This is a genomic window from Streptomyces sp. NPDC034670 (genome assembly GCF_055574875.1).
This window is the reverse complement of sequence record NZ_JBVITR010000020.1, coordinates 1-57671: the sequence shown is the minus strand read 5'-3', so window position 1 is coordinate 57671 and position 57671 is coordinate 1. Positions and strand designations below refer to the sequence as shown.

The following is a 57671-nucleotide window of genomic DNA, read 5'->3' as shown; positions in this document are numbered from 1 at the left end:
CCTCCAGCGTCGTGCCGCCCGCCTCCAGCCGCCGTACGACCTCGATCAACTCGTCCCGCGCCTGCTCGTACCCGAGCACCTCGGACTCCACCGCCTGCTCCGTCCCGCCCGTCCTGGTCCTGCCGGTCATCCGCCCACCCTACGCATCGACCCGTACCGTGAACTCGCCCTCGGACACCCGCGCCCGCAACGCCTCACCGGCCGCCACCTCGCCCGGGGCGCGCACCGCCTGCCCGTCGGCCCGCTGGAGGACGGCGTACCCGCGCCTCAGGGTCGCGGCGGGGGACAGCGCCACCACCCGCGCGTGGGTGTGCGCCAGCTCGGAGTCGGCCCGGTCCAGCTGGTGCCGCAGCGAACGCCGCCCCCGTTCGAGCAGCGCCGTGACCTCCTCGGCCCGGGTGTCGACCATCCGGTGCGGATCCTGCAGCGAGGGCCGGGCCAGCGCCTGGGCCAGCCCGCGCTCCTCCCGGTCCACCAGCGCCCGGACGCAGCGCCGCGCGCGGTCGCGCAGCATCCGCACCCGCTCGTGCTCCTCGCCCACGTCCGGGACGACCTTCTTGGCCGCGTCGGTCGGGGTGGACGCGCGCAGGTCGGCGACGTGGTCCAGCAGCGGGTTGTCCGGCTCGTGGCCGATCGCGGAGACCACCGGCGTACGGCAGGCGGCCACGGCCCGCACCAGCTGCTCGTCGGAGAACGGCAGCAGGTCCTCCACACTGCCGCCGCCGCGCGCCACGATGATCACGTCCACCTCGTCCAGCGCGTCCAGCTCCTTCACGGCCTGGACGACCTGCGGCACCGCGTGCACCCCCTGCACGGCGACGTTGCGCACCTCGAAGCGGACGGCGGGCCAGCGGTGCCGGGCGTTCTCCAGCACGTCCCGCTCGGCGGCCGAGGCGCGCCCGCACACCAGCCCGATCCGCTGGGGCAGGAACGGCAGCGGCTTCTTCCGCTCCGGCGCGAACAGCCCCTCCCGGTCGAGGGACTTCTTCAGCTGCTCGAGCCGCGCGAGCAGCTCCCCGACCCCCACCGGCCGGATCTCGGCGGCCCGCAGCGACAGCTGCCCGCGCGGGGCGTACCACTCGGGCTTGCAGTGCACCACCACCCGCGCGCCCTCGCCCACCACGTCCGCCACCGCGTCGAACACCCGCCGGTAGCAGGTCACGCCCACGGAGATGTCGTGCGACGGGTCCCGCAGCGTCAGGAACACCACCCCGGCGCCCGGCCGCCGCGACAGCTGGGTGATCTGCCCCTCGACCCACACCGCGCCGAGCCGGTCGATCCACCCTCCGATGAGCCGCGACACCTCGCCGACCGGCAGGGGCGCTTCCGCAGACGTGTTGACAGCCATGCCGCGAGGGTAGTGCGCCCCGCCGACAACGCACCGTGATCGGCTCCCGGGCCCGGCCCTTACGATGGGACGCATGACCGCTTCGCCTGGCCGCCGTGTCCTGCTCGCCGCCCCCCGGGGCTACTGCGCGGGGGTCGACCGCGCCGTGATCGCCGTCGAGAAGGCCCTGGAGCAGTACGGGGCCCCCGTCTACGTCCGGCACGAGATCGTGCACAACAAGTACGTCGTGCAGACCCTGGAGAAGAAGGGCGCCGTCTTCGTCGAGCGGACGGAGGAGGTCCCGCCGGGCAACATCGTGATGTTCTCCGCGCACGGCGTGGCGCCCGTCGTCCACGAGGAGGCCGCACGCGGCCGGCTCGCCACCATCGACGCCACCTGCCCGCTGGTCACCAAGGTGCACAAGGAGGCGGTCCGGTTCGCCAAGGAGGACTACGACATCCTCCTGATCGGGCACGAGGGCCACGAGGAGGTCATCGGCACCTCGGGCGAGGCCCCCGACCACATCCAGCTCGTCGACGGCCCCGAGGACGTCGCCAAGGTGGAGGTCCGCGACCCGTCCAAGGTGGTCTGGCTCTCCCAGACCACCCTCTCCGTCGACGAGACCATGGAGACCGTCGACGCCCTGAAGGAGAAGTTCCCCCAGCTGGTCTCGCCGCCCAGCGACGACATCTGCTACGCCACCCAGAACCGCCAGCTCGCGGTCAAGCAGATGGGCGCCGAGGCGGACCTGGTGATCGTGGTCGGCTCGCGCAACTCCTCCAACTCCAAGCGGCTGGTGGAGGTCGCCAAGCTCGCGGGCGCCCGCGCGGCGTACCTGGTCGACTTCGCCGACGAGATCGACGAGGCCTGGCTGGAGGGCGTGGGCACGGTCGGCGTCACCTCGGGCGCCTCGGTGCCGGAGGTGCTGGTCGAGCAGGTGCTGGAGTGGCTGGCGCGGCGCGGTTTCGAGGACGTGGAGATCGTCAAGGCGGCCGAGGAGTCCATCACCTTCTCGCTCCCGAAGGAGCTGCGCCGCGACCTGCGCGAGGAGGCGGCGGCCCTGGTGGCCGAGCGCGGCGGCTCCGGGACGCCCGGCGCGGACTCCGGGAAGTGACGGGGGCGGTCGCGGGACGGGTCGCGTCCGGCCGGCCCGCGACCGGGCCCGTGAGGGCTCCGCGGCCGTCTCCCTGACGGCCCGCCGCACGTCGTAACGTGGGGCCATGGAGATCTTCGGCGTGGACATCGGCGGATCCGGCATCAAGGGTGCCCCGGTCGACCTGGACGACGGGGACCTGGCGCAGGAGCGCTGCAAGGTCCTCACCCCGCACCCCGCCACGCCGGACGCGGTGGCGGACGGCGTCAAGGAGGTCGTCGACCACTTCGGCTGGACCGGCCCGGTCGGCGTCACCTTCCCCGGAGTGGTCACCGGCGGCACCACGATCCGCTCGGCGGCCAACGTCGACAAGAGCTGGATCGACGTCGACGCGCGCGTGCTGCTCGGCGACCGCCTGGGCGGCCTGCCGGTGACGGTGGTGAACGACGCGGACGCGGCCGGTGTGGCCGAGATGCACTTCGGCGCCGGCCGGCACCGCAGGGGCACCGTGATCCTGCTGACCTTCGGCACCGGCATCGGCAGCGCCCTGTTCGTGGACGGCGTCCTCGTCCCCAACACCGAGCTGGGCCACCTGGAGCTGCGCGGTCACGACGCGGAGAAGCGCGCCTCCAGCAAGGCCAAGGAGGACCACGGCCTGTCGTGGGGGGAGTGGGCGCACCGCGTGCAGAAGTACCTGGCCCACGTGGAGATGCTGTTCTCGCCGGAGCTGTTCATCATCGGCGGGGGCGTCAGCCGCAAGGCCCAGAAGTTCCTGCCCCGCATCGAGGGCATCAAGGCCGAGATCGTCCCGGCGCAGCTGCAGAACAACGCGGGCATCGTGGGGGCGGCGATGCGGGCGGCCACGGGCGCGTAGCGGAGCGCGGGGCGCCCCGGGCGCGCACGGGCTTCGCCCGCGGCACCCGGCGCCTTCACCCCCGCGGCCGGTCCTGCGCGGCCCTCCGGCTGGCCGTGCGGATCCTGCGGGCCCTGCGGCCGAGCACGACCAGCCCGGCGGCGAGCGTCCCCCCGTACAGCCAGCCGGCCTGCGTCGCGAGGCCCGTCACCAGTCCCATCAGCCGGCCGCCGGTCCCGTCGCCGCCGTCGCCGGCCAGCGGGACCAGGCCCACGGCGAAGGCGATCGGCACGACGACGGGCGTGGTGAGCAGGTCGCCCTCGCGCACCCAGACCGCGGTCAGCACGCACACCGGCAGGAACAGCACGCCGTACACCGTCCGGGGCGCCCCGGACACCGCGGCGACCAGGAGCCCGAGGGCGAGCATCACCAGCCCGCAGAACAGGCCGCCGCCCAGTCCGGTGAGCCGCGGGCGGGGCAGCCGCCCGGCGGCCGGCGCGGGAGCGGGGCGCCGCCCGGGCGCCGGCCGGCGCCGCGGCACACGGGCGGGCCGTTCGGGCCGGACGGACCGCGCGACGCCGCCGCCCGCCGCCCGTCCCGCCTGCGGGGGCAGCCGGGACCCGGACGCCCCGGGCACCCCCTGTGACCTGGGCGGCCGGGGCGGCTTGGACGGCCTGGGCGGCGTGTCGCGTCGCGGTCCGTGCTGCGCGGGTCGCGTCCTGGGGTGCTCCATTGGACCAACTTAGGTCGTTTTATGTGCCGAACGGCCCCTCAGACACGCCGTGGACCACAGCTCGGCCGGACTTCGACGCACCGCCGGGGTGCGGGCGGGCACGCCGTAGACTGGTGGATCGGCCCACGCAGCCCAGTCGGCGGGTCCTCGCCCCCAACCTCACGTACGGGAAGTCGCAACGTGTCGCTCACGATCGGAATCGTCGGTCTGCCGAATGTCGGCAAGTCGACCCTGTTCAACGCCCTGACCAAGAACGACGTGCTGGCGGCCAACTACCCGTTCGCCACGATCGAGCCCAACGTCGGCATCGTCGGTGTCCCCGACGCCCGGCTGGCCGCGCTGGCCGAGATCTTCGGCTCCCAGCGCGTGCTTCCGGCCACGGTCGACTTCGTCGACATCGCCGGCATCGTGCGCGGCGCCAGCGAGGGCGAGGGGCTCGGCAACAAGTTCCTGGCGAACATCCGCGAGTCCGACGCGATCTGCCAGGTCATCCGCGCCTTCAAGGACGAGAACGTCGTGCACGTCGACGGCAAGGTCTCGCCGAAGGACGACATCGAGACGATCAACACCGAGCTGATCCTCGCCGACCTCCAGACCATCGAGAAGGTCCTGCCGCGCCTGCAGAAGGAGTCGCGGATCAAGAAGGACGTCCAGCCCAAGGTCAAGGCGGTCGAGGAGGCCAAGGAGATCCTGGAGAAGGGCGACACGCTCTTCGCGCACGGCATCGTCCAGGGCAGCGAGCGCGCCGAGCTCCTGCACGACCTGCACCTGCTCACCGCCAAGCCCTTCCTCTACGTCTTCAACGTCGACGAGGACGAGCTGGTCGACGAGGACTTCAAGAACGAGCAGCGCGCCCTGGTCGCCCCCGCCGAGGCGATCTTCCTCAACGCCAAGCTGGAGGCGGACCTCGCCGAACTGGACGAGGAGGACGCGCTCGAGCTGCTGGAGTCCGTCGGCGCCGAGGAGCCCGGCCTCGCCACCCTCGCCCGCGTCGGCTTCGACACCCTCGGCCTGCAGACGTACCTCACGGCCGGCCCGAAGGAAGCCCGCGCCTGGACCATCAAGAAGGGCGCCACCGCCCCCGAGGCCGCCGGTGTCATCCACACCGACTTCCAGAAGGGCTTCATCAAGGCCGAGGTCATCTCCTTCGAGGACCTCGTCGAGGCCGGCTCGGTCGCCGAGGCCCGCGCCCGGGGCCGGGCGCGCATGGAGGGCAAGGACTACGTGATGCAGGACGGCGACGTGGTCGAGTTCAGGTTCAACGTCTGACGCGTTCGGCGAAAGGCCGCCCGACCCGCGGTGGAGCGGGTCGGGCGGCCTTTCGCGGTCCGCGCGGAGTCCGCAGCGCGCCGGACGAGCCCGGCACGCGGGGAAGCGGTTGCGCCGCTTCGTCGACCTGCGGCCGGGCATCGGCGGACTGGTCCCCGTACGCCTTGCCGACGGCGGGCCGGGTCCGCTCCTCGGAGGCGGGCCGCGGGTGGGCGCGGATGTCCGGCGTCATGGTCGCGTCGGTGCGGCCGAGACGCCCGGAGATCGACACACCCCTGGTGAGGCATGTCCTCCGGGGAACAGCGGAGGTGTTCCCCCGGGGAACGCCCGACTCGTTGTCAGGACCACGGGTCGTCGCGGTCTTCGACGTCAGCCGTGCCGGGGCGCGGCATCGTGCGCGGGCCACGGTGAAGGCCGCTGCCCCCTGGCGGTCTCGACCGCGCGCATCCACGGCAGCGGCGCCATCGACCGGGCCGTCTCGTCGGTGGCGAGGTCGTCCGGCACGGCGCGCGGTTCGTCCCGGCCGTGAAGCCGGGCTGTCCCGTCGAAGACGCTTCCGCAGGATGCGCACGGAGCGGGAAACGATCACGTGCGACCCGGGAGCGGACCTCGCTCAGCACCCGCCCGGGCGTTGGTCCCCGCAGTGCGGCCCGATGCCCTCGCCGCCCGTGGCGGCGAGGCCGCGCGGGCCGGGGTGCGACACCTGGTGCCCGAGGCGTCGGGCGGGTACGGCGTCCGGGACGTCCCCGGTACGTCCTCCCCCGGCGCGGGGCCGACCCAGCAGTCGACTGATCACGCAGGACACGGTGTCAGCCCGTGTGCGGGGTCAAGTCGAGCACCACGTAGCCGTGGTGCTCGCGCCCGTGCGGCGAGCGGACGGTCGAGACGAATGCCTCGGCGGTGATCCGACGGTTCGCGTGGGCACTCAGCGGGCTGGTGACTTCGTGATCCACGCGTGCCGTGATGACACCCCGGTCGGCCGTCCCGGTCTCCACCGTTCCCCGCAGCACACCGCCGCCGACGGGCCCGCCCGTCAACCGTTCCGCGTGTTCCCCGGGCTGCGCGGCGCGCAGCGCATCCCGGCACCGCTGGGCGTTTCTCGAGCCGAGGCGGGAGGCCCGCACACCGTTGTACGGCGAACTCCAGGTCAGGCTGACATCGGTGCCCGAGTCAGCGAGTACCTCCGTCAGTCAGGTCGGCGAGACGGTTGGCTGTGCGCGCTGCGGCACCGTGGCCGAGGCGGCAGGAGAGGGGACGTACCGCCCGAAGGGCGATGAATCACCGGATGTCGCGCCATGGGGTGCGACGTACAGTGGAGAGCACGACCTCTGCCGGGCCTGCGGTACCGCCGTGCCGCAGCCACCCGCCGGCCCGGCCGGCACAACGCGGAGGATCGATGTGCTTACTCGTTCCTTTCCCTTCGGCGCCGAGTCGCCCGCCGCTCATGCGTGGACCCGTGAGGCCGCCTGCGTCGATGAGGACCCCGAACTGTTCTTCCCCCTGGACGAACGGGAGGCCGACCCGCAGGTCGCCGCCGCCCGGGCGGTCTGCCGCCGCTGCCGCGTCCTGCTCGCCTGCCGCTCCTGGGCCCTCGAGCACGGGGAGGACTCCGGCATCTGGGGCGGGACCACCGCCGGGCAGCGCCGCGCCATCAGCCGGGCGCTGCTCGACGACTCGGTGGGCGAGCGGCTCCGGATCGGGCGGCGCGGCCCGGGGGGCGACGACCCGGGCTCGTGAGCGCGCGGTGGTGGCCCGCCCCCGCACCGCACCCGGACGGCGGCGGGCCGGCGCCCGGCACCCGCCCCGGGGCCGGCGCCGCCGTCCGGGCCGTCCCGGGGGGAAGCGCGTACGGCAGGTGACCCTTCGTCCGGTACGCACGGCACGTGGTCCGGTCCCGTCCGGCGGCGGGTCGCACGGGAGGGCCGGTCCGGGGGCGCCGCCCTCCGGTGCCGGGCGGGTCGGGCCGCATCGGTCAGGAACGGAGAAGCGCGGGTCACCGGGCCGCTCCTAGCCTGATCCGCATGGACATCACCATTCACACGACCTTCCTCCCGCACGACGACCCGGACGCGTCCCTGGCCTTCTACCGCGACGTCCTCGGCTTCGAGGTCCGCAGCGACGTCGGGCAGGGCAGGATGCGCTGGATCACGGTCGGTCCCGCCGGCCGGCCCGGCACGTCCATCCTCCTGGCGCCGCCGGCCGCCGACCCCGGGATCACCGAGGACGAGCGCCGCACCATCGCGGAGATGATGGCCAAGGGCACCTACGGCTGGATCCTGCTGGCCACCCCGGACCTCGACGGCACGTTCGAGAAGGTCCAGGCCCACGACGTCGAGGTCGTCCAGGAGCCGACCGAGCAGCCGTACGGCGTCCGCGACTGCGCCTTCCGCGACCCCGCGGGCAACCTGGTCCGCATCCAGGAGCTCCGCTGAGCCGTCCGGCCGCTCCGCCGCCGGGCACCTCGCCGCCCGTTCCGGCGTGCGCCCGGCGAGAACCCGACGAGAAGGAGCCCTGCCATGTGCCACCCCTCGTGGGGGCGCGCCCGCGCCGAGGCGCAGCACCTGAGCGACCTCGCCCGCCTGCGCCGCGTCCGCGACCGGATCGACCGGGAGTACGCCCGGCCGCTCGACGTCCTGGCGCTGGCCCGCGAGGCGGGCATGGCCCCCGGGCACCTCGGCCGCCGGTTCCGGCTGGCCTACGGCCGTTCGCCGTACGCGTACCTGACGGCGCGTCGCGTCGAGCGCGCGGCCGCGCCGCCGGTCCACGGCGGCCCCGGCGTCACCGAGGCGGGCTCCGCGGCCGGCTGCCCGTCGCCGGCCGCCTTCGGCGCCCGCTCCACCGGACCGGCCGGCGTGCCGCCGGGCGCCCACCGGTCCGAGCCCCGGGTGCCGGCACTCCCCCTGGCGGCACCGTCCCGCCCGCGCGGGGCCTGAGGGGCGCGGCCCCCCTGCGCGGCGGCCGCCGGTCCGGCCGGCCGCCGCCGCGCCGCCTCCGCCGCCGGCGGACGTTCGGAACATGGCCGGAAAAACGTGACAGAAGCACGACGGGGCCCGCGCGTTCGCGCAGGGCCCTTGTGCAATTCCTGTGAACCCCTCAATCTTTCGGCGGGAGCACGGGTCCGTCCGTCCCTTATTGACATGATCATGTCATTCACGGGGTCGCTTCGTCACGCCCGCGGCCCGTGCGCCACCGATCGAACGCACCGCCCCCCACAGCAGCGCACCACCGATCGAGGAGGACCCCTCAGATGGCAGTGATGCGTCACCACCGGCGGAGCACCACCCGAAGACTCACCACCCTCGGCGCGGCGACCGCCGCCACCCTCGTCGCCGGCCTCTTCTCCGCCCTCCCCGCGGGCGCCGCGCCGGCCGCGCCCGAAGGCCGCGTCCAGTACGCGGGCGCCGCGAACGCCGTCGCCGGCAGCTACATCGTGACCCTCGAGGCGGACGAGGCCCGTTCCGGCTCCGCCGAGGGCCGTGCCCTGGCGGAGAAGTACGGCGCCGAGATCGAGCGGACCTACACCAAGGCCCTGAACGGCTACGAGGTCGAGGCCTCCGAGAGCGAGGCCAAGCGCCTCGCCGCCGACCCGGCCGTCGCCTCGGTGGTCCAGAACCGCACCTTCCGCATCACCGGAACCCAGCCCGGTCCGCCCTCCTGGGGCCTGGACCGGATCGACCAGAAGAGCCTCCCGCTGAACAGCTCCTACACCTACCCGGACTCGGCCGGGGAGGGCGTGACGGCGTACGTCATCGACACCGGCGTCCGCATCACCCACAGCGACTTCGGCGGCCGCGCCTCCAACGGCTACGACGCGATCGACAACGACAACACCGCCCAGGACGGCCACGGCCACGGCACCCACGTCGCCGGCACGGTCGCGGGCAGCGCCCACGGGGTCGCCAAGAAGGCGAAGGTCGTCGGCGTCCGGGTGCTGAACAACTCCGGCTCCGGCACCACCGCCCAGGTCGTCGCCGGCATCGACTGGGTGGCGCGGAACGCGGTCAAGCCGGCCGTCGCCAACATGTCCCTGGGCGGCGGCGCCGACACCGCCCTCGACGCGGCCGTCCGGGGCGCCGTCAACTCCGGCATCACCTTCGTCGTCGCGGCCGGCAACGAGTCCACCAACGCCTCCACCAAGTCCCCGGCCCGCGTCACCGAGGCGATCACCGTCGGCGCCACCACGTCGAGCGACGCCCGCGCCAGCTACTCCAACTACGGCTCCGTCCTGGACCTGTTCGCGCCGGGCTCCTCCATCACCTCCGCCTGGCGCACCAGCGACACGGCGACCAGCACCATCTCCGGCACGTCCATGGCGAGCCCGCACGTCGCCGGTGCCGCCGCCCTCCACCTGGCCGACCACCCCTCGGCCACCCCCGCCCAGGTCTCCTCCGCGCTGACCTCCGCCGCCACCACCGGCGTCGTCGGCAACCCGGGCAGCGGCTCGCCCAACCGCCTGCTGTACGTGGGCGACGGGGGCACCACCCCGCCCCCGACCGGCGACCGCTTCGAGAACACCACCGACTACACCGTCGCCGACAACGCCACCGTCGAGTCCCCGGTGACCGTCTCCGGCGTGTCCGGCAACGCGCCCTCGGACCTGGCGGTCGAGGTCGACATCACCCACACCTACATCGGTGACCTCCAGGTCCAGCTGATCGCCCCGGACGGCACGGCGTACACGCTGAAGTCGTACGGCACCGGCGGCAGCGCGGACGACATCAGGACCACGTACACCGTCGACGCCTCCTCAAAGACGGCGAACGGCACCTGGAAGCTGCGGGTCAGCGACAACGCGTGGTGGGACTCCGGGCGCCTCAACGGCTGGGCCCTGCAGTTCTGACGCGGTGAAGTGCTCCTGAGACCGCGTGCGGCTCCCGGAGCCGCACGCGGCGCACGGACGCCCCGCCCCCGGTGACGGGTCCCGGACCGGTGGTCCGGCCGTCACGGGGCGGGGCGCCCGCCCGAACAGGGGTCCCGTCTCCTCCCGCGCCCGCGTGCGCGCTTACGATGCGCCCAGCCGCCCGTCGGCACCCTTCACGCATCCGCGCACGCATCGCAGCCGAACCAGGAGCACGGTACCCGTGTCCACACCCCCGCCCTCCGGGCCCCCGCACCCCCAGGACGCGCAGGGCGGCCCCCAGGGCCCGCACCACCCCGCTCCTCCCCGGCCGCAGGAGCCGTACGGTCCGTACGGCCCGTACGGACCGCCGCAACCGCCCCACGGCGGCGGGCCGGGCTTCGCGCCGCACGGCCTGTACGGGCCCTACGGTCCCCGCCTCCCGGCCGCCGTCAACGGGGTGGCCATCGCCGCCCTCGTGCTCGGCGTGCTGTGCTTCCTGCCGGCCGTCGGGCTCGTGCTGGGGCTGGTCGCGCTGCGGCAGATCCGGCGGCGGGGGGAACGCGGCCGGGGCATGGCGATCGCCGGGTCCGTGCTGTCGTCCCTCGGCCTCGCGCTGTGGGCGCTCTCGCTCGCCACGGGGGCCGCGGCCGACTTCTGGGAGGGCTTCGAGGAGGGGATGCGCGGCAACACGGTGCTCGCGCTGGAGAAGGGGGACTGCTTCGACGCGCCCGGCGGCCTGGAGGGCCTGGCCCACGAGGCCTACCCGGTGCCCTGCGAGGAGGAGCACCACGGCGAGGTGTTCGCCCTGGTCACCCTGGACGGCGGGGCGTACCCCGGCGACGACCGGCTCGTCGGCACCGCCGACGAGCGGTGCTACGACCTGCAGGACGCCTACGCCATGGACGGCTGGGCGCTGCCCGGCCACGTGGACGTGTACCACCTCGTCCCGTCCCGGGAGAGCTGGCGCTACGGCGACCGCGAGATCACCTGCGTGTTCGGCCACCGGGACGCCCGGTCCCCCCTCACCGGATCGCTGCGCCGGGACGCGACCACGCTCGACGCGCACCAGGTGGCCTACCTCGAGGCGGCGCGGGTCCTCGACACGGCGCTGGACGAGGCGCCCGAGGCCGAGTTCGTCGAGGACGACCTGCCCGGCCACCGGGAATGGGCGGGCCGGGTCTCCGGGGCGCTCGCCGAGCAGAGCGGGATGCTGCGCGCGCACGCGTGGCCCGCCGGCGCGCGGCGGCCGGTGACGGACCTGGCCGGCGAACTGGAGAAGGCCGGGCAGGAGTGGGCGAAGGCCGCCGAGGCCGGTGACGCGGACGCGTTCCACGACCACTCCGGCAAGGGCTGGGAACTCATCGACCCCCGCAGGTCGGTCACCGCGCGCAAGGCCCTGGGCCTGGCCACCTCGCCGCCCGTGTACGACGAGGAGGACGAGGAGGAGGCGGAGCACGGCACGGGGAGCGGGGGCATGGAGGTGTGACGGCCGTTATAGCGGGGAGAAAGTGCCTGGTAAAGCCCTCGCGCGAAGCATCCATCACTTCGAGTGATTCTCTGGCCTTTGCTTGCCCGGGCCAACCCACGGTTGCCACGCTGTTGCTGTCTGTGCAACGTGAGGGGAGCGGCCAGTGACATTCGGTGAGCAGCCGGCGTATCTGCGCGTCGCGAGTGATCTGCGCAGGAAGATCGTCGACGGTCGGCTGCCCCCGCACACCCGCCTCCCCTCGCAGGCGCGCATCCGCGAGGAGTACGGGGTCTCGGACACGGTCGCGCTGGAGGCGCGCAAGGTGCTCATGGCGGAGGGCCTCGTCGAGGGCCGCTCCGGCTCGGGGACGTACGTGCGCGAGCGGCCGGTGCCCCGGCGGATCGCCCGCTCCGGCTTCCGGCCGGAGCGCGGGGCCACGCCCTTCCGCCAGGAGCAGGCCGACGCGAGCGTCCACGGCACCTGGGAGTCCGGCAGCGAGCAGACCGAGGCCTGCGCCGCCGTCGCCGAGCGGCTCGGCATCGAGCGGGGCGACCGCGTGATGCGCACCAGGTACCTCTTCCGCGAGGCCGGTGAGCCGGTGATGCTCTCCACCTCCTGGGAGCCGCTGGCCCTCACCGGCCGGACGCCCGTGATGCTGCCCGAGGAGGGGCCGCTCGGCGGCATGGGGGTCGTCGAGCGCATGCGCGCCATCGACGTGATCGTGGACAACGTCACCGAGGAGGTCGGCGCCCGCCCCGGCCTCGCCGAGGAACTGGCCCTGCTGGGCGGCGTTCCCGGACACGTCGTCCTCGTCATCCAGCGCACCTACTTCGCCTCGGGGCGCCCGGTCGAGACGGCCGACGTGGTCATCCCGGCCGACCGCTACCGGGCCGCCTACCACCTCCCGGTGAAGTAGGCGCCGTCCGCCCCGGAGCGCGCGCCCGGTGACAGGACCGGGCGCTCCGTCAAGTGAGCCGTCGCACACCCGTCCGCGCCCCGGCACCGCTTCCGCTCCGGCGCGCGGACCGGGACGCGGCTGCCCCGTCGCCGTAGCGATCTGGCCGTTCTCGCAGGCCGCCCGGGTGCGGCGCGTGCGGGACGGCATGCCGCTGACCGGACACATCGGTCACCGCGCACGGCGCATCCGCCTCCGTGCGCCCCCCGCGTCCTGGCCGGTTGCATGCCTCTTGGTGAAAAGGCGTATTCGCTGCGTGAAGGTAAGGCGTAGGCTCGGGCATATGCGGACTGCGGTTTCCTTACCGGGCGGGGCACGGCACCGGCCGCGGACGGGCAGTGGAGGGGCGTAGATGAACGACAGCACGGTCACTCTTCCCTGGCTCGTCGTGCGCCGGGACGACAACGGCAACCGGTACCGCGTGGGCCGGTACGCGACCCGCGCCGAGGCGCAGAAGATCGCGGACAGCCTCGACAGCCGCGGACACCGGCAGCTGTACTGGGTCGAGCGGATCGGCCAGAACGGGACGCACGCCGGCTGACACCCGCCGGCGGGCGCCGGGCCCGGCGCCCCGGCCGGCCTCCCGTAGGCTCCGGCGCATGAGCGAGCGGATCGTGGTGGTCGGCGCGGCCCTGTGGCACGAGGGGCGGCTGCTCGCCGCCCGCCGGAGCGCCCCCGCCGAGCTGGCCGGGCGCTGGGAGCTGCCCGGGGGCAAGGTCGAGCCGGGGGAGACCCCGGGCGCGGCGGTGGTGCGCGAGTTGCGCGAGGAGCTGGGCGTCGACGCCCAGGCCGGCGAGCGCGTCCCGGGGGAGTGGCCGCTGAGGGCGCCGTATGTGATGCAGGTGTGGACCGCCCGCCTGCGCCCCGGCTCCGCCGCTCCCCGGCCGCTGGAGGACCACGACGCGCTGCGCTGGCTCACCCCCGCCCGGATCTGGGACGTCGACTGGCTCGAGCACGACGTGCCCGCCGTCCGGGACACGCTCGCCCACCTCGGCCTCACCGCACGGCAGCCGTAGACGGCGCTCGCACCGTGCGTGCTCCGTGCGCCGTACGCGCTCCGCGCGCTCCACGCGCCGCGTCCGCCGCACGCCCCCGAGCGCACGTGCCGTGCGTCACCCGTGCGTCCCGCGCCGTCCGTGCCACAATGCGCCGCCGTGCACGGTAGGTGGTTCGATATGTCGGGTATGGGCTCATTGGACCCACGGAACCGGGTCAGGTGGACTCGTCGGGCGGGGAAGTGATCCACGTGATCGACATCGAAGGCGACTGCGCCGAGTGGACGTTCCCCGCAGAGCCGGGGGCCGTGCGCGCCGCCCGCGCGGCCGTCCGCGACCGACTGCGCGACTGGGGCCTCGACGACGTCGGCGACCTCACGGTCCTGCTGGTCAGCGAACTGGTCACCAACGCCCTGCGGTACGCCACCGGCCCCATCGACGTCCGCCTGGTGCGCCCCGAGGGCCTCGGCGGCGTCCTGCGGGTGGAGGTCTCCGACCCCCTTCCCGAATTCCCCCACGAGCGCGTCGCCCGGCCCGACGACGAGGGCGGTCGCGGGCTGCAGCTCCTGGACTCCGCCTCCCGCCGCTGGGGCGCCCGGCCCGGCGGTACGGGCAAGACCGTGTGGTTCGAACTCGCGGTGCCGCGCTGAGGGGCGGCACCGCCGCTCACCGGCGCACGCCCCCCGTCCCGCGCCCCCGTCCGGCGGCCGCCGGCGGACGGTGGGCACGGAGGGGGTTCGACGGCGTGTCCGCTGGTTAGAAGACTGGGAGTGTTCTCACAGCGGGGACCGAAAACCATCGGGACCGTGCTGTGATCGTGAACACCGTGTCGTGCGGCGCCGTAGTGCTGGATACTGCGGGCAGCCGTCTCCGGTGACCGGTGCCGGACGCGGTGAGCTGGAGGGGACGGTTCGCGTGAGCGAGATACCAGCGAAGGCCACGGAGTCCGAGGACTCGTCGGGCGGCCCGAGGACGGAGGCCGCGGACGGCCTCTCCTCCGGCGACGCCCCGTCCGCCGACGCGATGTGGCAGAGCAGTCCGCCCGGCTCCCTGTACGACTACATCAAGATCGCCTCCTTCTCCATCGGCCCCGACGGCCTGGTCGACCAGTGGAGCCTGCGCGCCGAGCAGCTCTTCGGCATCCCCGCCCACCGCGCCGTCGGCATGGACCCCATCGCCGCCTTCGTCGACCCCGACCGGCGCGAGCAGGGCCAGCGCAAGATGGCCGAGATCCTCGACGGCCGGGAGTGGACCGGAGTGGTGCCCTTCCGGCTGCCGGACACCGTGGCCCGGGACCGGCGCGACCGGGAGGGCCTGGCCGAGGTCTACGTCATGCCGACGCGGACCGAGGAGGGGGAGAGGGCCGCCGTCTGCATCGTCGTCGACGTCCGCACCCTGCGCCGCATCGAGACCGACCTCGCCGCCTCGCAGGCGATATTCGGACAGTCTCCCTTCGGTTTCCTGCTGATCGACCCCGACCTGCGGGTGCGCCGCGCCAACCAGCGGTTCGCGTCCATCTTCGGCGGCACGCCGGACGACCACCGCGGCAAGGGCGTCCACGACTACCTGCCGCGCGGCGAGGCCGACCGGGTCGCCGCGACCCTGCGCCGGGTGCTGGAGACCGGCGACTCCATCACGGACATGCACGTCACGGGCTTCGTGCCGGGTGCCGACGAGCGCCGCCACTGGTCCGTCAACCTCTACCGCGTGCACAGCGGCAGCGGCCGGCCCATCGGCATCGCCTGGCTGGGAACCGACATCACCGCCCGCCGTGCCGCCGCCCGCGAGGCCGCCGCCGCACGGCGCAACCTCGCCCTGCTCAACGAGGCCGGCGCCCGCATCGGCAACTCCCTCGACCTGGAGACCACCGCCCGCGAACTCCTCGACGTCGTCGTCCCCGGCTTCTGCGACCTGGCCACCGTCGACCTCTACCAGGGCCTGCTGGTCGGCGACGAGACCCCGCCGGGGCTGGCCGACGGCAGCGCGGAGATGCGCCGTGTCGCCTTCGCCAGCGCGGTGTCCGACGCGCCCTTCGACGGCGCCGGTGTGCGGGTGAAGCTGGGCGCCGTCCACCACTACCCGTTCAACTCGCCCCACGCGGACGCCCTGCGCACCGCCCGCCCGCAGGCGGTGCCGGGGGAGGACGGCGGCCTGGTGCAGTCCACGCTCGCCGTGCCGATGGTCGCCCACGACACGGTGGTGGGGCTCGCGCAGTTCGCCCGGACCAAGGGCAGCGAGCCGTTCGGCGACCGCGACCGCGACCTCGCGGTGGAGCTGGCCGCCCGCGCCGCCGTCTGCATCGACAACGCCCGCCTGTACCGGCGCGAGCACGAACGCGCGCTGATACTGCAGCGGTCCCTGCTCCCGCCCGGCGACCCGGAGGCCTCCGGCCTCGACATCGCCTGCCGCTACCTGCCCGGCAACGCGGCCACCGGCCGCACCGGCGAGGTCGGCGGCGACTGGTTCGACGTCATCGAACTGCCCGGTCACCGCACCGCGCTGGTCGTCGGCGACGTCATGGGCCGGGGCCTGCGCGCCGCGGTGGCCATGGGCGAACTGCGCACCGCCGTGCGCACCCTGGCCCAGCTCGACCTGGAACCCGCCGAGGTCCTCTCCCAGCTGGACGAGATCGCCCGGGGCCTGGGGACTCCCGGAGGGGTCCGGCAGGCCACCCGGGCGGCCCGCCGCCCCCGCGAGGCCGACCTCTCCGAGGTCTACCTGGCGACCTGCGTCTACGCCGTCTACGACTCGGTGACCAGGCGCTGCACCTTCGCCAACGCGGGCCACCTGCCGCCCGTCCTGGTCGAACCCGGCGAGCCTGCGCTGATGCTGGACGTCCCGCCCGGCATGCCGCTCGGCGTCGGTGGCGAACCCTTCGAGGAGGTCGAGGTCGAACTGCCCGAAGGCGCCCTGCTCGCGCTCTACACGGATGGACTGGTCGAAAGCCGCGACCACCCCCTCGACGAGGGCCTGCGGGCCTTCGTGGGCGCCCTCACCGGCCCGTCCCGCCCGTCGCCCGGCCACCCCCCCTCGGCGACGGCGCCGCGCGCCGACACCCACCCGAACCTGGAGGACGTCTGCGACCACGTCCTCAACACCCTCGACACCCACCACGGCGAGGACGACATCGCCCTGCTGATGGCCCGCGTCCAGGGCCTGCCCGCCGAGTCCGTCGGCGACTGGACCCTGCCGCGCGAGCCCCGCAGCGTGGGCCGGGCCCGCGAGCACGCCCGCGCCCAGCTGCTCCGCTGGGACCTGGAACCCCTCGTCGACACCACCGAGCTGCTGGTCAGCGAGCTGGTCACCAACGCCCTGCGCTACGGCGAGGGCGAGATCAGGCTCCGCCTCCTCCTCGACCGCACCCTGGTGTGCGAGGTCTGGGACGCCGGTCTGGTCCAGCCGCGCCGCCGCCGCGCCCGCGACACCGACGAGGGGGGCCGCGGCCTCCAGCTCGTCGGCCTGCTCAGCGCGGCCTGGGGGTCCCGCCGCACCCCCCGGGGCAAGACCGTCTGGTTCGAACTCCCCCTGCCCGGCGCCGACACCGCCCTCACCGATCCGGCGGAGGCGCTGCTGAGCCTGTTCTGACGGCCCGTCGGCGCCCCGTAGGCTCCGCCCCATGTGCGACACCGCCCCGATACGCCTGACGGCCGGCCCCCTCACCCTGCGCCCCTGGACTCCCGGGGACGCGCCCGCCCTCGCCGAGCTCCACCGGGACGAGGCCCTGCGCCGCTGGGCGAGCGCGCCCGTGCACGACGAGGCGAGCGCGGCGCGGTGGGTGGCCGAGCAGCGGCGCGGCTGGGAGACCGGCGACCGCCTCGCCCTCGCCGTGGAGGAGGCGCGCGTCCCCGGCGAGGAGCCCCGGCCGGTGGGCCAGGTCGTCCTCAAGCGGCGTTCCGGGGACCCCGTCCCGGCCGAGGTCGGCTACTGGACCGCGGCCCGTGCGCGGGGCCGGGGGGTGGCCCCGCGGGCGCTGGAGGCCCTGGCCGACTGGGCCTGCGCCGCCTTCGCCCACGAAGGACCGGCCCGCCTGGAGCTGCTGCACCAGGTCGACAACACCGCCTCCTGCCGCGTGGCCGGGAAGTGCGGCTTCGCGCTCACTGGCCTGCTCCCCGCCGCCCCGCCGGCCTTCCCCCGGGAGGGCCACCTGCACGTACGGCAGGCACCCTCCGCCGGGTGACCGCAACCGGAACACCCGTTCCCCTCCTCCTCCCCGGCAACACCGACCACGAAGCCACCGGCCGCGGTCGGCGGGCGAGGGGGCCGGGAGGGAACGCACGGGGCCGCGGGAGCCGACGACCGGAGGGGACGGGGGACCGCCCGCCGGAGCCGTCCGGTACGAGCGTCCCGGAGGACACCGGCGGCGACCCGGCGAAGACCTCCGGGGCTCGTGGAGCGCCGGCCCGGCCGAGGGCTCCGGGGCCCCGGGCCCGCCCGGCCCCCGCCCGCCCCGGCCGGGGCCGACGAGTCCCCGAGCCCACCGGACACACCCGGTTCACCGGCCGGGGGCGCCGGCCGCGCGAACTCCGGCGTGGCCCTCCACGTCGGAGTTCGCGGCGACGGAGGCGGACTGGGCGGCGTACCGGAAGGGCTGGGTGAACAGGCCCTGACCGGCGCTCAGGAGCGCCGCCGGATCCTGTTCCCCAGCCACACCAGCGGGTCGTACTTGCGGTCGACCGCCCGCTCCTTCAGCGGGATCAGCGCGTTGTCCGTGATCCTGATCCCCTCGGGGCAGACCTCCGTGCAGCACTTGGTGATGTTGCAGTAGCCGAGGCCGTGCTCGTCCTGGGCCGTGCGCCCCCGGTCCAGGCCGTTCTCCCCGGCCGCGTCCAGCGGGTGCATGTCCAGCTCCGCGATCCGCATCAGGAACCGCGGCCCCGCGAACGCCGGCTTGTTCTCCTCGTGGTCGCGGACCACGTGGCAGGTGTCCTGGCACAGGAAGCACTCGATGCACTTGCGGAACTCCTGCGGGCGGTCCACGTCCTCCTGCATCATCCGGTACTCGCCCGGGCCGAGCCCCTCCGGCGGCACGAAGGCCGGGACCTCGCGGGCCTTGGCGTAGTTGAAGCCGACGTCGGTCACCAGGTCGCGGATCACCGGGAAGGCCCGCAGCGGGGTCACGGTGATCGTCTCCTCCCGGCCGAAGACCGACATGCGGGTCATGCACAGCAGCCGGGGGCGGCCGTTGATCTCCGCCGAGCACGAACCGCACTTGCCGGCCTTGCAGTTCCAGCGCACGGCGAGGTCGGGGACCCGGGTGGCCTGGAGGCGGTGGATGATGTCGAGGACCACCTCGCCGTCGTTCACCTCGACCGCGAAGTCCTCCAGGCCGCCGCCGGCGGCGTCCCCGCGCCACACCCTGAAGCGGGCCTCGTAGCTGCTCACGCGTCCAGCTCCTCTTCGGCGAGGTACTTGACCAGCTCCTCCTTCTCGAAGAGGGCGAGCAGGTCGGGACGGATGGGTTCGGTCCTCTCGCGGGTGAGGGCGATCCGGCCGCGCGCCGGGTCGGTGGCCGCGGGGCCGTCCGCGGGGCCGGTCAGCTCGCACAGCAGGTTGACGTTGCGCCACGCGCGGTCCATCGTCGCGTGGTCCTCGCGGGTGTGCCCGCCGCGCGACTCGGTGCGCTCCAGCGCGGCCCGCGCCACGCACTCGCTGACCAGCAGCATGTTCCTGAGGTCGAGGGCGAGGTGCCAGCCCGGGTTGAACTGCCGGTGCCCCTCGACCCCGGCCCGGCGCGCCCGCAGGCGCAGCTCGGCCAGTTTCTCCAGCGCCTGCTTCATCTCGGGCTCGCGCCGGATGATGCCGACCAGGTCGTTCATCGTCTGCTGGAGTTCCTGGTGCAGGGCGTACGGGTTCTCCGGCGGCCCCTCGCCCGGTGGCGCGCCCTGCGCGGAGAACGGCCGCAGCGCCTCCGCGGCGGCGGCGTCGACCTGGGCGTCGTCCACCCGGGGCCGCGCGGCCGTCCGGCCGGCCGCGTACGCGGCCGCGTGCAGGCCCGCCCGGCGCCCGAACACCAGCAGGTCGGACAGGGAGTTCCCGCCGAGCCGGTTGGAGCCGTGCATCCCGCCGGCCACCTCACCGGCCGCGAACAGCCCCGGCACCCCGCGCGCCGCCGCCGAGTCGGAGTCGACGGCGATGCCGCCCATCACGTAGTGGCAGGTCGGTCCGACCTCCATCGGCTCCGCCGTGATGTCGACGTCCGCCAGCTCCTTGAACTGGTGGTACATCGACGGCAGCCGCCGTTTGATCACCTCGGCCGGCATCCGCGTGGACACGTCCAGGAAGACGCCGCCGTGCGGGGAGCCGCGGCCCGCCTTCACCTCGGCGTTGATCGCGCGGGCCACCTCGTCGCGGGGGAGCAGCTCGGGCGGACGGCGGTGGTGGTCCGGGTCGTCGTACCAGCGGTCGCCCTCCTCCTCGGTCTCGGCGTACTTGTCCTTGAAGACGTCCGGGACGTAGTCGAACATGAACCGCTCGCCCTCGGAGTTGCGCAGCACCCCGCCGTCGCCGCGCACCGACTCGGTGACCAGGATGCCCTTCACCGACGGCGGCCAGACCATTCCCGTCGGGTGGAACTGCACGAACTCCATGTTCAGCAGCGGGGCCCCGGCCAGCAGCGCCAGCGCGTGGCCGTCACCGGTGTACTCCCACGAGTTCGACGTCACCTTGAACGACTTGCCGATGCCGCCGGTGGCGAGCACCACCGCGGGCGCCTCCAGCACGAAGAAGCGCCCGGACTCCCGCGCGTAGCCGAAGACCCCCGAGACCCGGTCCCCGTCCTTGAGGACGCGGGTGACCGTGCACTCCTGGAGGACCTTCAGCCGTGCCTCGTGGTCCCCGCTCTCCCGGAAGTCCTCCTGCTGGAGCGCGACGACCTTCTGCTGCAGGGTGCGGATCAGCTCCAGGCCCGTGCGGTCGCCGACGTGCGCGAGGCGCGGGTACTCGTGGCCGCCGAAGTTGCGCTGCGAGATCCGGCCGTCCCTCGTCCGGTCGAACAGCGCGCCCCAGGTCTCCAGCTCCCACACCCGCTCCGGCGCCTCCCGGGCGTGCAGCTCGGCCATCCGCCACTGGTTGAGGAACTTCCCGCCGCGCAGGGTGTCGCGGAAGTGGACCTGCCAGTTGTCCCCGGCGTTGACGTTGCCCATGGCCGCCGCGATGCCGCCCTCGGCCATCACGGTGTGCGCCTTGCCGAACAGCGACTTGCAGATCACGGCCGTACGGGCGCCCCGCTCGCGCGCCTCGATGGCGGCGCGCAGTCCGGCGCCGCCCGCGCCGACCACGACGACGTCCCATTCCTGCCGGTCGACCACGGTCATCTCACAGGGCCCCAGTCATCGAGAGTCATCGGATTTCCGTCAGAAGAAGCGCGGATCGTCGAAGGCGCCGGTCGCGATCAGGTACACGTAGAGGTCGGCGAGCGCCACGCTCAGCAGCGACGCCCAGGCGAGCTGCATGTGCCGGGCGTTCAGCCGGCCCACCCACCGCCACATCCGGTAGCGCACCGGATGCCGGGAGAAGTGCTTGAGCTTCCCGCCGACGATGTGCCGGCAGGAGTGGCAGGAGATGGTGTACGCCCAGATCAGCGCGATGTTGACCAGGAACACCAGGGTGCCCAGACCCATGTGGCCCCAGGCGTAGTCCTCGTCGCGGAAGGCGAGCACGGTGTCGTACGTCAGGATCCCGGCGACCGCGATCGCCGCGTAGAAGAAGTACCGGTGGAGGTTCTGCAGGATCAGCGGGAACCGGGTCTCCCCGGTGTACTTCCGGTGCGGCTCGGCCACCGCGCAGGCCGGCGGGGACGCCCAGAAACCCCGGTAGTAGGCCTTGCGGTAGTAGTAGCAGGTCAGGCGGAAGCCGAGCGGGAACACCAGGATGATGACCGCCGGTGAGATGCCCCACCAGCTTCCGAACAGCTCCCAGTTCGGCCCGGCGCGCATCGGCTCGCAGTTCTCCGCCAGGCAGGGCGAGTAGAACGGCGAGACGTACGGCGCCGCGTAGTAGTCGGCGTTGGACAGGGCCCGCCAGGTCGAGTAGACGACGAAGGCGAGCAGACCGGCCGCGGTGGCGGCCGGGGCCAGCCACCAGCGGTCGGTCCGCAGGTGGGGGGCGTCGATCGCGGCGCGTGTGCCCGCCGTGACGCCGCGGCCCCGGGGACGGGGGGCGGTGGCGGGGGGTTCCGTACCTGTGGCCACGGGTCCACTCCGGTGGGGTCGGGGATCAGGGGGCGCGACGGTCGCGGGCACCGAGCCCTTCGTCGTCCGTGTCCACCCACAGCGAGGGGTCGTACGGGGTGTCGGAGATGGTGACGAGGTCGGGCCGCTTCGGCGCGGTGGCCGGCGAGGCGACCGCCTCCCGCAGCAGCGCGAGGCTCTCGCGCAGGTGGTCGGTGTCGACGCGGACGCGGCGCATCTCCAGGCCACCGCTGCCGAGCTGCTTCTCCAGGCGTCCCACCGACCGGATCAGGTCGTCGAGACAGCGCTGGACCGTCGTCAGTTCCTCGTGCACGGACATGACGTGACCTCACTTCCACGGGTCCTTCGAGGCCCAAGGCGGCGACGTTCATGCGCCTGCGAGTGTCGCGCGTCACACCTTGTGCTGTGAAGGGATGTGCATCGATTGGCCGAGGCGTGGGGGTGCACCGCCCGGTGCCTTGCGCCGCACGGGTGGGCTTCCCGCCCGTGGCCGCCGTGTCGCCCTCGTGTGACGAAGCCTTTCCTTTTCAGTGGCCGCGTACATCAGATGAGATCCAAATACCACCAAAAGTGATCGTAACGCCCGCGGCTTCCGGAGGTAACCCAGAGATGTCCCACGACGGCATCGGCCCGCGCGCGGTCCTGCGCTCGGCGGCCTTCCTCACGGCGGGCGTGCTCGCGGTGCCCGCGCTGGCCGGGTGCGGTTCCGAGGACCCGGCGGGCAAGCCCCTGGCCGGACCGGACATCGCGTCCGCCGACCGCGCGGAGATCGCCGACGGGGGCACCCTGCGCTGGGCCGTGGACGCGGTCCCGGAGACCCTGAACGCCTTCCAGTCGGACGCCGACGCCACCACCACCCGGATCGCGCAGGCCGTCCTGCCGTCGATGTTCCGCATGGACGACCGGGGACGGATGGTGCGCAACCCCGACTACCTGGAGTCCGCCGAGGTCGTCGAGACCGAGCCCAAGCAGGTCGTCCTCTACCGGCTCAGCCAGCAGGCCGTCTGGAGCGACGGCCGGGAGGTCGGTGCCGCCGACTTCGTCGCCCAGTGGCGGGCCCTGTCGGGGAAGGACACCGCCTACTGGACCGCCCGCAACGCCGGCTACGAGCGCATCGAGAAGATCCAACGGGGCAAGGGGGACCTGGAGGTCAAGGTGACTTTCAGCCGTCCCTACGCGGACTGGAAGTCGCTGTTCACCCCGCTGTACCCGAAGGAGGTCACGGGCGCCCCGGACTCCTTCAACGACGGGGCCCGCAAGAAGCTGAAGGTGACCGCCGGCCCCTTCACGGTGAAGAAGGTCGACCGCAAGAAGGACACGGTCACCCTCACCCGCAACGCACGCTGGTGGGGCGCTCCCGCCCGCCTGTCGGAGATCGTGCTGCGCGCCGTGCCCCGCGACGAGCGGCTCTCCGCGCTCGCCGCCGGCACCGTCGACCTGGCCGAGATCGACCCGGCCGCCGCCCGCCGGGTCACCGCCGCCGCCGGGCCGCGGAGCACGGCCACCCCCCTCACGAGCCCGTCCGCGGCCCGGCCCTCCGCGGACGGGAAGGCCCCCGCCGGCAAGAAGGCCGCGGCGTCCGCACGGAAGCAGAAGGCCCTCAGCGGCTTCGAGGTGCGCAAGTCGCTGGAGCCGGCCTACACCCAGCTCGCCCTCAACGGCGGCGCCGACGGTCCCCTCGCCGACGAGCGGGTCCGCCGGGCCGTGGCCCGTGCCCTGGACCGGAAGGAGCTGGCCGAGGCGGTGCTGAAGCCGCTCGGCCTGCCCGCCGAGCCCGTCGGCAGCCACCTGGCGCTGTCCGGCCAGGCCGCCTACGCCGACAACAGCGGTGCCCTGGGCCGCCAGGACGTCAAGGAGGCGCGGGCGCTGCTGGCGGACGCCGGATGGGTGCCGGAGGGACCGGTCGAGGAGGAGAAGAAGGAGAAGGGGGAGGAAGAGAAGAAGAAGGAGGAGGAGAAGGCGGCCGGCACGGAGAAGGAGAAGGCGGCCGGCACGGAGAAGAAGGAGGAGGAGAAGGCGACCGGCACCGAGAAGAAGGAGGAGGAGAAGGCGACCGGCACCGAGAAGAAGAAGAAGTCCGGAGCGGAGGGGAAGAAGGACGGCGGGTCCGGCGAGGACACCGGGAGCGGGTCCGAGGGCGACGACGACGGCACCTACGTCGTCGGCGAGGACGACGAGGGCGGGAGCGCCGAGGGCGACGGCAAGGCGTCGCGCGACCCCGGCGCGGAGGACCGCCCCGCCCGGGACGGCACCCCCGGTGCCTACGCCCCCCGGGGCACCGCCGCCCCCGCCGGGGCCGGGGGCGTCCCGGTCGTCAAGAACGGCAAGGCGCTCACCCTCCGCTTCGTGCTCCCCTCGGGTCCCGGCTCGGCCCCCCTGCGCGCGGTGGCCGACCGGATCTCGAAGATGCTGGAGCGGATCGGCATCCGCACGGACGTCTCCCAGGTCGACGACGGGAGCTACTTCAAGGACCACATCGCCTCCGGCGCGTACGACCTGGCCCTGTACTCGTGGCCCGCGACCGCCTTCCCCGCCACCGACGCCCGCCCGGTCTACGCCAAGCCCGTCCCGGCCGCCGACGGCTCGCTGAACGTCGAGCAGAACTACACCCGCGTCGGCACCGACCAGGTCGACCAGCTCTTCGACCAGGCCGTCGCCACGCTCGACGACTCCGAGCGCCGGGCCCTGATCCGCAAGGCCGACTCCCGCATCTGGGCGGCGGCCGGCTCCATCCCCCTCTACCAGCGCCCCCAGCTCACCGCCGCCCGCAAGAACCTGGTCAACGCCGGTGCCTTCGGCTTCCGCACCCCGGTCTACGAGGACATGGGCTTCCTGAAGAAGGCCGCGCGGGGGCCGGGCGGCTCGTCCGCGCCCTGAGGGCCGCCCCCGGCACGCGGGTGACGCGGCCGGTGGACCCCGGTGCCGCGGACCCCACCCCCCGGCCCGGACCGGGCCGGAGACGGTGATCCTGCCGCTGAGCTGCGTGAACGCCGTCGGGACCGCCCCAACGGCGACGCACCCGTACCATGGATAGGCCGTGGCGTCTCCAGCCCGGCAGGGCCCGCGCACCATCGGCGTTCGCGCAGGGCATTCCTCACCACTCCGGGAGTACGCCTTTTATGGCACCGTCTGTTACGCGTCACGACATCCGCAACGTCGCCATCGTCGCCCACGTCGACCACGGCAAGACCACCATCGTCGACGGCATGCTCAAGCAGGCCGGCGCCTTCGCCGCCCACCAGCTCGACCAGGTCGACGACCGCATGATGGACTCGAACGACCTGGAGCGTGAGAAGGGCATCACGATCCTCGCCAAGAACACGGCGGTGAAGTACCACCCCAAGGACGGCGGGGACCCGGTCACCATCAACATCATCGACACCCCCGGCCACGCCGACTTCGGCGGTGAGGTCGAGCGCGCCCTGTCGATGGTCGACGGCGTGGTGCTGCTGGTGGACTCCTCCGAGGGCCCGCTGCCGCAGACCCGCTTCGTGCTGCGCAAGGCGCTGCAGGCCCGGCTGCCGATCATCCTGTGCATCAACAAGACGGACCGGCCGGACGCCCGGATCGACGAGGTCGTCAACGAGGCCTACGACCTCTTCCTCGACCTGGACGCCGACGAGGAGCAGATCGAGTTCCCGATCGTCTACGCCTGCGGCCGCGACGGCATCGCCTCCCTGACCAAGCCGGCGGACGGCACGGTCCCCTCGGACTCCGACTCGCTGGAGCCGTTCTTCTCCACGATCCTCCAGCACATCCCCGCGCCCACCTACGAGGAGGGCGCCCCGCTCCAGGCCCACGTCACCAACCTCGACGCCGACAACTTCCTCGGCCGGATCGCCCTGCTGCGCGTCCACCAGGGCGAGCTGCGCAAGGGCCAGACGGTCGCCTGGATGAAGCGCGACGGCTCCGTGCAGAACGTGCGCATCTCCGAGCTGATGATGACCGAGGCGCTCACCCGCAAGCCCGCCGAGAAGGCCGGCCCCGGTGACATCTGCGCGGTCGCCGGCATCCCGGAGATCATGATCGGCGAGACCCTGGCCGACCCGGAGAACCCGGTCCCGCTGCCGCTGATCACGGTGGACGAGCCCGCGATCTCCATGACCATCGGCACCAACACCTCCCCGCTGGTCGGCCGCGGCGGCACCGGCAAGGGCGCCGACAACAAGGCGGCCGTGAAGGACCGCAAGGTCACCGCCCGCCAGGTCAAGGACCGCCTGGACCGCGAGCTGATCGGCAACGTGTCGCTCCGGGTCCTGGACACCGGCCGCCCCGACGCCTGGGAGGTGCAGGGCCGCGGCGAGCTGGCGCTGGCCATCCTGGTCGAGCAGATGCGCCGCGAGGGCTACGAGCTCACCGTCGGCAAGCCGCAGGTGGTCACCAAGGAGGTCGACGGCAAGGTCCACGAGCCGGTCGAGCGCATGACCATCGACGTCCCCGAGGAGCACATGGGCGCGGTGACCCAGCTCATGGGCGTCCGCAAGGGCCGCATGGACAACATGTCGAACCACGGCTCGGGCTGGGTGCGCCTGGAGTTCGTGGTGCCGTCGCGCGGCCTGATCGGCTTCCGCACGGAGTTCCTGACCCAGACCCGCGGCACCGGCATCGCCCACTCCATCCACGAGGGGCACGAGCCCTGGTTCGGGACGCTGCAGACCCGCAACAACGGGTCCCTGGTCGCCGACCGCGCCGGCGTCGTCACCGCGTTCGCGATGACCAACCTCCAGGAGCGCGGCGTGCTGTTCGTCGAGCCGGGCACCGAGGTGTACGAGGGCATGATCGTCGGCGAGAACTCCCGCTCCGACGACATGGACGTCAACATCACCAAGGAGAAGAAGCTCACCAACATGCGGTCGTCGACGGCCGACGTGGCCGAGTCGATCGTGCCGCCGCGCAAGCTGTCGCTGGAGCAGTGCCTGGAGTTCTGCCGCGACGACGAGTGCGTGGAGGTGACCCCGGAGGCCGTCCGGATCCGCAAGGTGGCCCTGGACCAGCGTGAGCGCGCCCGCGCGGCGAGCCGGGCCAAGCACGCCTGACGCGTTCCGGCGCGCCGGTGCCGGCACCCCGCACGGGGCGCCCGGTGCCGGCGCGGGGGTGCCGGGAGGGCGCCCGGGCGGCGGGGTGGTCGAAAGGGGATAGGGAAAACCCTAGACCTGGCCGGTGAATGCCGTGGGAAGAGCCGGCCGGCATTACCCTGCTGCGGAAGCGCGCCCTCGGGGCGCCGGCTTCGGGGTCTCGTCCCACCGGTCAACGGCCTTGCCGGACAGGGGAGATGGGCATGTGAGAGCCCAAGGGGAACCCTCCATTGCGACCCACGGTACGCGCAATGGGTTTTCTTCTCATGATCGTCCGATATGCGGACACCTCCCTCCGATAGATGTGTAACAAGTCCGTTTCGCAGGGATCTTTCACCAAACCCTTTGTCCGGATTTTGGAAGATGTAGGACTCAGCTGTGATCGAACCGAAACCTCGGGGGTGTGGTTCGGTCGTGGCGCATGGCAGATAGTTAGGCGCGTAGAGCTCGGACGAACGGGTCACGCGCCGGCGGCGCCGACTCACGAGCGCGGGGGCACCTGACGATCTCCGACACCGACGACGGGCGGTGGACGGTGGGATGTCGTGTGCTCCTCTTTGCGGTGAACCAATGGACTCATGAGGAGGAACCCATGCGCGGTGCCAAGAGCGCCAAGTGGGTCGCGGGTGCGATAGTCGTCGCTCTGGCCGCCACTGCCTGCGGTGGCGGGGGCAGTGACGACGCGGGGCAGAAGAAGGGCTCCGGTCCCGAGGGCTACGTCTCGATCGACGTCGGTGAGCCGCAGAAGCCGCTGATCCCGGCCGACACCAACGAGTCCAACGGCTCGTACGTCATCCAGGCCCTGTTCACCCAGCTGCTCGACTTCGACTCCAAGGGCGACATCGTCTACACGAACGCCGAGTCGGTCACCACCGAGGACTCGAAGACCTGGACGGTCAAGCTCAAGAAGGGCTGGAAGTTCCACAACGGCGAGGACGTCACCTCCAAGTCGTACGTCGACGCCTGGAACTGGTACGCCAACATCAAGAACAACCAGCAGAACTCCTTCTGGTTCCAGGACATCAAGGGCTACGACGACGTCCACCCGGAGAAGGGTGACCCGAAGTCCGAGACCATGTCCGGCCTGAAGATCGTGGACGACCACACCTTCACCATCGAGTTGAAGTACACGATGCCGTACTTCAACTACAAGCTCGGCTACGCCACGTGGGCCCCGCTGCCCAAGGTCTTCTACGACGACCCGAAGGCCTTCGGCCAGAAGCCGGTCGGCAACGGTCCCTACACGTTCGAGAAGTGGGACCACAAGAAGCTCATCCAGGTCAAGGCCTGGGACGAGTACCAGGGCCCGAACAAGGCGAAGAACAAGGGCGTCCAGTTCAAGGCCTACACGACGCTCGAGGCCGCCTACAAGGACGTCGTCTCCGGCAACCTGGACATGATCCGCCAGGTCGGCCCGACGGACCTGCCGAAGTACAAGCAGGACCTGGGCGACGGCGCCATCGAGCAGCCGTACGCGGCCATCCAGACGCTGACCCCGGCGTTCTACTCCAAGACCTTCAAGGACATCGACCCGAAGGTCCTGCAGGGTCTGTCGATGGCGATCGACCGCGACACGATCACCAAGACGGTTCTGAACAACACCCGCACGCCGGCCAAGGGCTTCACCCCGCCGGGCGTCAAGGGCTACCAGAACCTGGACACCGACGTGTTCACGTACGACCCGGCGAAGGCCAAGAAGCTCATCCAGGAGGGTGGCGGCGTCCCGGGCAACAAGTTCACCATCCAGTACAACACCGACGGTGGGCACAAGGAGTGGGTGACCGCGGTCTGCGAGTCCATCCGCAAGGCCACCGGTGTCGACTGCGTCGGCGACCCGAAGCCCGACTTCGCCACGGACCTCGAGGCCCGTGACAACGACCAGGTGAAGGGCATGTACCGCGGTGGCTGGGTCGCCGACTACCCGGTCAACGCCAACTTCATGAAGGAGCTCTACCACACCACCGCCGAGGCCAACAACGGTCGCTTCTCCAACAAGGAGATCGACGACCTGATGAACAAGGCCGACCAGGCCGAGTCCCTCGACGAGTCGGTGAAGGCCTTCCAGGAGGTCGAGAAGAAGCTGGTCGAGCACATGCCGGCCATCCCGCTCTGGTACTACCGCATCAACGGCGGCCACGGTAAGAACGTCGACAACGTCAACGTCGACTTCCACGGTGACCTCGAAGTGTGGGCCGTCACCACCAAGTAAGAGGATCCTTAGGGTTCTTCCCACTCGGCCGTAAGCCCGCCGCCGCTCAGGCGGCGGTGGGAGGTGCGTGGGGCCGTCTCGTCACCAAGGAGGCGGCCCCCCACCTGCGTTAACCCCTCACGGAGGCACCTATGGGGCGCTATGTCGCACGACGACTGCTCCAGATGATCCCGGTCTTCATCGGGTCAACTTTGATCATCTTCTGCATGATGTACGCCCTGCCCGGCGACCCCGTCCGGGCGATGATGGGGGACCAGGCGTACGACCCGGCAGTGGTGGCGAGCATCAAGAAGGAACTCGGCCTTGATCAGTCGCTGCTGCAGCAGTATGTGAACTACATGACCGGGCTGTTCCAGGGCGACTTCGGCACCCAGATCGCCAGTCAGCGGCCCATCAGGGACATCATCCTCGACGCGTTCCCGGTGACGATCAGGCTGACGATCTTCGCCTTCACCTTCGTCACGCTCGTGGGCATCGGCCTCGGTGTGGTCGCCGGTCTGCGCCCCGACACGCTGCGGGACCGCGGGCTGCTGACGCTGACGCTGGTCCTCGTCTCGATGCCGTCCTTCGTGCTGGGCTTCCTGCTGCAGTACCTGCTCGCGTTCAAGTGGTCCGTCACCACCCCCACGGTGACCGACTCGATGGACTTCTCCCAACTCGCGCTTCCGGCCATCGTGCTGGCGTCGCTCTCCCTCGCCTACGTCGCCCGGCTGACCCGTACGTCGATCGCGGAGAACCTGCGTTCCGACTACATGCGCACCGCCATCGCCAAGGGGCTGCCGCGCCACCGGGTCATCGGCGTCCACCTGATGCGCAACTCGCTGATCCCCGTGGTCACCTTCCTCGGCATCGAGATCGGCAGCCTGATGACCGGCGCCATCGTGACCGAGGGCATCTTCAACGTGCGGGGCATCGGTATCGAGATCTACGAGGCGCTCACCCGGCGCGAGGGCGCCACGGTCGTGGGCATCGCCTCGCTGATGGTGCTCATCTACCTCGCCGCCAGCTTGATCGTCGACCTGCTTTACGCGGTCCTGGACCCGAGGATCCGGTATGCCTGACAAGACCATCGAGAAGAAGGTCGACGCCCTTCCCGGTGACACCGCGAGCACCGCCGGCATCGTCGTGACCGAGTCCGGACCGGCCCCCGACAAGGCGCGCAGCCTGTGGTCCGACGCCTGGCACGACCTGCGGCGCAACCCGCTGTTCCTGGTCTCGGCCGTGCTGATCGTGTTCCTGCTGGTGATGGCGATCTGGCCGGGGCTGTTCACCAGCGCCTCGCCGCGCGACGCCGACCTGGCCAACCACTACCTGGGCAAGCCGAACTGGGGCCACCTCTTCGCTGCGGACTGGCTCGGCTACGACGTCCAGGGCCGGTCGATCTACGCCCGGGTCGTCTACGGCGCCCGCGCCTCGATCACCGTCGGTGTGGGTGTCACCGTCGCCGTCACCATCATCGGCACGGTCATCGGCATGGTCGCCGGCTACTTCGGCGGCTGGACCGACACGCTGCTCTCGCGGATGACCGACATCTTCCTCGGCATCCCGTTCCTGCTCGGCGCCCTGGTGATCCTCAACTCCTTCGACGACCGCACCGTCTGGGTCGTCATCATGGCCCTCGCCTTCCTCGGCTGGACCCAGATCGCCCGTGTCGCCCGCGGTGCCGTGATCACCATCAAGCAGTCGGACTACGTGGTGGCCGCCAAGGCGCTCGGCGCCTCGACGTCCCGGATCCTGCTCCGGCACATCCTGCCCAACGCGCTCGCGCCCATCATCGTCGTGGCGACCATCGCGCTCGGCGGCTACATCGCGGCCGAGGCCACCCTGTCCTTCCTGGGCGTGGGCCTCGGCGACACGGCCGTGTCCTGGGGCGGCGACGTGGCGCGCGGACGCGAGCAGCTCCGTATCGCCCCCCACACCCTGATCATCCCGTCGGTGATGGTCTCGATCACGGTGCTCTCGTTCCTGATGTTCGGCGATGCGGTACGCAACGCCCTCGACCCCAAGCTGCGCTGAGGGAGGCGTACGTGACCATCATCGAAGAAACGGCCGGGACCCCCGTGCCGGACGGTGCCGAGGCGGCGGAACGTCCGCTGCTCGAGGTCCGCGACCTGCACGTGGAGTTCCGCACCCGCGACGGGGTCGCCAAGGCCGTCAACGGCGTCAACTACTCCGTCGCCGCGGGCGAGACGCTGGCCGTGCTCGGCGAGTCCGGCTCCGGCAAGTCCGTCACCGCCCAGGCCATCATGGGCATCCTCGACATGCCGCCCGGCCGGATCCCCAAGGGGGAGATCTTCTTCCGCGGCCAGGACATGCTGAAGATGTCCGGCGAGGAGCGCCGGAAGATCCGCGGCAACAAGATCGCGATGATCTTCCAGGACGCGCTGTCCTCGCTGAACCCGGTGCTCTCCGTGGGCTACCAGCTCGGTGAGATGTTCCGCGTCCACCAGGGCCTGTCCAAGAAGGAAGCCAAGGCCAGGGCGATCGAGCTGATGGACCGGGTGAAGATCCCGGCCGCCGCGGCCCGGGTCAACGACTACCCGCACCAGTTCTCGGGCGGCATGCGCCAGCGCATCATGATCGCGATGGCGCTGGCCCTGGAGCCGGACCTGATCATCGCCGACGAGCCCACCACGGCCCTCGACGTGACCGTCCAGGCCCAGGTCATGGACCTGCTCGCGGAGCTTCAGCGCGAGTACAACATGGGCCTGATCCTGATCACCCACGACCTCGGCGTCGTCGCCGACGTCGCGGACAAGATCGCTGTGATGTACGCGGGGCGGATCGTGGAGACCGCGCCCGTGCACGAGCTGTACAAGCGGCCCGCGCACCCCTACACCAAGGGCCTGCTCGACTCGATCCCGCGCCTGGACCAGAAGGGCCAGGAGCTGTACGCGATCAAGGGACTGCCGCCCAACCTGACGCGCATCCCCTCCGGCTGCGCCTTCAACCCGCGGTGTCCGCAGGCGCGGGACATCTGCCGCACGGACATCCCGCCGCTGTTCCCGGTCACCGAGCGGGACGGCGGCGAGCTGGCCGGCCGCGGCAGCGCGTGCCACTTCTGGAAGGAGACGATCCATGGCTGAGCTGGAGAAGACGGGCGAGCCCATGGACGCCACCCCCAACGTCGCCGAGGTCGAGACGGTCGACGCCGCGACCGAGGAGGAGGCGGTGGCCGCGCTCGACGCGCCCGTCGAGCGCGGCGAGCCGATCCTCCAGGTGCGCAACCTGGTGAAGCACTTCCCGCTCACCCAGGGCATCCTGTTCAAGAAGCAGGTCGGCGCCGTGAAGGCCGTGGACGGCATCTCCTTCGACCTGTACCAGGGGGAGACCCTGGGCATCGTGGGCGAGTCCGGCTGCGGCAAGTCCACGGTCGCCAAGCTCCTGATGATGCTGGAGAAGGCGACCGCGGGCGAGGTCTTCTACAAGGGCCAGGACATCACCCGGCTGTCGGGGCGGGCGCTGAAGGCGGTCCGCCGCAACATCCAGATGGTGTTCCAGGACCCCTACACCTCGCTCAACCCCCGCATGACGGTGGGCGACATCATCGGGGAGCCCTTCGAGATCCACCCCGAGGCGGCGCCCAAGGGCGACCGGCGCAAGCGGGTCCAGGAGCTGCTGGACGTCGTGGGCCTGAACCCGGAGTACATCAACCGGTACCCGCACCAGTTCTCCGGCGGCCAGCGCCAGCGCATCGGCATCGCCCGCGGCCTGGCCCTCAACCCCGAGATCATCATCTGCGACGAGCCGGTCTCCGCGCTGGACGTGTCCGTCCAGGCGCAGGTCATCAACCTGATGGAGCGGCTGCAGGACGAGTTCAACCTGTCCTACGTCTTCATCGCGCACGACCTGTCGATCGTGCGGCACATCTCCGACCGGGTCGGCGTGATGTACCTGGGCAAGATGGCCGAGATCGGCACGGACACGCAGATCTACGACCACCCGACGCACCCCTACACCCAGGCGCTGCTGTCGGCGGTCCCGGTGCCGGACCCGGAGGCCCGCGAGGGCCGCGAGCGGATCATCCTCACCGGCGACGTGCCGTCCCCGGCCAACCCGCCCTCGGGCTGCCGCTTCCGCACCCGCTGCTGGAAGGCCCAGGACAAGTGCGCCGAGGAGGTCCCGCTGCTGGCGGTCCCCGAGCGCTTCAAGGGCTCGGACAGCCCGGCGGCCCACGAGTCGGCCTGCCACTTCGCCGAGGAGAAGGACGTCGTCCACGCGGCCTGACGCCCTCTCGGCCCTTCCTCCCGGAACCCGGTGCCCCGTCAGGGGGCGCCGGGTTCCGGCGTTCCGGCCCTCCGCGGTGCCGCGCTTCCCGCGGTGTGCGCCATCCGAAGGCGTGTCACCCCCGGACAGGCGCCGTGCGTGTGCGGGCCGCCCCCTTTGTGCCGATAGTGGCGCACAGGACCAGCGCGCCGCGGCGCACGGACGAGGAGGCACTCCATGCGCGGAGCCACGCACGCCGGACGGGCCGTCTGCGCGGCGGTGCTCGCCCTCGCCGCCGCGACGGCCTGCGGCGGCGGGGGCGGGGGCGGTGACGCCGGGGCCGTGCTGAGCGCCTCCTGGGGCGATCCGCAGAACCCGCTGGAGCCGGCCAACACCAACGAGGTGCAGGGCGGCAAGGTCCTCGACATGATCTTCCGGGGCCTGAAGCGCTACGACCCGGAGACCGGCGAGGCGAAGGACATGCTCGCCGAGAGCATCGAGACCCCGGACTCGCGGAACTTCACCGTCCGGATCAAGGACGGCTGGACCTTCAGCAACGGGGAGAAGGTCACCGCCCGGTCCTTCGTGGACGCCTGGAACTACGGCGCGAGCCTGAGGAACAACCAGCGCAACGCCTACTTCTTCGGCTACATCGAGGGCTACGACGAGATCCACCCGGAGGAGGGCGCGCAGCGCGCCGACACCCTCTCCGGCCTGAAGGTCGTCGACGACCTCACCTTCACCGTCGAGCTCACCCAGAAGTTCTCGACCTTCCCCGACACCCTCGGCTACAACGCCTTCGCCCCGCTGCCCCGGGCCTTCTTCGACGACCACGACGCCTGGGTGAGGAAGCCGGTCGGCAACGGCCCGTACCTGGTCGACGCGTACGCGCGCGGCTCGCAGATGTCGCTGCGCAGGTGGGACGACTACCCCGGCCCCGACAAGGCGAGGAACGGCGGGGTCGACCTCAGGGTCTACACCGACAACAACACCGCCTACACCGACCTCATGGCCGGCAACCTCGACCTGGTCGACGACGTCCCCGCGACCCAGTTGAAGAACGTCGGCAGCGACCTCGGCGACCGCTACCTCAACACCCCCGCCGGCATCATCCAGACCCTCGCCTTCCCCTACTACGACGACGCCTGGAACAAGCCCGGCGCGGAGAAGGTCCGCAAGGGCCTGTCCATGGCCATCGACCGCGAGCGGATCACCGGGACCATCTTCCGCGGGACCCGCACCTCCGCCACCGACTGGACCTCCCCGGTGCTCGGCGAGGACGGCGGCTTCCTGGCGGGTCTGTGCGGCGAGGCCTGCGCGTACCGGCCCGACGAGGCGAAGAGGCTGATCCGGGAGGGCGGCGGCCTGCCCGGCGGCCGCGTCACGATCACCTACAACGCGGACACCGGCTCCCACCGCCAGTGGGTCGACGCGGTCTGCAACTCCATCAACAACGCGCTGGACGACGAGCGCGCCTGCACCGGCAACCCGGTCGGCACCTTCGCCGACTTCCGCAACCGGATCACCGGGCGGAAGATGCCCGGCCCGTTCCGCGCCGGCTGGCAGATGGACTACCCCCTCATCCAGAACTTCCTCCAGCCGCTCTACTACACCGACGCCTCCTCCAACGACGGCGAGTGGTCGAACCGGGACTTCGACGACCTCGTCGACCGGGCCAACCGGGAGACCGACGACGCCCGGGCCGTCGGCCTGTTCCAGCAGGCCGAGGAGGTGGTCCGCGACCACATGGCGGCCATCCCGCTCTGGTACCAGAACGGCAGCGCGGGCTGGTCGGAGCGCCTGTCCGGGGTGAAGCTGAACCCCTTCAGCGTCCCCGTGTACGAACAGATCGAGGTGAGCTGATCCGCCATGGGGAGCTACGTCCTGCGGCGCCTGCTCCAGATGGTCCCGGTGTTCCTCGGGGCCACGCTGCTGATCTTCCTCATGGTGAACGTGATGGGCGACCCCGTCGCGGGCCTGTGCGGCGAACGCCGCTGCGATCCGGCGACCGCCGCCCGGCTGCGGGCGGAGTTCGGCCTCGACGAGCCGCTCTGGCGGCAGTACCTGACCTACATGGGGAACGTCTTCACCGGCGACTTCGGCACGGCGTTCAACGGCCAGGAGGTCACCGAGCTGATGGCGACGGCGTTCCCCGTCACCGTCCGGCTCACCCTGATCGCGATCCTCTTCGAGGTCGTCGTCGGCGTCACCCTCGGCGTGGTCACGGGGCTGCGCCGGGGCCGTCCCGTCGACACCGGCGTGCTGCTGCTCACCCTCGTCGTCATCTCCGTGCCCACCTTCGTCACCGGCCTGCTGCTCCAGCTGCTGCTCGGGGTGGAGTGGGGCTGGATCCGGCCCTCGGTCTCCTCCGCCGCGCCCTTCGCGGAGCTGGTCCTGCCCGGCCTGGTGCTGGCCTCCGTCTCCCTCGCCTACGTCACCCGGCTGACCCGGACCTCCCTCGCCGAGAACCGCCGCTCCGACTACGTCCGCACCGCCGTCGCCAAGGGCCTGCCCCGGCACCGGGTCGTCCTCCGGCACCTGCTGCGCAACTCCCTCATCCCGGTGGTCACCTTCGTCGGCGCCGACATCGGCTTCCTCATGGGCGGCGCGATCGTCACCGAGCGGATCTTCAACATCCACGGCGTCGGCTACCAGCTCTACCAGGGCATCCTGCGGCAGAACACCCAGACCGTCGTCGGCTTCGTGACCGTGCTCGTGCTGGTGTTCCTGGTCGCCAACCTCGTCGTCGACCTCCTCTACGCCGTACTCGACCCGAGGATCCGCTATGTCTGACCTGCACCACGAACCCGGCGGCACCCTCGCGGGGACCGGCCCGGGCGCCCCCGTGGTCCCGGGCGCCGACGAGGCGGAGACCCCCGGGAGGGCGCCGGGCGGCCCGGACCGCCCCGGACCGCGGGACAGGCCCCGCTCCCTGTGGTCCGACGCCTGGCACGACCTGCGCCGCAACCCCGTCTTCCTCGTCTCCGGCCTGGTGATCTGCTTCCTGGTCCTCATCTCCCTGTGGCCCTCGGCGATCGCCCCCGGCAGCCCGCTGGCGTGCGACCTCGCCAGGGCCCAGGAGGGCCCTCGGCCCGGCCACCCCTTCGGCTTCGACGGCCAGGGCTGCGACGTCTACACCCGCACCGTCCACGGCGCCCGCACGTCCGTCGCGGTCGGCGTCCTGGCCACGCTCGGCGTCGCGGTCCTCGGCAGCGTCCTCGGCGCGCTGGCGGGCTTCTTCGGCGGGGCGTGGGACGCGGTCCTGTCCCGCGTCACCGACGTCTTCTTCGCCATCCCGGTCGTCCTCGGCGGGCTGGTGCTGCTGTCCGTCATCACCAGCGACACCCTCTGGCCGGTCATCGGGTTCATCGTGCTGCTCGGCTGGCCGCAGGTCTACCGCATCGCCCGCGGCTCCGTCGTCACCGTCCGGCAGAACGACTACGTCCAGGCCGCGCGGGCGCTGGGCGCCTCCCCGGCCCGGCTGCTGCTGCGGCACATCGCGCCCAACGCCGTCGCCCCGGTCATCGTCGTCGCCACCATCGCGCTCGGCACGTACATCGCGCTGGAGGCGACCCTGTCCTACCTCGGCGTCGGACTGAAACCGCCCAGCGTCTCCTGGGGCATCGACATCTCCGCCGCCTCCCCCTACGTCCGCAACGCCCCGCACGCGCTGCTGTGGCCCTCCGGGGCCCTCGCGGTCACCGTCCTGGCGTTCATCATGCTCGGCGACGCGGTCCGCGACGCCCTCGACCCGAAGCTGAGGTGAGCCGCCGTGCTGCTCGAAGTGCGCGACCTGCACGTGGAGTTCCGCACCCGGGACGGGGTCGCGAAGGCCGTCGACGGGGTCGGCTACGCGGTGGACGCGGGCGAGACGCTGGCCGTGCTCGGCGAGTCCGGCTCCGGCAAGTCGGTGACCGCGCAGGCGGTCATGGGGATCCTCGACACCCCGCCCGGCCGGATCACCGGCGGCGAGGTCCTCTTCCGGGGCCGGGACCTGCTGCGGCTCAGGGAGGCCGAGCGCCGCAGGGTCCGCGGCGCCGAGATGGCGATGGTCTTCCAGGACGCGCTGTCGTCGCTCAACCCCGTGCTCACCGTCGGCGACCAGCTCGGCGAGATGTTCACCGTGCACCGGGGCATGTCGAGGAAGGACGCGCGGGCGAAGGCGGTCGAGCTGATGGACCGGGTGCGCATCCCCGCCGCCCGGGAGCGGGTGGGGCAGTACCCGCACCAGTTCTCCGGCGGCATGCGCCAGCGCATCATGATCGCGATGGCGCTGGCCCTGGAACCGGCCCTGATCATCGCCGACGAACCCACCACGGCCCTCGACGTGACCGTCCAGGCGCAGGTCATGGACCTGCTCGCGGAACTGCGGCGCGAGTACCGGATGGGCCTGGTCCTCATCACCCACGACCTGGGCGTGGTCGCCGACGTCGCCGACCGCACCGCCGTGATGTACGCGGGCCGGATCGTCGAGTCGGCGCCGGTGCGCGGCCTCTACCGGGCGCCCGCCCACCCCTACACCCGCGGCCTGCTGGACTCCGTCCCGCGCCTGGACCTCAAGGGCCGGGAACTCCACGCCGTCAAGGGCCTGCCGCCCAGCCTCACCGCCGTCCCGCCCGGCTGCGCCTTCCACCCCCGCTGCCCGCTGGCCCGCGACGTGTGCCGCACCGACGCGCCGCCGCTGTACGAGGTCTCCCCGACGCGGGCGAGCGCCTGCCACTTCTGGCGGGAGTGCCTGGATGGCTGAGCCGATCCTCCGGGTCGAGGGCCTGGTCAAGCACTACCCGCTGACCCGGGGCGCGCTGTTCGGGAGGCGGGTCGGCGCGGTGCGGGCGGTCGACGGCGTCGACTTCGCGCTCGGCCGGGGGGAGACCCTGGGCATCGTGGGCGAGTCCGGCTGCGGCAAGTCCACGGTCGCGAGGATGCTGGTCGGCCTGGAGCGGCCGACGGCCGGTGCGATCCGGTACCGGGGCGAGGACGTCACCCGGCTGTCGGGGCGGGCGCTGAAGGCGGTCCGCCGCAACATCCAGATGGTGTTCCAGGACCCCTACACCTCGCTCAACCCCCGCATGACGGTGGGCGACATCGTCGGGGAGCCCTTCGAGATCCACCCCGAGGCGGCGCCCAGGGGCGACCGGCGCAAGCGGGTCCGGGAGCTGCTGGACGTCGTCGGACTCGACCCGGAGTACGTCCACCGGTACCCGCACCAGTTCTCCGGCGGCCAGCGCCAGCGCATCGGCATCGCCCGCGGCCTGGCCCTCAACCCCGAGATCATCGTCGCCGACGAGCCGGTCTCCGCGCTGGACGTGTCCGTCCAGGCGCAGGTCGTCAACCTGATGGGCCGGCTGCAGGAGGAGTTCGGGCTCTCCTACGTCTTCATCGCGCACGACCTGTCGGTCGTGCGGCACCTCTCCGACCGGGTCGGCGTGATGTACCTCGGGCGGATCGTGGAGACCGGCACGGACACCGAGATCTACGACCACCCCACGCACCCCTACACCCAGGCGCTGCTCTCCGCCGTGCCCGTCCCCGACCCCGAGGCCCGGGAGCGCCGCGAGCGGATCGTCCTCACCGGCGACGTCCCGTCCCCGGCGGACGTCCCCTCCGGCTGCCGCTTCCGCACCCGCTGCTGGAAGGCCCGGGACAAGTGCGCCGAGGAGGTCCCGCCGCTGGCGGTGCCCGAGCGCTTCAAGGGCTCGGACAGCCCGGCGGCCCACGCCTCGGCCTGCCACTTCGCGGAGGAGCGGACGGTGGTGCCGCGAGAACCCCGCGGGGAGCCGGCATAAACCCCGCGAGGGGTCCGGCGCAGCCGCGCACGCCGCGCCGGTTCGCCTTGAAGAGGCTTCTCACTTCAAGGGCTGGTCAAAAGTCCTCTTGCGGCCAGCATGCCTCGCACTTCGGCCAAAGAGGCAGCGCGCACGTGTGCCTGCCAAAGAGACGCTTCCGTATGTGTGGTTGTCAAACCGATGACAGTGCAGCCGGCCGCCACAACCGCGCTTACGCCCGCCGGCGCGTCCTCAACGACCAGGCACGCAGCGGGGACTATGCCGAGCCGAGCGGCAGCCAGGGAGAAACAGTCCGGCGCGGGCTTCGCGTTTTCCACATCGCTGCCGTAGACCTGCACCGCAGGGAGGGGCAGGCACAAGGGGTGGCGTCATTTCTCATGAAGATTCCCGCCTCTGGGCAAGAGCGCCTGCCTTCCGAACCCATCGAGAAAAGCTGTCACTGGAAGCCAATGAGGGCATCGGGCCGGTACCGAAGACGTTCAAGTCGGTTGCGGGCGAGGTCCTGGAACTGGTTGAGGGCGACCACGGCGAGATTGGTCAGGCTGCGCTTGACGTGCACCCGTACCGCCTGGACGGGGATGAGGTCGGGCGAACGGGCGGGCGGCAGGACCACCGTCAGCCATGCACGCTCGGCCGGCAAATTCACACACGGCGTGGGAGGCACGGGTGTTCAGGCGGTACCACACCAACACGATCGGCGCTCTGACGAGCTGGTGGGCACCGTCGATCAGCGCGATGAAGTCGTGCTCGCCCATGTTGGGAGCATGCCCTTGCGCGCGGGGTAGGCGCATTCCTCGTACGCCGGCGGGCCGCACCTCCGCAACGAAGGTACGGCCCGCCGGCGGCTGGGTCAGCCGAGGGACTCGGCAGCCGTGCGCCGGATACGTTTGGTGCGGCCCGAGGTGGCCAGAGTGCGCAGGACTGTGGCGTCGGCCTCAGCCGCAGCCCGGAGCTGAAGCCAGTCACTCCAGTCGTCGAGCAACTCGGGAACGCGGTCCGAGGAGATCACTCCGGAACGGAGGTTTTCCAGCGTTTCCAGCTCCCGTGCCCGGCGTTCGCTGAACGCGCGGACCTCAGGTGCGAGTTGCCGTACCCAGGTGTCCCGCTCGGCCCGAGGCAGCCGTTCCAGGACCTGGCCCACGACACCCGAGGCGAGCGCACCGTCCGGTTCGGCGGCGACCGCGGCCAGCAGGGCAGGCCGAGCCGCGTCGGAGGTGAGCGCGGCCCGGTACAGCTCCCAGCGGGCGTGCCCGTCGGAGGCGTTGGTCAGAGACCTGCCGAGGTGCTCCTCCAATTGCCGCAGGGCGGCCTGCAACTCGGGAGACGGCTCAGCATCCGCCATTTGCCTTGAACCTTTCCATGGCGACTCGGATGTTCTCCCTGATGGTACGGAGGTTGCTGTCCACCACGGCCTTCTGGAGCCGGGACAGCTCCCCGTCACCCGCGAGCGGCTTGCCGTTCTGGCCGATCCGTACTTCCTTGCCCTTGCCCTTGACGTGTGCGTGCGGTGGGGCGTGGTCGTTGGAGTAGATCTGGATGGTGACGCCACCCTCGTTCACGATAGTGCCCACGCCCGGGTACTCGGAGGTCATGGCGGCATGAGCCATGGCGGATCCGGCCGGAGAGGCGAACGAGATGGTGCGCACTGCAGCGGACGTGGGCTTCACCGGGCAAGCACGGCCCTTGCCCTGCTTGGCGTCGTCGATGATCTTGCGGAATGTGTTCAGGGTCCGCTTGGCCTTGACGGAACTCTCCAGGAAACCGCCGATGCCACCGGCCACCCGGACGACCGCCTTACCGACCGACACCGCCTTCGTAACGGGGACGGCCTTCACCAGGGTCCACAGGCAGCTTTCGATGTCGAACTCACCGAAGCAGCGCTCCAGGTCGCGGTAGCCGATCTCCTCCAGCAGGATCTCGCCGCCGTTCTCCTTAAGCCAGTCGATGACCCCCTTGCCGACCAGTGCTTTTGCAGCACGGAATTCCGCGACGCACTCCTCGCCGCACTCCCGACGCAGCAGTTCCTCCTCGCCGGCGGTGAGATCCATTCCGGCGTCGGAACCATTGGCCTCAAGGCGTGCCTTGACGGCCTGCCGCTCACGCTCGCGCTCCTCGGCCTCGGCCCGATCGGCGGCCTTGTCGGCCGCCGTGGCGTCCTCGACGGCGCGAGTCGCCGCGGTCTCGGCCGCTGTGGCGTCCTCCTCCGCCTTTGTGGCGGTCGCCCGGGCGCTGCCCGCGTCCTTCTCCGCCGCCGTGGCGTTGGCCCGGGCGCCGACCGCGTCACGCTCGGCGTCGGTAGCCTCCCGGTCAGCCGCGGTGGCCTTCGACTCGGCCTCGTTCGCCGCAAAGGACGCGTACATGGCGTCGGTGCCGGCCTCCGCGTCGTACTTCTGGGCGCTGGTGTCGGCCTTCCTCGCCGCCTCGGCGGCCTTCGCGGCTTCCGCGGCGGATGTACGGGCGGTTGCGGCGGACTGCAATGCCTTGGCTGCGTCCGCGGCGGCTGCCGACGCCGCTTGTGCGGCGATCTTGGCGTCACCTGCGGCCTTGTCCGCGAGTGCCTTGGCCGTAGCTGCGGCCTTGACCGCTTCGTCGGCCTTGGCCTTCGCGGCGGCGGCCTGCTGCTCGGCCATCGTTTTGGAGATCTGCCCCACCAGCACCGCAAAGGCGGCGGAGGTGTCGGTCTCCCTGTACGGTCCACCGACGGTGATGGCCTCGTTGGCGGCGACGGTCACAGACTTCGCCGCGTCCCGGGCACCGGCGGCGGCCTGGCCGGCTGCGTACGCGAAGCCGGCGGTCTTTGCGGCCCACGCCGCTGTCTGGGCGGCCTCGGCTTTTGCAGCGGCCGCCTCCTGGCGCGCCTTGATGACGGCGGCCTGGGCTTTCTTCGCCTCGGCCTCCGCATTACGGGCGCTGGTCTTCGCCGCGGCGGCAGCGTCGATAGCCTCTGCGGCGGCAGCGTGTGCGGTGGCCGCAGCAGCGCTCGTGGTCAGGTAGGCCGACCATGCGGCATCGGCCGCGGCACGGGAACGCGACGCCGCCGCGTCCGCGCGAGTGGCCGCGGCGCGGGCATTCACCGCAGCGGTGGACGCCTCGTTGGCGGCGGTCCGGGCCCGGCCGGCGGCGCTGGTGGCTTCGCTGGCCGCAGCGCGGGCAACGGTCGCCGCCTGTCGTGCCTCGCCCGCGCTGCTGGTGCCCTCGGCCGCAGCAGCGGCGGCTTCGAGAGCCGAGGCACGGGAGGTCTTCGCGTCCTTGTCCCGTTCGGCAGCCTCGGCTTTAGAGCGGGCGAGGGCGGCTCGAGCTTCGGCTGCCTCGGCTGCCTCACGCTTCTCAGCAGCGGTTGTGCCCGCTGCTTCGGCGGAACTGCGAGCCAGCCCAGCTGCGTCACGCTCTGTCTGGGCACGTTGCGCTGCAGCTGCGGCCTTTTTCCGCTCTGCGGTGGCATGAGCGTGCTCACGGGCTGCATTGGCCTTTTCAGCCTCGGCAATGGCGCGCTGTCTCTTCGCCTCTGCGGCGCCGATTTTAGCGGTCTGTACCGCCGCCTCGGCGGTCGCCTGCGCTTTCTTCGCCTTGGTGGCGTTGGTGGCGGCTTCCTTGGCCTGAGCGTCGGCAGCCGTGGCGGCGGCCTTCGCCTGGGCGGCCGCCTCCTGCGCCGCGACCCGGCGGAACTCGGCATTGGTGGCATGCGCCTGGGTCTTGGCCAACGCCAGCAGCGCTTGCGAGTCAGCCACGGTGGCTTTCGCTGCGTTCGACGCGGTCAGTGTGGCTTTCGCCGCAGCCTGCGTGGCCGCGTACGAGGCCTTCGCTACCTGCACCGACTGCTGCGCGTACAGCAGGCCCCGGCCTCGGGGCAGTTTCGCGGCGTCGGCGATGTCCCATGCCTTCTGCTGTGCTGCACCCGCGCTGTCGGCGGCTGCCTTGGCCCGCGCGACTGCGACGTCGGCCGTGGTCACCTGTTTGGCCGCCGCCGCCTTTGCCGCGTTCAGGTCGGCCGTCGCCTTGGTGAAGGTGGCCTTGCTGGGGTAGTCGTCGGCGTTTTTGCGGGCAGTCCAGTACTTCTGCCAGTACAGGATCTGGTCCGCGAGCCATGCCTGCCGGATCGCTTCGATCATCGCCTCGGTGGCGACCCGTGTCTCTTTCGACGCGGCGGATTCGGCGGTGAGGATCTGCTTGCGCTGTTCGGCCTGGCTGGAGTACTCGGTCTCCCACTCCGTATAGGCCTGCAGGAGGGGGCCGGTCAGCACCCGGTAGTGGTCGATGGGGTTGTCGCTGTCACAGGCTGCCCAGGCCATCTTCAGAGCTTCGACCTCGGTGCGGAACTCCAGAGAATCCGGCTCGGGAGCCTTGGTGGCGAAACCACCGAAGCGCAGGAAGGTCGCGACGTCATTGGCTGAAGGCTGACCTAGAGCGCTCGTGTTGAACAGTTCGCGCCCCGCGACATCCTTGTACGCGGCAGCCCAATCATCATCCCCGGTGTCGAATGTGTCGAATATCTGTCGGGCCTTGTCCACAGCAGCTTGCCCGGGGTGCGGGGTCGGACTGTCTTTCGCCTTGTTGTACAGCTCCTGCTGGGTCCCGAGGGTGAAGGCGATGATGTCCTCACCGAACTCTGGAGCCCAGTAATCCCTGCCATTGAATGAATTCACCGCACGGTAGGGGCTGTTGCTGTCGTTCAATTTGTTTTGACGGCTTCGGAAGGCCTGCAGAGCGGTGATGCCCGCGTCGTTGTCACGCCCGGCGGCCTGTCCCCATTCGCCAAGGAGTGCATCCGGCCTTACGAATTCGCGCAGGCCGGCATCCGTACCGGTGAGCTTCGCCGCCGCGACCGACTTCAGTTCGGGGCCACCGAAGTGCACGGCCTGCCCTGCCTGACAGCGGTCCTTGCGAGCCTGCGCGCCCAGACTGATGCGCAGGGTGCGCTCATAGGGATTGGTGGGGTTGTCCCCAGGTTCATCAGCCGCAGCAGGAGTTGCGGTGACAAGTCCTCCGAGTAACGTCGCCGCGGTAGCGAGTGCGGTAACTGTCAAGCCGCAACGAACGGATCCTCTTCTTAATCTTCTGCGTACCGTACGCACGCCATGCCTCTCTGTGGATGGTCAGTCCGTCCATGTGGGAAAGGCATGCCTGCGATACGGCATGGTGCAGCATCACCAGGCCGTCCGTTGATAATCCGGCTGACCTGTTGTATGGGAAAAGCCAGGAAAGATACCAAGGGTAGAAGTCCTTGGCGCAGGAAACCCCCGTCTTCGCGTGTGGTCAGCACGCGCCTCATGCCCCCCTTCCCACGGGGACACGGCCATGATCACAGCCGAAAGATTCTGCGAGAACACAGAATTCAGCCTTATGCTCGATGTTTTCGGCCGTGTTGCATGCTCCCGCAAACCGTCCTGTGCTTTAACACGCCAGTCGCGGCGCCACACGGTCTCAGATTTTCGGCCAGGTAATGGCTGGCCATCTGGAACTGTCTGGGGATGTGCGTCCGTGGGCGGAATAAGTGTTTTCGGCTGGTTGAGAAACCAAGCGCACTTTGAACCTTGCCCGGTACGGCCCGGTGCTGTGACGGGAGCCGTCGATATCGTCTGCGACCACGCCGGACGATGACGGCATCTCGCCTGGTTGCCCGCGTCCGTACGGACCTCCGCAACCAAGGGGTATCGCTGTTCGGTGAAGATGATCCCGCTGCCCTGTAGTGAGCATGGAGGACACCCCCAACTCACCGCTTGAGTAGCGGGTGTTTCCCTACTCCTGTCGGCGGGCACCGGCCCGACGCTCGACGGGCCGGCGCCACCTCGACGAGCAGAAGTCAGTGAGCCTTTTCAGCGTGGCCACCGATCGGGTGACGGGGCTGTCGGCGGGGCGGGCCGCAACGCATGAGGCCCCCGTAACTGTTGAGGGAGTGATCGAAGCCTCATGCCCTGGTCGAGTGGGTCACGATGCTCATCGTCACCGTGAGGGTGAGTGCCGCTGCGAGCTCTCGCCGCACCTCCTTGCCCACATCGCCGCGGCCTTCGGGATGTTTGCGGCCACCAGGGAACCGCCTCTTGCGGGGGAAACGCGTCAAACCTGTGTACCAATCTGGTGCCGATGCCCAGATTGCCGAGGTGACGCGGGTGTCCACACAGGATGATCACCTTGCTCTGCACGTTTACTTGGCTTCTGACTGCACTTCGGGGACCTCTTGTACCGCTTCACTCGCCGCACTGGCAGTGCTCTGACTGCCGTCGCGCTGATTACCGGCATGGCATCCGCTTGTTCCGACTCGCCTACGGCGTCCAAGGCTTCGCAGTCCGAGAAGGCGGCGAGCTCCGCCGCAGCTCCCACAGCTCAGCCGCCCTCCCAGTCCGGCAGGGAGCAGTTGGACAAGGAAGCTCGCGACTTGCTCAACATGACGGATCGCCTGGAGTCGGATGAGGCGGGCTTGGTCTCGGCCGGTTCCCTCGCGGTGCCCGGAGAGAACCTGGACGAGACCATCAAGTCGGGCACGGCCCTGCGGGTGGAGGTGGCGTGCGCAGGGGAGGGCACGGTCGCCTCAGGCGCCGCTAAGACAGCTAAGCGCGTCGACTGCACGCAGCCGATGACGAACGGGTTCGACTTCACCACAGCCGGGCCGAGTCTCGCGATCCAGGCGGACTCACCCGAGGAAGATAGGGTAGGCACCGCCTACATAATGGGCCGCATCTCCTGATTTGCCCCGGCTGACAGCCCTGGTCGCCCTGGTTTCGGATGCGGAGCACGTCCCGCAGCGCGCCGGCCAGGTCACGCAGGCCATTTGGGGCCGCGAGCGCTCCAGGGTGAGGATGGCCTTGGCGATTGACGTCATGCGGTTCGGGCTGCATCGCGATCTTCGGAAGATTCGCCAGGACTTGAGTCGTGCCATGCCGCGTTCGACGGATGCTCGGGAGGCGGCGAGGGCCTGGTTGATCGTCTGCTGGGTCGGGGTCAGTTGCCTGCCGGGCGATCGTTTGCGTCCGGTGGTGCCCCAGGGGCCGGCGCCCGTATAGGCACGGTCGGCCAGGATGGGGACGCCCTGGCGTTCGCAGGTCCGGATGATGCGGTGGGTGCGGGCCGCGGTCAGGTCGTGACACCGGCCAGGCGAGGCAGGGGAGATCCGCAGCACCTGGCCGGTCGGGTCGGTCACGACCTGCACATTCACACCGTGGCGGCGGTGCTTGTGCGAGTAGTCGGCCTGCCCGTCGCCCACCCGGTCGCACTCCGCGAGCGTCCCGTCGAGCAAAACGTACTCCGGGTCGGTCTCGCGCAGGGCCTTCAGCAGGCCCGGTGATCGGTCGGCCAGGAGGTCGATGACCGCGGTGGTGTAGGCGTGGGCGGTGCCGACCGATGTGCCGAAGCCCGCGGCGATCTGGGCCAGGGTGTCGTGCTTGCGCAGGTACACCAGAGCGACCAGCGCACGCTGGTGCGGCGGAAGCTTGCAGCGGCGGTCACCCTCGCGGGTGACGATGAGCATGGTGACCCACTCGACCGGAGCGTGTGGCAGGTCGAGTGCGGCAGGATAGGGAGCCAACGAGGCACCTGCGCTGATGAGTTGAGACTTCGAACATCTCCCTCAACGGCACGGGTGCCTCGTGCGTTGCGGCCTCCCCGCCGTCACCCGATCGGTGGCCACCCTGAAAAGACTCAGTAATGGACACGCAACTTCACGGAAGCAGCTCCGACACGCGCACGGGTGAGACTGGACGGCGTACGGCCCGTGCGGGTGCCGTGGGCGGGCCGGGACGCGCCATGTCGTCCCGGTCCGCCGCCCCGCCCGGCCGCGCCCGGTGCTGCTCGGCCCTGCTCAGCTCTGTTCGGCGGCCCCGAGCCCCAGGGAGCGCCGGAGGAAGTCGAGCTGGAGGCGGAGCAGGTTCTCGGCGACCTCCTCCTGCGGGGTCATGTGGGTGACGCCGGACAGGGGCAGCACCTCGTGCGGCCGCCCGGCCGCCAGCAGCGCCGAGGACAGGCGCAGCGAGTGGGCGACCACCACGTTGTCGTCCGCCAGCCCGTGGATGATCATCATGGGGCGGTGCGGTGCGGCGGCGTCGACCAGGCCCGCGTCGTCGATCAGCGAGTTGCGGCGGTAGACCTCCGGCTGCTCCTCGGGGTGGCCGAGGTAGCGCTCCTGGTAGTGGGTGTCGTACAGGCGCAGGTCGGTGACCGGGGCGCCCACCACCGCCGCGTGGAAGACGTCCGGGCGGCGCAGCACCGCGAGGGCCGCCAGGTAGCCGCCGAAGGACCAGCCCCGGACGGCGACGCGGCCCAGGTCGAGCGGGAAGTCGCCGGCGAGCGCCCGGAGCGCGTCGACCTGGTCCTGGAGCACGGTCGCGGCCAGGTCGTCCCTGACGGCCTTCTCCCAGGCGGGGGAGCGGCCGGGGGTGCCGCGGCCGTCGGCGACGACCACCGCGAAGCCCTGGTCGGCGAACCACTGCGAGGTCAGGTGCGGGTCGTGGGCGGCGAGCACCCGCTGCCCGTGCGGACCGCCGTAGGGGTCCATGAGGACCGGCAGGGGGGTGTCACCGGCGTAGTCCCGAGGCATAAGCACGGCGCACGGAATTCGGCGTGCGCCCCCCTGGGTCAGGGTCACCCGCGGGGACATACCGGGGTCTTCGGCGTACGAGGGGACAGCCACCGGCGCTTTCCCGTCACGCAGGATCCGCACCCGCGAACCTGGCCGGTCCAGGGTCGCGGAGACCAGCACGGTCACACCGCCGCCGCGCACCGCCGTGTGGACGCCGGGCTCCTGCGAGAGGCGCTCCACACCCAGTTCGTTCACCCGGTGGACGTGCACCTCGCCGGTCTCCGGCCCGGCCGCCTCCTCGCCCGCGGACGCGGAGACCAGCACGTCGTCGGGCGAGACGTCCAGCACCGCGCGCAGGTGCAACTGCGGTCCGGTCAACGGTCGTTCCCCGACCACCAGCCGTCGCGCGCCCCCCTCGTCGGCGATCCGCACGAGCTGTCCGGAGGGGCTCCAGCACGGCACCCCGGGGAAAAGTTCCAGCCAATCCGGATCTTCGTCGGCGTGCACCATCCGGGTCGCCCCGGAGTCCGGGTCCACGGCCAGGATCACCTGGCTGCGCTGGTCGCGCGCCTGGACGAGCAGCAGCGGGGCACCCGCCGCTGACCAGTGCACTCGCGCCAGGTAGGGGTAGCGCACCCGGTCCCAGGAGACCTCCGTGCGCGCCCCGTCCAGACCGATCACGAGCAGCCTCACGTCGGCGTTCGCGGTGCCCGCCGCCGGGTAGGGGACGCGGCTCGGCTCGCGCTCCGGGCGGGCGGGATCGCAGATCCACCACCGCTCCACCGGCGTGTCGTCCACCCGCGCCACCAGCAGCCGGTCCGACTCCGGGGCCCACCAGAAGCCCCGCGAACGGCCCATCTCCTCGGCCGCGACGAACTCCGCCAGGCCGTAGGTGACGCCCTCCCCCTCGGGGGCCGCGAGCGCGCGGTCGTCCGCACCCCCGGCCGCCACGACCCGCAGCGCGCCCCGGGCGACGTAGGCGACGTGACGCCCGTCGGGCGACGGCCGGGGGTCGATCACCGGCCCCGGCACGGGCAGTTCACGCGCCGTCCCGGCCCGCAGCTCGGCCGTGAAAAGCCGTCCTGACAAGGCGAAAGACGCCAACTCCACGGCCGCGTCGGTGGCGTAGCCGACGATGCCGGCACCCCCCTCGCGGCTGCGCTCGCGCCGGGCCCGCTCCTCCGCGGAGAGGTGCTCGCGGGCCCCGCCCAGGAGGGTGCGCGGGTCGGCCGCCACGCGCTCCCCGCCCTCCTGCGGGTCGAGGACCCACAGGGAGTTCGTCCGGTCCGTACCGGAACCGGAACGCAGGAACACCACCCGTGAGCCGTCGGGCGCCACGGTGAACGAACGCGGCGCGCCGAGCGTGAAGCGCTGGGTGCGGGCGTGCCGTCGGGGGAAGGAGTCAGCCTCGGTCGTCATGCCATGACCATATTGGCCGTGCGCCCCCTTGTGCGGCTGTGCGCCGACCGATGCGCACGTACGGATAGTTATGATCGTTAGCACATAGTGGGTATGAACCTGCTGGCTCGTGCGCGCAACCTAGTCGGATCTACCTGCCCCCATATTCCTACCCCCCCCCCGCGTCCTGGGATCTTTGGAGGTGAACCGCCGTGGCACTCTCGATTTCGGCGGTGGTGCTGCTGGCGATCATCGTCTTCCTGCTGATCAAGAAGTCGGGACTGAAGACCGGGCACGCGGTCGTCTGCATGCTGCTCGGCTTCTACCTGGCCTCGTCGACGGTGGCGCCCACGATCAGCGAGGTCACCTCGAACATCGCGGGCATGATCGGCAGCATCAAGTTCTGAGCATCGCGTCTTCCGGCCGGGGCCCGAGGGAAGTCCCGGGCCCCGGCCGGAGTCCACGTCCCGTCCGTCCCGTCGTCCGGGTTCCCCGGACCGGGCTCCGCATGCCCGGCGGGTCCGGGACGGACGCGGGCCGGGGGAGGACGGGGGCGGCGGGGTGAAGGAAGCCGGGGGGCTCGCCGTCGGGGCGGCCCTGACCGCGTGGCTGCTGTGGAACGTGTGGAACCTCCTCCACCTCGTCTTCGGCCCGCGCGACGGCACGTGGCGCCGCCCGGTGTGGTGGGTGCGCGTCTGCTCCGTCTCGCTCTTCGCCGGCCTCGCCTCCTGGGTCTGGGGAGCGTTCCAAGGGGGCCTGGACGTCGGCGAGGCCTGCGCGCTGGCCCACCAGCCGTACGACGAGGACTACCGGCGGGCCCACCCCGAGGAGTTCGACCGGCTCTTCCCCCTGAGCAACAAGTGCAACGCGCACTACGACATGGTTCCGGCCTGGGTCAACCCCACCGTCGTGGGCTGCGCCGTCGTCTTCCTGGCCGCCGTCGTCGTCCTCCTGTGGTTCGCCGTCGCCCGCCTCACCGGCTCGGGGGGAGTGCGGCGGCCCTTCCGCGGGGACGCGGCCCGCCCGCCGCGGGGCACGGCCCCGGGCGGGACCTGAGGGCCGGTCACCGCCCCGCCGCCACCCGGCCTCAGAGCAGGAGCAGCACCGCCGCGCCCCACAGCACCGACAGGGCCACCAGCGGCGGCCCGACCGGCATGCCCTGCTGCCCCGCCGGCGCCTCCTCCAGCGGCCGCAGCTCCGGGCGGAGCAGCAGCGCCCGCACCTCGTCGGCGACGCGCTCCGCACCCGGCTCGCGGCCCAGGCGCCGCTCCAGCCACGCCCAGCCGGTGGGGGAGAGCTCGACGGCGGAGTCCTCGGCCCGGCCGACGCGGATGCCGTCCTCGGAGTGGTGCACGGACGTGATCACGTCCCACGGGACCCGCCGCACCCGCCACGCCCCGGTCACCCACAGCCCGTCGCGGTCGGCGGTGATCCGCCAGGTGAGCGCCGTCGCCACGGCCGTCACCAGCCACGGCAGGCCCACGGCCAGCCACGCCCAGGTCCACGACGGCCCGTCGTCGAGCGCGGCCCAGATGCCGCCGCCCTGCACCAGCAACAGGCCGAGGCCCACCGCGCGCGAGAAGCCGTGCGCCGTCCACACCCGCGGGCCCGCCGCGGGCGTCATGCCGGCGGCGATCTCCTCGACGGACCGCCGCGGGTTCTTGCTCCCACGGCGCCGCGGCCCGCCCTCCACCAGCTTCGGGACGGCCGGCTTCACCGCGCTGACGCTGCACTCCACCGACACCTCGGGGTCGTCCGCGTCGTCGCGCGCGACGAAGGCGACTTCGGCGCCGGCGTAGGGGACGCCGTACAGGACGGCCTCCCGCAGCGGCGGGGCGGGGTCCCTGCCCCGGAGGATCTCCTTGATCTTGCCGAGTTCCGCGGCGGCCGCGAGGTCGTCGTCCTCCTCCCCGCCCTCGTCCGCGTCTTCTTCGTCCTCGTCCTCGAAGGCGTACAGCGAGTGGAAGTGCAGGACCGGCCGCAGGCCCTCCCGGTCGTCGGCCGCGAACACCCAGGTGCGGCCGTCCTCGTGGTCCTCGCGCACCAGCACGTGCAGCACCGGCAGCGGCCCGCGCCGCAGCCGCCCCGAACGCACCCGCCCGTCCACGCCGTTCACGAGGAACGCCAGCCCCGCGACGGAGCCGCCCAGCACCAGCAGCTCCCAGCCGAAGGCGTCGTACGGCTCCGCGACCAGCGCCGCCCAGTCGCCGTCCACCACGATGTCGACCCGGCTGCCCTCGGGGAAGTCCTCGGGGAAGAGCGTCTCGATGCGGTGGGTGCGCCCGTCGGCCTCCACCGTGAGGACGTCGGCGTCGTCGTCCTGCTCCAGGGCCGTGACCCGCCCGGACAGGTGGGCGGCGCCCGCGGCCCGCTCCTCGTACGCGTCGGCGACCTGCCGGGCCTGCCAGGCACCGAACCCGGCGACGGCCAGCAGCAGCGCGGCCAGGACGAAGGAGAGCCGGCCCCGGCGGAACGTCCGCGCGGCGGCGGGCAGCGGCTGCGCGGCCGGCCCGGCCGCCTCCAGGGCCAGCGACCGCTGCCGCCCGGCGGCGGCCGACCGGTGGACGAGCCCGGCGGCGGTGAACCCGGCGGCCCCGAGGAACGCGAGCGCGGACGGCCGGCCGGACATCGCCACGACGTCGCCCTCCGCGACGAGCGCCGCCGACACGGCCACGAGCCCCGCGAGCGCGAGCCGGGGCTGCCGCCACACCCAGTACAGGGTCAGCACCATCACGACGGCCACCCCGAGGCCCGGCCAGTCGGTGCCGCACGGGTTGGTGGACGTGCAGGGGGCGACGGGGCCCGCCGCCACCTCCCACACCGTCGAGACGACCAGCGCCAGGAGCGCCCACAGCGGGTGCGCCCACCGGGCGGGCACGGCGGCGAGCCAGCGCTGGACGTCGGGAGTCCGCCAGTCGGCGGTGCCGGGCGGTATGTGTTCGGCGGGCAACGGCACGGGATGTCTGGACACCCGCGCATTATGCGCGTGCGCGACGCCCGGCCGGTTCACACCGGTTCAGCGGTCACGGTCTCCCGGGGAGGTGCGGCCGGGGAGGCCGGATCAGCCCCCGACCGCGTACGGCACGAAGTCGGCCCAGGCGGTGGGGGCGAAGGCCAGTCGGGGACCTTCGACGTTCTTCGAGTCACGGACATGGACAGTGTCGGACTCGGTGGCGATTTCGACGCAGGAGTCGGTCTCCGCGCCGCTGCTGTAGCTGCTCTTGAACCACGCCAGGTCGGAGGCGTCCTCGGACGAGGTCTTGCGGATCATGTCTCCCCCAGCAATTGCTCGATGAAAGCGGCTGATTCACGTGGTGTGAGGGCCTGCGCCCGGATGATGCCATACCGCAGTTCCAGGATACGGAGCTGCCTCGGATCGTTAACCGGTCGGCCGTTGGCGACGCCAGGGGAGCGGCCTACTGCCGTTCCGTCCTCGAACTTCAGCACTTCGATCCCTCCATCCACACCAGCGTGCTCCTCGCGGTCCATCGGCATCACCTGAATCTCGACGTTCGGCAACTGCCCAACTTCAAGCAGGTGCTCAAGCTGCTGACGTACCACTGACGTTCCACCGAGTCGCCGCCGGAGCGTCCACTCGTCCTGGATGAAGCTGAGTTCGGGCGCCGAGTCTCGCTCGAAGACGGCCTTGCGGGCCATGCGAGCAGACACACCTCGTTCGACTTCCTCCTCGGCGTATCGGGGCCGCCGCATTCGGAAGAGGGCTTGCGCATGGTCTGGCGTCTGCAAGAGTCCGTGGATGTTCACGGGATCGTAGAGCTGAAGCTCAACCGCCCGCGCCTCCATCTGCGCGAGGTCCCGCACCTTTTTCGGGTACCGGACCTTCCTCACGTCCTCCTTCATCGCCGCGACGAGCCCCCCGGCGTCCAGCACCTCGTCCGCCGTGTCCAGGTACTCGGGCCGGGGGATCCGCTTGCCGGTCTCGATCTTGTAGACGAGGTCCTCGCCGTACCCGACCGCCGCCGCGAACTCACCGACCCGCATCCCGGCCGCCTCCCGGCGGAGCCTCAACTGCCGTCCCACGGTGGCCACCACGGCGAGCGCCCAGTCGTCGTCCGGGTCCACCTCCCAGCCCGGCTCGTCCGTCTGGTCCGTCCCGGTCCTGACCCGCACCGCCTCGCCGTTCACCGACATGCGCGCCCCTCCGTAGTGCCGTGCCGTGTTGTCGCACCCCGCCCGCAGGAGCCGCACCGACAGTCCGGACAGCGCTGGACAAGCGATGGACGGTAGCTCTACGTAGCGGGGCAATCACCTCACACGGTACGTCCGGTCGGCCACGCTGAGTGACGTGAATCAGGAAATCGCCGAGACCAGGACCCGACCCGACGGCAGGGTCCGCAACTTCAGCATGCTGCTGTCGTCCACCCCGCGCGGTGCCCGCCTCGCCCGTCTGCTCGCGGTGGACGCGCTGCGGAACTGGGGACTTCCGGAGGAGACGGCGGGCCACGTCATCGCCGAGCTGGCGGCCAACGCGGCCACCCACGGCCGTGTCCCGGGCCGCAGCTTCCGCCTGACGCTCTACGTGGTCGGCGCCACGCTCCGCATCGAGGTCACCGACACGCGCGGCGACCGGCGCCCCGTGCTCCGGGAACCCGACGCCGGCGCCGAGTCGGGGCGCGGACTGCTCCTCGTGGACGCGCTCGCGGACCGCTGGGGAGTCGGCGAGGGGCGCTTCCCGCACAAGATCGTCTGGGCGGAGATCGACCTCACGCCACCGGAACCCGGCCCCTCGCGTTCCGGTGCCGCCGGCGACTGAGAGACAAAGAACGTCGCGGTGCCGTCTTCACCGACGTCCACACCACTCCGGACGGCCCCCGCTACGCGGTGCGCAAGAACTTCGTCCACGGCGAGGACGTCACCATCGGGGAGTGGACCATCTCCACGAGCGGCCTGCCGCGGTACGAGGGCGGGGGCGACGCCTCATAGGCTGATCCCATGACGGAACAGCCCGCCCCCGAACCCTCCGAGCAAGAGGGCCCCCCGGCCCGCTCCGCCCGGCGGCTGCTGCTGGTGCACGCCCACCCGGACGACGAGTCGATCAACAACGGCGCCACCATGGCCCGGTACGCCGCCGAGGGCGTCCACGTGACGCTGGTCACCTGCACCCTCGGTGAGCGCGGCGAGGTCATCCCGCCGGAGCTGGCCCACCTGAGCGGCCCCGCCCTCGGGCAGCACCGGCTCGGTGAGCTGAAGGCCGCGATGGGCGCGCTCGGGGTCGAGGACGTCCGGCTGCTCGGCGGCGCCGGGCGCTACGGCGACTCCGGGATGATGGGGCTGCCCGACAACGACGACCCCGGCTGCTTCTGGCAGGCCGACGTCGACCGGGCCGCCGGGCTGCTCGCCGAGGTGATCGGCGAGGTCCGGCCCCAGGTGCTCGTCACCTACGACGAGAACGGCGGCTACGGCCACCCCGACCACATCCAGGCCCACCGCGTCGCCATGCGCGCCGTCGAGCTGGCCGCCGGCGCGGGCTGGAGCGTCCCCAAGGTCTACTGGAACCGCGTCCCCCGCTCCGTCGCCGAGGAGGCCTTCGCGCGCCTCCGCGACGACCTGCCCGGCCTGCCCTTCGACAAGGCGGCCGGCGTCGGCGACGTACCCGGCGTCGTCGACGACGAGCGCGTCACCACCGCGATCGACGGCGGCGCCCACGCCGCCGCCAAGGCCGCCGCGATGCGCGCCCACGCCACCCAGATCACGGTGGCCGAGCCGTACTTCGTGCTCTCCAACGAGCTGGCGCAGCCCCTGTTCACGACCGAGTACTACGAGTTGGTGAACGCGGAGCGCCCCCGCGCACGGGAGGACGACCTGTTCGCCGGGATCGGTGAGGCGTCATGAGCGACCGGTCCCCGTCCCTGCTCACCCAGCCGCTGCGCCCGCCCTCCGCGGCACGGGTCGCCGCCTGCCTGGGACTGTTCCTGCTCGGTGCCGTGGTCGGGGCGGCCGGGGCGCTGGTGCAGCCCGCGTGGTTCCCGGGCGGGCTGCTGCTCGCGCTCGCGGGGGAGGCGGGGCTGTGCCTGGGCGCGGCGCGCGCCCTGCGCGGCCGGGCCGGGGCCGTCGCGGCGGCCGTCGGCTGGACGCTCGCCGTCCTCCTGCTCACCGTCAGCCGTCCGGAGGGCGACTTCCTGTTCGCCGCGGCCGCCGGTTCCTACCTCTTCCTGTTCGGCGGCATCGCCCTGGCTGTGATCTGCGCCATGCTCGCCCCCGGGCGGCAACCCGACGAAGGTCCCGTACGACTTGGCAAGTGACGTACCGCTCCGCCGTGTCACCGGTGTGCGGGTCCGGTGTGGGTTTCCCCGACGGTCCCGGGATGCGGGCCGGACGCGGCCAGTAAGGTGGTGCGCGCCGCCGAGCCTCCCCCGCACTCTCGGCTTCGCCCGAGCCGGGGGACCCCCACCGTGAGGTCGTGACGGGCGGCGGAGCCAACCGGGAGAACCTGCCTTGAGTCGTGAAACTGACACTCCGTCCTCCGGGCCCGACGGGCGCGGCGGAGCCGCCTACCTGTCGGGCACCCCGCCCTACGGGATCCCGGCGATTCCGGATGAGGGCACGGGCGCGGGCCGTCCGGCCGCGCGACCGGAGGACCGCAAGACCGAGACCACGCTGACGACCCGGATCCGGATCAACATCCCCGGGTCGCGGCCCATTCCGCCGGTCGTCGTGCGCAAGCCCGTCGCGGACACGGAGGGCGAGAAGACCGCCGAAGCCGACGCCGAGGCACCGGCGCCGTCCCCCGCCGCGCCCACGGGCGCGGCCGAGCCCGCCGCCGAACCCGACCGGTCCACCGGCCCCGACCGGCAGCCGGCCGAGGAGAAGCCGACCAGCGACTGGTTCGCCCCGCGCAAGTCGCCGACGGGCAAGGGCGGTCCGGGCGGCGGCTCCGCCAACGGGTCGGGCGTGCCGGGCGGTTCGGGCACCACCGCGGCTCCCGGTCCGGCGGCGGGCTCCGCGGCCGTCCCCGGCCCCGGCGCGCCCGGCGGCGCGCGGCCGGGCGGCGGACGTCCCGGTGGCGTGGTCGGCTCCATGGGCGCGCCGGGCGGCTCCCGGCCCGGCGGCACGAACGGTTCCGCGCCCGGGACCGGCCCCCGCCCCGGCGGCTCCGGACTCCCCGGCGCGACCGGCGGCCCCGTGGCCCCCGGGCACGGCGGCGGCACCGGCTCGTTCGACGTGACCGAGGCGCTGGCCGGCGGGTCCGCGGGCGGCGCGCGTCCGGGCCCGAACGGCGGGGGCGCACCGCGCCCCGACGACCTGGCGCGCTTCCCGGAGGGCGGGCCCGGCGGCCCGCGGCGCCCGGGCGGTCCGCAGCAGGGCCCGGCGGGCCCCACGACCGGCCCGGTCACCGGCGACGGCCCGATGGCCCCGCCCGCCGGCGGCGGCCCGGCCGGCCCCGGCCGTCCCGCTGCCGGCGGGCGGCCCCACCCGGGCGCGGCCTTCGACGAGCGGGGCCGTCCCGGCGCCCCCGGCGGCGGGCTCAGCGACGACACCGCGGTCCTCACCCCGCAGCAGCAGGTCCCCGGACCGGGCGCCCCGGGCTACGGCGTCCGCCGCGACAACGTCTCCGGGGACACCGTCACCAGCGGCATCCCGGTCGTGCCGCCGAGCGCGGACTTCACCGCCGGCGGCCCGCCGGGACAGACGCCCCCGAAGCGGCCCGGACCGGCCTCCCCGTCTCCGGCGGGCTCCGCCAAGCCGCCGAAGAAGAAGGGGCGCAACAAGCTCGTCCTGCTGGGCAGTGCGGTGGTCTTCCTCGCCGGCGTCGCCTACGGCGCCGGTCTGCTGATGAACCACTCCGACGTGCCCAAGGGCACCACCGTGCTCGGCGTCGACATCGGCGGCAGCACCCGCGACGAGGCCGTGAAGAAGCTCGACCGGGCCCTCGACGACCGGCTGGGCCAGCCGCTGAAGCTGTCGGTCGACGGCAAGACCGTCGAACTGGAGCCGGACAACGCGGGGCTGCAGCTCGACACCGACGCCACCGTCGGCGAGGCCGCCCAGAGCGACTACAACCCGGTCTCCGTGATCGGCTCCCTCTTCGGCAACCACCGCGTCGTCGAGCCGGTCGTGCCCGTGGACGAGGAGAAGCTGCACGCCGCCCTCGAGGACGCGGCCGGAGGCGCCGGCTCGGTGGTCGAGGGCTCGATCACGTTCCAGTCCGGCAAGGCCGTCCCCGTCTACCCCAAGGCGGGCCAGGGCATCGACGTGGACAAGGCGACCGAGGTGGTGGCGGAGGCGTACCGCACCCAGGTGGAGACCGGCGTGTCCACCCCGGTGGAGGTCCCGACGACCAGCCGGCAGCCCACGGTCTCCAAGGCCGAGGTCGACCGGATGATGAAGGAGTTCGCCGAGCCGGCGATGTCGGCCAACGTGGTCGTGCAGACCGACGCGGAGCACTCGGTCCCGATGAGCCCGCAGAACTCGCTGTGGAAGTTCCTCAGGGTGGAGGCCGTGGGCGGCAAGCTGGTCGACAAGCCCGACCTGACCGCCCTGAAGGAGCTCTACGGCCAGGCGTTCGACGGGGTGCTCATCACCCGGGGCAACGGCGAGAAGACGCCGGTCACCCCGCAGGACGTCTACGGCGCCCTCCGCCAGGCGCTGACGAGCACGGACGACCGGGTCGCGGTCATCGAGACCGACCCCAGCTGACGCGGGCCCGCACACAGGAGCGGGGGGGGGGGGGGGGGGGGGGGGGGGGGGGGGGGGGGGGGGGGGGGGGGGGGGGGGGGGGGGGGGGGGGGGGGGGGGGGGGGGGGG

50 protein-coding genes and 3 pseudogenes (1 of these 53 running past the window's edge) are annotated in these 57671 nt (G+C 72.1%); 34 read left to right on the top strand and 19 right to left on the bottom strand.

Features of this window, described 5'->3' with window-relative positions:
* Together ACZ56B_RS16150 and xseA are read right to left on the bottom strand one after the other, a co-directional pair.
* Positions 1–130: the 5' end (the start) of an exodeoxyribonuclease VII small subunit gene (locus tag ACZ56B_RS16150; RefSeq protein WP_468790293.1), read on the bottom strand. 143 nt of this gene lie to the left of the window's left edge; only the first 130 of its 273 coding nucleotides appear in the window; it begins with the start codon at positions 128–130; its stop codon lies beyond the left edge, outside the window.
* 9 nt (positions 131–139) lie between these two features.
* The gene (gene xseA / locus ACZ56B_RS16145; RefSeq protein ID WP_468790292.1) at positions 140–1348 is read right to left on the bottom strand and encodes an exodeoxyribonuclease VII large subunit; all 1209 of its coding nucleotides are present in this window, start codon (positions 1346–1348) and stop codon (positions 140–142) included.
* Between the two features lie 64 nt (positions 1349–1412).
* Between xseA and ACZ56B_RS16140 the strand changes: the two genes are divergently transcribed.
* Entirely contained in the window at positions 1413–2441 is a 1029-nt protein-coding gene (locus ACZ56B_RS16140) for a 4-hydroxy-3-methylbut-2-enyl diphosphate reductase (protein ID WP_468790290.1), read from the top strand.
* A 106-nt stretch (positions 2442–2547) separates the two neighbouring features.
* Positions 2548–3294 carry a polyphosphate--glucose phosphotransferase gene (gene ppgK / locus ACZ56B_RS16135; RefSeq protein WP_468790288.1) on the top strand — a complete coding sequence of 249 codons (747 nt, stop codon included), beginning with the start codon at positions 2548–2550 and terminating at the stop codon, positions 3292–3294.
* 55 nt (positions 3295–3349) lie between these two features.
* On the opposite strand, the gene ACZ56B_RS16130 is transcribed toward ppgK, so the two are convergent.
* Complete coding sequence (locus tag ACZ56B_RS16130) at positions 3350–4006, bottom strand: DUF6542 domain-containing protein (RefSeq protein WP_468790286.1); 657 nt, start codon at positions 4004–4006, stop codon at positions 3350–3352.
* 180 nt (positions 4007–4186) lie between these two features.
* Here ACZ56B_RS16130 and ychF point away from each other — a divergent pair, with 180 nt between their 5' ends.
* Positions 4187–5275, top strand: coding sequence for a redox-regulated ATPase YchF (ychF, locus tag ACZ56B_RS16125; protein ID WP_468790284.1), 1089 nt, complete (start codon positions 4187–4189; stop codon positions 5273–5275).
* 369 nt (positions 5276–5644) lie between these two features.
* Here ychF and ACZ56B_RS16120 read toward each other — a convergent pair whose 3' ends face one another.
* Positions 5645–5779, bottom strand: coding sequence for a hypothetical protein (locus tag ACZ56B_RS16120; protein WP_468790282.1), 135 nt, complete (start codon positions 5777–5779; stop codon positions 5645–5647).
* Between the two features lie 305 nt (positions 5780–6084).
* The gene (locus ACZ56B_RS16115; RefSeq protein WP_468790280.1) at positions 6085–6228 is read right to left on the bottom strand and encodes a hypothetical protein; all 144 of its coding nucleotides are present in this window, start codon (positions 6226–6228) and stop codon (positions 6085–6087) included.
* A gap of 445 nt (positions 6229–6673) precedes the next feature.
* On the opposite strand from ACZ56B_RS16115, the gene ACZ56B_RS16110 reads away from it, so the two are divergent.
* The 11 genes from ACZ56B_RS16110 (at position 6674) to ACZ56B_RS16060 (ending at position 17710) form a co-directional block, all read left to right on the top strand.
* Positions 6674–7012 (top strand): WhiB family transcriptional regulator, encoded by a 339-nt coding sequence (locus ACZ56B_RS16110; protein ID WP_468790278.1) that lies wholly within the window; start codon positions 6674–6676, stop codon positions 7010–7012.
* Positions 7013–7296: 284 nt separating this feature from the next.
* On the top strand, positions 7297–7707 hold the full coding sequence (locus ACZ56B_RS16105) for a VOC family protein (protein ID WP_468790276.1): 411 nt from the start codon (positions 7297–7299) through the stop codon (positions 7705–7707).
* Positions 7708–7791: 84 nt separating this feature from the next.
* Positions 7792–8208 (top strand): helix-turn-helix domain-containing protein, encoded by a 417-nt coding sequence (locus ACZ56B_RS16100; RefSeq protein WP_468790274.1) that lies wholly within the window; start codon positions 7792–7794, stop codon positions 8206–8208.
* A gap of 314 nt (positions 8209–8522) precedes the next feature.
* Positions 8523–10115: a S8 family peptidase gene (locus ACZ56B_RS16095; protein ID WP_468790272.1), complete on the top strand. Its 1593-nt coding sequence runs from the start codon at positions 8523–8525 to the stop codon at positions 10113–10115.
* 241 nt (positions 10116–10356) lie between these two features.
* The gene (locus tag ACZ56B_RS16090; RefSeq protein ID WP_468790270.1) at positions 10357–11601 is read left to right on the top strand and encodes a DUF4190 domain-containing protein; all 1245 of its coding nucleotides are present in this window, start codon (positions 10357–10359) and stop codon (positions 11599–11601) included.
* 145 nt (positions 11602–11746) lie between these two features.
* Complete coding sequence (locus tag ACZ56B_RS16085; protein WP_468790268.1) at positions 11747–12499, top strand: GntR family transcriptional regulator; 753 nt, start codon at positions 11747–11749, stop codon at positions 12497–12499.
* A 391-nt stretch (positions 12500–12890) separates the two neighbouring features.
* Positions 12891–13079: an SPOR domain-containing protein gene (locus ACZ56B_RS16080; RefSeq protein ID WP_468790266.1), complete on the top strand. Its 189-nt coding sequence runs from the start codon at positions 12891–12893 to the stop codon at positions 13077–13079.
* 58 nt (positions 13080–13137) lie between these two features.
* Positions 13138–13554 carry a (deoxy)nucleoside triphosphate pyrophosphohydrolase gene (locus tag ACZ56B_RS16075; protein WP_468790264.1) on the top strand — a complete coding sequence of 139 codons (417 nt, stop codon included), beginning with the start codon at positions 13138–13140 and terminating at the stop codon, positions 13552–13554.
* 221 nt (positions 13555–13775) lie between these two features.
* A complete protein-coding gene (locus tag ACZ56B_RS16070) occupies positions 13776–14183 on the top strand; it encodes an ATP-binding protein (protein WP_468790368.1) in 408 nt (135 codons plus the stop codon).
* 265 nt (positions 14184–14448) lie between these two features.
* The gene (locus tag ACZ56B_RS16065) at positions 14449–17118 is read left to right on the top strand and encodes a SpoIIE family protein phosphatase (RefSeq protein WP_468790262.1); all 2670 of its coding nucleotides are present in this window, start codon (positions 14449–14451) and stop codon (positions 17116–17118) included.
* Between the two features lie 31 nt (positions 17119–17149).
* Entirely contained in the window at positions 17150–17710 is a 561-nt protein-coding gene (locus ACZ56B_RS16060; RefSeq protein ID WP_468790260.1) for a GNAT family N-acetyltransferase, read from the top strand.
* A gap of 315 nt (positions 17711–18025) precedes the next feature.
* Here the strand turns inward: ACZ56B_RS16060 and ACZ56B_RS16055 are convergent, their stop codons facing one another.
* The 5 genes from ACZ56B_RS16055 to ACZ56B_RS16035 are packed head-to-tail and all read right to left on the bottom strand — an operon-like array spanning position 18026 to position 22041.
* The gene (locus ACZ56B_RS16055) at positions 18026–18181 is read right to left on the bottom strand and encodes a hypothetical protein (protein ID WP_468790258.1); all 156 of its coding nucleotides are present in this window, start codon (positions 18179–18181) and stop codon (positions 18026–18028) included.
* On the bottom strand, positions 18148–18915 hold the full coding sequence (locus tag ACZ56B_RS16050) for a succinate dehydrogenase/fumarate reductase iron-sulfur subunit (protein WP_468790256.1): 768 nt from the start codon (positions 18913–18915) through the stop codon (positions 18148–18150). The genes ACZ56B_RS16055 and ACZ56B_RS16050 overlap by 34 nt, the downstream gene beginning before the upstream one ends.
* Entirely contained in the window at positions 18912–20846 is a 1935-nt protein-coding gene (locus ACZ56B_RS16045; protein WP_468790254.1) for a fumarate reductase/succinate dehydrogenase flavoprotein subunit, read from the bottom strand. The genes ACZ56B_RS16050 and ACZ56B_RS16045 overlap by 4 nt, the downstream gene beginning before the upstream one ends.
* 39 nt (positions 20847–20885) lie before the next feature.
* Positions 20886–21722, bottom strand: a complete 837-nt coding sequence (locus ACZ56B_RS16040) for a hypothetical protein (RefSeq protein WP_468790252.1) — start codon at positions 21720–21722, stop codon at positions 20886–20888.
* Between the two features lie 25 nt (positions 21723–21747).
* Positions 21748–22041 carry a hypothetical protein gene (locus tag ACZ56B_RS16035; RefSeq protein ID WP_468790250.1) on the bottom strand — a complete coding sequence of 98 codons (294 nt, stop codon included), beginning with the start codon at positions 22039–22041 and terminating at the stop codon, positions 21748–21750.
* A gap of 290 nt (positions 22042–22331) precedes the next feature.
* Here ACZ56B_RS16035 and ACZ56B_RS16030 point away from each other — a divergent pair, with 290 nt between their 5' ends.
* From ACZ56B_RS16030 to ACZ56B_RS15975, 12 genes are all read left to right on the top strand, one after another.
* Positions 22332–24599: an ABC transporter family substrate-binding protein gene (locus ACZ56B_RS16030; RefSeq protein WP_468790248.1), complete on the top strand. Its 2268-nt coding sequence runs from the start codon at positions 22332–22334 to the stop codon at positions 24597–24599.
* 242 nt (positions 24600–24841) lie between these two features.
* Positions 24842–26758, top strand: a complete 1917-nt coding sequence (typA, locus tag ACZ56B_RS16025; RefSeq protein WP_468790246.1) for a translational GTPase TypA — start codon at positions 24842–24844, stop codon at positions 26756–26758.
* A 631-nt stretch (positions 26759–27389) separates the two neighbouring features.
* Positions 27390–29006 carry a peptide ABC transporter substrate-binding protein gene (locus tag ACZ56B_RS16020; protein ID WP_468790244.1) on the top strand — a complete coding sequence of 539 codons (1617 nt, stop codon included), beginning with the start codon at positions 27390–27392 and terminating at the stop codon, positions 29004–29006.
* A gap of 131 nt (positions 29007–29137) precedes the next feature.
* The gene (locus tag ACZ56B_RS16015) at positions 29138–30067 is read left to right on the top strand and encodes an ABC transporter permease (RefSeq protein ID WP_468790242.1); all 930 of its coding nucleotides are present in this window, start codon (positions 29138–29140) and stop codon (positions 30065–30067) included.
* A complete protein-coding gene (locus tag ACZ56B_RS16010; protein ID WP_468790240.1) occupies positions 30060–31022 on the top strand; it encodes an ABC transporter permease in 963 nt (320 codons plus the stop codon). Before ACZ56B_RS16015 ends, ACZ56B_RS16010 begins: the two co-directional genes overlap by 8 nt.
* Before the next feature lie 11 nt (positions 31023–31033).
* The gene (locus ACZ56B_RS16005) at positions 31034–32092 is read left to right on the top strand and encodes an ABC transporter ATP-binding protein (protein WP_468790238.1); all 1059 of its coding nucleotides are present in this window, start codon (positions 31034–31036) and stop codon (positions 32090–32092) included.
* A complete protein-coding gene (locus ACZ56B_RS16000; protein ID WP_468790236.1) occupies positions 32085–33233 on the top strand; it encodes an ABC transporter ATP-binding protein in 1149 nt (382 codons plus the stop codon). Before ACZ56B_RS16005 ends, ACZ56B_RS16000 begins: the two co-directional genes overlap by 8 nt.
* Before the next feature lie 216 nt (positions 33234–33449).
* Complete coding sequence (locus ACZ56B_RS15995; protein WP_468790234.1) at positions 33450–35075, top strand: peptide ABC transporter substrate-binding protein; 1626 nt, start codon at positions 33450–33452, stop codon at positions 35073–35075.
* Between the two features lie 6 nt (positions 35076–35081).
* Complete coding sequence (locus ACZ56B_RS15990; RefSeq protein ID WP_468790232.1) at positions 35082–36005, top strand: ABC transporter permease; 924 nt, start codon at positions 35082–35084, stop codon at positions 36003–36005.
* A complete protein-coding gene (locus ACZ56B_RS15985) occupies positions 35998–36978 on the top strand; it encodes an ABC transporter permease (RefSeq protein WP_468790230.1) in 981 nt (326 codons plus the stop codon). The genes ACZ56B_RS15990 and ACZ56B_RS15985 overlap by 8 nt, the downstream gene beginning before the upstream one ends.
* A 6-nt stretch (positions 36979–36984) precedes the next feature.
* Positions 36985–37959, top strand: coding sequence for an ABC transporter ATP-binding protein (locus tag ACZ56B_RS15980; RefSeq protein WP_468790228.1), 975 nt, complete (start codon positions 36985–36987; stop codon positions 37957–37959).
* Entirely contained in the window at positions 37952–38998 is a 1047-nt protein-coding gene (locus ACZ56B_RS15975) for an ABC transporter ATP-binding protein (protein ID WP_468790226.1), read from the top strand. The genes ACZ56B_RS15980 and ACZ56B_RS15975 overlap by 8 nt, the downstream gene beginning before the upstream one ends.
* 65 nt (positions 38999–39063) lie before the next feature.
* On the opposite strand, the gene ACZ56B_RS15970 is transcribed toward ACZ56B_RS15975, so the two are convergent.
* The 4 genes and pseudogenes from ACZ56B_RS15970 to ACZ56B_RS15955 form a co-directional block, all read right to left on the bottom strand.
* Positions 39064–39336: an HAD family hydrolase gene (locus ACZ56B_RS15970; RefSeq protein ID WP_468790224.1), complete on the bottom strand. Its 273-nt coding sequence runs from the start codon at positions 39334–39336 to the stop codon at positions 39064–39066.
* A gap of 98 nt (positions 39337–39434) precedes the next feature.
* Positions 39435–39756: pseudogene (locus ACZ56B_RS15965) on the bottom strand (IS630 family transposase); the annotation flags it as partial.
* Between the two features lie 92 nt (positions 39757–39848).
* The gene (locus tag ACZ56B_RS15960) at positions 39849–40340 is read right to left on the bottom strand and encodes a hypothetical protein (protein ID WP_468790222.1); all 492 of its coding nucleotides are present in this window, start codon (positions 40338–40340) and stop codon (positions 39849–39851) included.
* A complete protein-coding gene (locus tag ACZ56B_RS15955; RefSeq protein ID WP_468790220.1) occupies positions 40327–44022 on the bottom strand; it encodes a hypothetical protein in 3696 nt (1231 codons plus the stop codon). Before ACZ56B_RS15955 ends, ACZ56B_RS15960 begins: the two co-directional genes overlap by 14 nt.
* A 1328-nt stretch (positions 44023–45350) precedes the next feature.
* On the opposite strand from ACZ56B_RS15955, the gene ACZ56B_RS15950 reads away from it, so the two are divergent.
* Entirely contained in the window at positions 45351–45680 is a 330-nt protein-coding gene (locus tag ACZ56B_RS15950; RefSeq protein WP_468790217.1) for a hypothetical protein, read from the top strand.
* Positions 45681–45770: 90 nt separating this feature from the next.
* Here ACZ56B_RS15950 and ACZ56B_RS15945 read toward each other — a convergent pair.
* Both ACZ56B_RS15945 and ACZ56B_RS15940 read right to left on the bottom strand, forming a co-directional pair.
* Positions 45771–46517: pseudogene (locus ACZ56B_RS15945) on the bottom strand (transposase); the annotation flags it as partial.
* A 273-nt stretch (positions 46518–46790) separates the two neighbouring features.
* Positions 46791–48926, bottom strand: a complete 2136-nt coding sequence (locus ACZ56B_RS15940; RefSeq protein ID WP_468790215.1) for a S9 family peptidase — start codon at positions 48924–48926, stop codon at positions 46791–46793.
* A 191-nt stretch (positions 48927–49117) separates the two neighbouring features.
* Here ACZ56B_RS15940 and ACZ56B_RS15935 point away from each other — a divergent pair, with 191 nt between their 5' ends.
* Together ACZ56B_RS15935 and ACZ56B_RS15930 are read left to right on the top strand one after the other, a co-directional pair.
* The gene (locus tag ACZ56B_RS15935; protein WP_468790214.1) at positions 49118–49312 is read left to right on the top strand and encodes a hypothetical protein; all 195 of its coding nucleotides are present in this window, start codon (positions 49118–49120) and stop codon (positions 49310–49312) included.
* A gap of 154 nt (positions 49313–49466) precedes the next feature.
* Positions 49467–49961, top strand: a complete 495-nt coding sequence (locus ACZ56B_RS15930) for a hypothetical protein (protein WP_468790212.1) — start codon at positions 49467–49469, stop codon at positions 49959–49961.
* A gap of 31 nt (positions 49962–49992) precedes the next feature.
* Here ACZ56B_RS15930 and ACZ56B_RS15925 read toward each other — a convergent pair whose 3' ends face one another.
* The 3 genes from ACZ56B_RS15925 to ACZ56B_RS15915 all read right to left on the bottom strand — a co-directional run bounded on the left by ACZ56B_RS15925 (position 49993) and on the right by ACZ56B_RS15915 (position 53057).
* A complete protein-coding gene (locus ACZ56B_RS15925; RefSeq protein WP_468790210.1) occupies positions 49993–51876 on the bottom strand; it encodes a hypothetical protein in 1884 nt (627 codons plus the stop codon).
* Between the two features lie 90 nt (positions 51877–51966).
* Positions 51967–52176 carry a DUF397 domain-containing protein gene (locus ACZ56B_RS15920; protein WP_468790208.1) on the bottom strand — a complete coding sequence of 70 codons (210 nt, stop codon included), beginning with the start codon at positions 52174–52176 and terminating at the stop codon, positions 51967–51969.
* Positions 52173–53057, bottom strand: coding sequence for a helix-turn-helix domain-containing protein (locus ACZ56B_RS15915; protein ID WP_468790206.1), 885 nt, complete (start codon positions 53055–53057; stop codon positions 52173–52175). Before ACZ56B_RS15915 ends, ACZ56B_RS15920 begins: the two co-directional genes overlap by 4 nt.
* A gap of 154 nt (positions 53058–53211) precedes the next feature.
* Between ACZ56B_RS15915 and ACZ56B_RS15910 the strand changes: the two genes are divergently transcribed.
* The 5 genes and pseudogenes from ACZ56B_RS15910 (at position 53212) to ACZ56B_RS15890 (ending at position 57563) form a co-directional block, all read left to right on the top strand.
* Positions 53212–53679 (top strand): ATP-binding protein, encoded by a 468-nt coding sequence (locus ACZ56B_RS15910; RefSeq protein WP_468790204.1) that lies wholly within the window; start codon positions 53212–53214, stop codon positions 53677–53679.
* 17 nt (positions 53680–53696) lie between these two features.
* Positions 53697–53849 (top strand): annotated as a pseudogene (locus tag ACZ56B_RS15905) (Uma2 family endonuclease); the annotation flags it as partial.
* A gap of 9 nt (positions 53850–53858) precedes the next feature.
* Complete coding sequence (gene mshB, locus ACZ56B_RS15900; protein WP_468790202.1) at positions 53859–54758, top strand: N-acetyl-1-D-myo-inositol-2-amino-2-deoxy-alpha-D-glucopyranoside deacetylase; 900 nt, start codon at positions 53859–53861, stop codon at positions 54756–54758.
* A complete protein-coding gene (locus ACZ56B_RS15895; protein ID WP_468790201.1) occupies positions 54755–55168 on the top strand; it encodes a DUF6113 family protein in 414 nt (137 codons plus the stop codon). Before mshB ends, ACZ56B_RS15895 begins: the two co-directional genes overlap by 4 nt.
* Positions 55169–55361: 193 nt before the next feature.
* Positions 55362–57563, top strand: a complete 2202-nt coding sequence (locus tag ACZ56B_RS15890) for a hypothetical protein (RefSeq protein WP_468790200.1) — start codon at positions 55362–55364, stop codon at positions 57561–57563.
* Positions 57564–57671 lie beyond the last annotated feature (108 nt).

What these genes read in the sequence shown, in the direction of transcription:
- xseA (WP_468790292.1), bottom strand. Translation starts at nt 1,348, where the DNA reads ATGGCTGTCAACACGTCTGCGGAAGCGCCCCTGCCGGTCGGCGAGGTG.
- ACZ56B_RS16140 (WP_468790290.1), top strand. Translation starts at nt 1,413, where the DNA reads ATGGGACGCATGACCGCTTCGCCTGGCCGCCGTGTCCTGCTCGCCGCC.
- ppgK (WP_468790288.1), top strand. Translation starts at nt 2,548, where the DNA reads ATGGAGATCTTCGGCGTGGACATCGGCGGATCCGGCATCAAGGGTGCC.
- ACZ56B_RS16130 (WP_468790286.1), bottom strand. Translation starts at nt 4,006, where the DNA reads ATGGAGCACCCCAGGACGCGACCCGCGCAGCACGGACCGCGACGCGAC.
- ACZ56B_RS16105 (WP_468790276.1), top strand. Translation starts at nt 7,297, where the DNA reads ATGGACATCACCATTCACACGACCTTCCTCCCGCACGACGACCCGGAC.
- ACZ56B_RS16100 (WP_468790274.1), top strand. Translation starts at nt 7,792, where the DNA reads ATGTGCCACCCCTCGTGGGGGCGCGCCCGCGCCGAGGCGCAGCACCTG.
- ACZ56B_RS16095 (WP_468790272.1), top strand. Translation starts at nt 8,523, where the DNA reads ATGGCAGTGATGCGTCACCACCGGCGGAGCACCACCCGAAGACTCACC.
- ACZ56B_RS16080 (WP_468790266.1), top strand. Translation starts at nt 12,891, where the DNA reads ATGAACGACAGCACGGTCACTCTTCCCTGGCTCGTCGTGCGCCGGGAC.
- ACZ56B_RS16075 (WP_468790264.1), top strand. Translation starts at nt 13,138, where the DNA reads ATGAGCGAGCGGATCGTGGTGGTCGGCGCGGCCCTGTGGCACGAGGGG.
- ACZ56B_RS16060 (WP_468790260.1), top strand. Translation starts at nt 17,150, where the DNA reads ATGTGCGACACCGCCCCGATACGCCTGACGGCCGGCCCCCTCACCCTG.
- ACZ56B_RS16045 (WP_468790254.1), bottom strand. Translation starts at nt 20,846, where the DNA reads ATGACCGTGGTCGACCGGCAGGAATGGGACGTCGTCGTGGTCGGCGCG.
- ACZ56B_RS16035 (WP_468790250.1), bottom strand. Translation starts at nt 22,041, where the DNA reads ATGTCCGTGCACGAGGAACTGACGACGGTCCAGCGCTGTCTCGACGAC.
- ACZ56B_RS16030 (WP_468790248.1), top strand. Translation starts at nt 22,332, where the DNA reads ATGTCCCACGACGGCATCGGCCCGCGCGCGGTCCTGCGCTCGGCGGCC.
- typA (WP_468790246.1), top strand. Translation starts at nt 24,842, where the DNA reads ATGGCACCGTCTGTTACGCGTCACGACATCCGCAACGTCGCCATCGTC.
- ACZ56B_RS16020 (WP_468790244.1), top strand. Translation starts at nt 27,390, where the DNA reads ATGCGCGGTGCCAAGAGCGCCAAGTGGGTCGCGGGTGCGATAGTCGTC.
- ACZ56B_RS16015 (WP_468790242.1), top strand. Translation starts at nt 29,138, where the DNA reads ATGGGGCGCTATGTCGCACGACGACTGCTCCAGATGATCCCGGTCTTC.
- ACZ56B_RS16010 (WP_468790240.1), top strand. Translation starts at nt 30,060, where the DNA reads ATGCCTGACAAGACCATCGAGAAGAAGGTCGACGCCCTTCCCGGTGAC.
- ACZ56B_RS16000 (WP_468790236.1), top strand. Translation starts at nt 32,085, where the DNA reads ATGGCTGAGCTGGAGAAGACGGGCGAGCCCATGGACGCCACCCCCAAC.
- ACZ56B_RS15995 (WP_468790234.1), top strand. Translation starts at nt 33,450, where the DNA reads ATGCGCGGAGCCACGCACGCCGGACGGGCCGTCTGCGCGGCGGTGCTC.
- ACZ56B_RS15990 (WP_468790232.1), top strand. Translation starts at nt 35,082, where the DNA reads ATGGGGAGCTACGTCCTGCGGCGCCTGCTCCAGATGGTCCCGGTGTTC.
- ACZ56B_RS15985 (WP_468790230.1), top strand. Translation starts at nt 35,998, where the DNA reads ATGTCTGACCTGCACCACGAACCCGGCGGCACCCTCGCGGGGACCGGC.
- ACZ56B_RS15975 (WP_468790226.1), top strand. Translation starts at nt 37,952, where the DNA reads ATGGCTGAGCCGATCCTCCGGGTCGAGGGCCTGGTCAAGCACTACCCG.
- ACZ56B_RS15960 (WP_468790222.1), bottom strand. Translation starts at nt 40,340, where the DNA reads ATGGCGGATGCTGAGCCGTCTCCCGAGTTGCAGGCCGCCCTGCGGCAA.
- ACZ56B_RS15940 (WP_468790215.1), bottom strand. Translation starts at nt 48,926, where the DNA reads ATGACGACCGAGGCTGACTCCTTCCCCCGACGGCACGCCCGCACCCAG.
- ACZ56B_RS15920 (WP_468790208.1), bottom strand. Translation starts at nt 52,176, where the DNA reads ATGATCCGCAAGACCTCGTCCGAGGACGCCTCCGACCTGGCGTGGTTC.
- ACZ56B_RS15915 (WP_468790206.1), bottom strand. Translation starts at nt 53,057, where the DNA reads ATGTCGGTGAACGGCGAGGCGGTGCGGGTCAGGACCGGGACGGACCAG.
- mshB (WP_468790202.1), top strand. Translation starts at nt 53,859, where the DNA reads ATGACGGAACAGCCCGCCCCCGAACCCTCCGAGCAAGAGGGCCCCCCG.
- ACZ56B_RS15895 (WP_468790201.1), top strand. Translation starts at nt 54,755, where the DNA reads ATGAGCGACCGGTCCCCGTCCCTGCTCACCCAGCCGCTGCGCCCGCCC.